Origin of the sequence: Haloterrigena salina JCM 13891 (assembly GCF_000337495.1) — an archaeon.
GTDB lineage: Archaea > Halobacteriota > Halobacteria > Halobacteriales > Natrialbaceae > Haloterrigena > Haloterrigena salina.
Genome location: NZ_AOIS01000064.1, coordinates 1 through 57,268, shown reverse-complemented (window position 1 = coordinate 57,268; position 57,268 = coordinate 1). Strand labels below are relative to the sequence as shown.

General features: G+C 66.3%; 53 protein-coding genes (1 of these 53 cut by a window edge). 27 read left to right on the top strand and 26 right to left on the bottom strand.

Annotation, left to right across the window (positions count from 1 at the left end):
• The 7 genes from C477_RS20475 to C477_RS20445 form a co-directional block, all read right to left on the bottom strand.
• Positions 1-414, bottom strand: the start of a protein-coding gene (locus tag C477_RS20475; RefSeq protein ID WP_008896474.1) for an AAA family ATPase. 618 nt of this gene lie to the left of the window's left edge; only the first 414 of its 1,032 coding nucleotides appear in the window; its start codon is at positions 412-414; its stop codon lies beyond the left edge, outside the window.
• Entirely contained in the window at positions 411-1,535 is a 1,125-nt protein-coding gene (locus C477_RS20470; protein WP_008896473.1) for a DUF4350 domain-containing protein, read from the bottom strand. Before C477_RS20470 ends, C477_RS20475 begins: the two co-directional genes overlap by 4 nt.
• A 67-nt stretch (positions 1,536-1,602) precedes the next feature.
• A complete protein-coding gene (locus tag C477_RS20465; protein WP_008896472.1) occupies positions 1,603-1,866 on the bottom strand; it encodes a hypothetical protein in 264 nt (87 codons plus the stop codon).
• A 146-nt stretch (positions 1,867-2,012) separates the two neighbouring features.
• The gene (gene glmU / locus C477_RS20460) at positions 2,013-3,284 is read right to left on the bottom strand and encodes a bifunctional sugar-1-phosphate nucleotidylyltransferase/acetyltransferase (protein ID WP_008896471.1); all 1,272 of its coding nucleotides are present in this window, start codon (positions 3,282-3,284) and stop codon (positions 2,013-2,015) included.
• Positions 3,285-3,576: 292 nt separating this feature from the next.
• The gene (locus C477_RS20455) at positions 3,577-5,160 is read right to left on the bottom strand and encodes an aldehyde dehydrogenase family protein (protein WP_008896469.1); all 1,584 of its coding nucleotides are present in this window, start codon (positions 5,158-5,160) and stop codon (positions 3,577-3,579) included.
• A gap of 114 nt (positions 5,161-5,274) precedes the next feature.
• Positions 5,275-5,748: a hypothetical protein gene (locus tag C477_RS20450; protein WP_008896468.1), complete on the bottom strand. Its 474-nt coding sequence runs from the start codon at positions 5,746-5,748 to the stop codon at positions 5,275-5,277.
• 117 nt (positions 5,749-5,865) lie between these two features.
• Positions 5,866-6,498, bottom strand: coding sequence for a hypothetical protein (locus C477_RS20445; RefSeq protein WP_008896467.1), 633 nt, complete (start codon positions 6,496-6,498; stop codon positions 5,866-5,868).
• 150 nt (positions 6,499-6,648) lie between these two features.
• Between C477_RS20445 and leuS the strand changes: the two genes are divergently transcribed.
• The 5 genes from leuS (at position 6,649) to C477_RS20420 (ending at position 11,955) form a co-directional block, all read left to right on the top strand.
• The gene (gene leuS, locus C477_RS20440) at positions 6,649-9,405 is read left to right on the top strand and encodes a leucine--tRNA ligase (protein WP_008896466.1); all 2,757 of its coding nucleotides are present in this window, start codon (positions 6,649-6,651) and stop codon (positions 9,403-9,405) included.
• Between the two features lie 192 nt (positions 9,406-9,597).
• The gene (locus tag C477_RS20435) at positions 9,598-9,894 is read left to right on the top strand and encodes a HalOD1 output domain-containing protein (RefSeq protein ID WP_008896465.1); all 297 of its coding nucleotides are present in this window, start codon (positions 9,598-9,600) and stop codon (positions 9,892-9,894) included.
• A gap of 88 nt (positions 9,895-9,982) precedes the next feature.
• A complete protein-coding gene (locus C477_RS20430; protein WP_008896464.1) occupies positions 9,983-10,732 on the top strand; it encodes a J domain-containing protein in 750 nt (249 codons plus the stop codon).
• 81 nt (positions 10,733-10,813) lie between these two features.
• Positions 10,814-11,416, top strand: coding sequence for a DUF420 domain-containing protein (locus tag C477_RS20425; protein WP_008896463.1), 603 nt, complete (start codon positions 10,814-10,816; stop codon positions 11,414-11,416).
• A 62-nt stretch (positions 11,417-11,478) separates the two neighbouring features.
• Entirely contained in the window at positions 11,479-11,955 is a 477-nt protein-coding gene (locus tag C477_RS20420; protein WP_008896462.1) for a hypothetical protein, read from the top strand.
• An 81-nt stretch (positions 11,956-12,036) separates the two neighbouring features.
• Here the strand turns inward: C477_RS20420 and C477_RS20415 are convergent, their stop codons facing one another.
• The 3 genes from C477_RS20415 to C477_RS20405 all read right to left on the bottom strand — a co-directional run bounded on the left by C477_RS20415 (position 12,037) and on the right by C477_RS20405 (position 15,283).
• Positions 12,037-12,810, bottom strand: a complete 774-nt coding sequence (locus C477_RS20415; protein WP_008896461.1) for an ABC transporter permease — start codon at positions 12,808-12,810, stop codon at positions 12,037-12,039.
• The gene (locus C477_RS20410; RefSeq protein ID WP_008896460.1) at positions 12,807-13,808 is read right to left on the bottom strand and encodes an ABC transporter ATP-binding protein; all 1,002 of its coding nucleotides are present in this window, start codon (positions 13,806-13,808) and stop codon (positions 12,807-12,809) included. Before C477_RS20410 ends, C477_RS20415 begins: the two co-directional genes overlap by 4 nt.
• A 68-nt stretch (positions 13,809-13,876) precedes the next feature.
• Complete coding sequence (locus C477_RS20405) at positions 13,877-15,283, bottom strand: metallophosphoesterase (RefSeq protein ID WP_008896459.1); 1,407 nt, start codon at positions 15,281-15,283, stop codon at positions 13,877-13,879.
• 203 nt (positions 15,284-15,486) lie between these two features.
• On the opposite strand from C477_RS20405, the gene C477_RS20400 reads away from it, so the two are divergent.
• Both C477_RS20400 and C477_RS20395 read left to right on the top strand, forming a co-directional pair.
• Positions 15,487-16,581 (top strand): GNAT family N-acetyltransferase, encoded by a 1,095-nt coding sequence (locus C477_RS20400; RefSeq protein ID WP_008896458.1) that lies wholly within the window; start codon positions 15,487-15,489, stop codon positions 16,579-16,581.
• A 92-nt stretch (positions 16,582-16,673) separates the two neighbouring features.
• A complete protein-coding gene (locus C477_RS20395) occupies positions 16,674-17,630 on the top strand; it encodes a TIGR03557 family F420-dependent LLM class oxidoreductase (RefSeq protein WP_008896457.1) in 957 nt (318 codons plus the stop codon).
• 40 nt (positions 17,631-17,670) lie between these two features.
• On the opposite strand, the gene C477_RS20390 is transcribed toward C477_RS20395, so the two are convergent.
• Together C477_RS20390 and C477_RS20385 are read right to left on the bottom strand one after the other, a co-directional pair.
• The gene (locus C477_RS20390; RefSeq protein ID WP_008896456.1) at positions 17,671-19,296 is read right to left on the bottom strand and encodes a potassium channel family protein; all 1,626 of its coding nucleotides are present in this window, start codon (positions 19,294-19,296) and stop codon (positions 17,671-17,673) included.
• A 229-nt stretch (positions 19,297-19,525) separates the two neighbouring features.
• Positions 19,526-20,635 carry an NADH dehydrogenase gene (locus C477_RS20385; RefSeq protein ID WP_008896455.1) on the bottom strand — a complete coding sequence of 370 codons (1,110 nt, stop codon included), beginning with the start codon at positions 20,633-20,635 and terminating at the stop codon, positions 19,526-19,528.
• 263 nt (positions 20,636-20,898) lie between these two features.
• Here C477_RS20385 and C477_RS20380 point away from each other — a divergent pair, with 263 nt between their 5' ends.
• The 4 genes from C477_RS20380 to C477_RS20365 all read left to right on the top strand — a co-directional run bounded on the left by C477_RS20380 (position 20,899) and on the right by C477_RS20365 (position 24,566).
• Complete coding sequence (locus C477_RS20380) at positions 20,899-21,465, top strand: helix-turn-helix domain-containing protein (RefSeq protein WP_008896454.1); 567 nt, start codon at positions 20,899-20,901, stop codon at positions 21,463-21,465.
• A 101-nt stretch (positions 21,466-21,566) separates the two neighbouring features.
• Complete coding sequence (locus C477_RS20375; protein ID WP_008896453.1) at positions 21,567-22,556, top strand: aldo/keto reductase; 990 nt, start codon at positions 21,567-21,569, stop codon at positions 22,554-22,556.
• Positions 22,557-22,664: 108 nt separating this feature from the next.
• The gene (locus C477_RS24630) at positions 22,665-23,453 is read left to right on the top strand and encodes a DUF6498-containing protein (RefSeq protein ID WP_275040491.1); all 789 of its coding nucleotides are present in this window, start codon (positions 22,665-22,667) and stop codon (positions 23,451-23,453) included.
• A 108-nt stretch (positions 23,454-23,561) separates the two neighbouring features.
• Positions 23,562-24,566, top strand: a complete 1,005-nt coding sequence (locus C477_RS20365; protein ID WP_008896451.1) for an aldo/keto reductase — start codon at positions 23,562-23,564, stop codon at positions 24,564-24,566.
• Positions 24,567-24,661: 95 nt separating this feature from the next.
• On the opposite strand, the gene C477_RS20360 is transcribed toward C477_RS20365, so the two are convergent.
• On the bottom strand, positions 24,662-26,110 hold the full coding sequence (locus C477_RS20360; protein WP_008896450.1) for a heme o synthase: 1,449 nt from the start codon (positions 26,108-26,110) through the stop codon (positions 24,662-24,664).
• A gap of 162 nt (positions 26,111-26,272) precedes the next feature.
• Between C477_RS20360 and C477_RS20355 the strand changes: the two genes are divergently transcribed.
• Positions 26,273-26,587 (top strand): DUF7410 domain-containing protein, encoded by a 315-nt coding sequence (locus tag C477_RS20355; RefSeq protein WP_008896449.1) that lies wholly within the window; start codon positions 26,273-26,275, stop codon positions 26,585-26,587.
• Positions 26,588-26,657: 70 nt separating this feature from the next.
• On the opposite strand, the gene C477_RS20350 is transcribed toward C477_RS20355, so the two are convergent.
• Positions 26,658-26,969, bottom strand: a complete 312-nt coding sequence (locus C477_RS20350) for a DUF7111 family protein (protein ID WP_049914716.1) — start codon at positions 26,967-26,969, stop codon at positions 26,658-26,660.
• A 129-nt stretch (positions 26,970-27,098) separates the two neighbouring features.
• On the opposite strand from C477_RS20350, the gene C477_RS20345 reads away from it, so the two are divergent.
• The 3 genes from C477_RS20345 (at position 27,099) to C477_RS20335 (ending at position 29,545) form a co-directional block, all read left to right on the top strand.
• Positions 27,099-28,025 (top strand): DUF3267 domain-containing protein, encoded by a 927-nt coding sequence (locus tag C477_RS20345; RefSeq protein WP_008896447.1) that lies wholly within the window; start codon positions 27,099-27,101, stop codon positions 28,023-28,025.
• Between the two features lie 53 nt (positions 28,026-28,078).
• Positions 28,079-28,378 carry a PadR family transcriptional regulator gene (locus C477_RS20340; RefSeq protein ID WP_049914724.1) on the top strand — a complete coding sequence of 100 codons (300 nt, stop codon included), beginning with the start codon at positions 28,079-28,081 and terminating at the stop codon, positions 28,376-28,378.
• Positions 28,379-28,900: 522 nt separating this feature from the next.
• Positions 28,901-29,545, top strand: coding sequence for a DUF7344 domain-containing protein (locus C477_RS20335; protein ID WP_008896445.1), 645 nt, complete (start codon positions 28,901-28,903; stop codon positions 29,543-29,545).
• Positions 29,546-29,606: 61 nt separating this feature from the next.
• Here C477_RS20335 and C477_RS20330 read toward each other — a convergent pair whose 3' ends face one another.
• From C477_RS20330 to C477_RS20320, 3 genes are all read right to left on the bottom strand, one after another.
• Complete coding sequence (locus C477_RS20330; RefSeq protein WP_008896444.1) at positions 29,607-30,752, bottom strand: acyl-CoA dehydrogenase; 1,146 nt, start codon at positions 30,750-30,752, stop codon at positions 29,607-29,609.
• A 155-nt stretch (positions 30,753-30,907) separates the two neighbouring features.
• On the bottom strand, positions 30,908-32,560 hold the full coding sequence (locus C477_RS20325) for a long-chain fatty acid--CoA ligase (RefSeq protein WP_049914715.1): 1,653 nt from the start codon (positions 32,558-32,560) through the stop codon (positions 30,908-30,910).
• A 379-nt stretch (positions 32,561-32,939) separates the two neighbouring features.
• On the bottom strand, positions 32,940-33,581 hold the full coding sequence (locus tag C477_RS20320) for an SDR family oxidoreductase (protein ID WP_008896442.1): 642 nt from the start codon (positions 33,579-33,581) through the stop codon (positions 32,940-32,942).
• Between the two features lie 177 nt (positions 33,582-33,758).
• On the opposite strand from C477_RS20320, the gene C477_RS20315 reads away from it, so the two are divergent.
• Positions 33,759-34,805: a phytoene/squalene synthase family protein gene (locus C477_RS20315; protein ID WP_008896441.1), complete on the top strand. Its 1,047-nt coding sequence runs from the start codon at positions 33,759-33,761 to the stop codon at positions 34,803-34,805.
• 117 nt (positions 34,806-34,922) lie between these two features.
• Here the strand turns inward: C477_RS20315 and C477_RS20310 are convergent, their stop codons facing one another.
• The gene (locus C477_RS20310) at positions 34,923-35,180 is read right to left on the bottom strand and encodes a DUF5789 family protein (protein ID WP_008896440.1); all 258 of its coding nucleotides are present in this window, start codon (positions 35,178-35,180) and stop codon (positions 34,923-34,925) included.
• A 237-nt stretch (positions 35,181-35,417) separates the two neighbouring features.
• A complete protein-coding gene (locus C477_RS20305; RefSeq protein ID WP_008896439.1) occupies positions 35,418-36,719 on the bottom strand; it encodes a hypothetical protein in 1,302 nt (433 codons plus the stop codon).
• A 448-nt stretch (positions 36,720-37,167) separates the two neighbouring features.
• Between C477_RS20305 and C477_RS20300 the strand changes: the two genes are divergently transcribed.
• On the top strand, positions 37,168-38,148 hold the full coding sequence (locus C477_RS20300; RefSeq protein WP_008896438.1) for a PQQ-binding-like beta-propeller repeat protein: 981 nt from the start codon (positions 37,168-37,170) through the stop codon (positions 38,146-38,148).
• A 140-nt stretch (positions 38,149-38,288) separates the two neighbouring features.
• Here the strand turns inward: C477_RS20300 and C477_RS20295 are convergent, their stop codons facing one another.
• Both C477_RS20295 and C477_RS20290 read right to left on the bottom strand, forming a co-directional pair.
• On the bottom strand, positions 38,289-39,521 hold the full coding sequence (locus tag C477_RS20295; RefSeq protein WP_008896437.1) for a pyridoxal phosphate-dependent aminotransferase: 1,233 nt from the start codon (positions 39,519-39,521) through the stop codon (positions 38,289-38,291).
• A 155-nt stretch (positions 39,522-39,676) separates the two neighbouring features.
• Positions 39,677-40,531: a 3-hydroxyacyl-CoA dehydrogenase family protein gene (locus C477_RS20290; protein ID WP_008896436.1), complete on the bottom strand. Its 855-nt coding sequence runs from the start codon at positions 40,529-40,531 to the stop codon at positions 39,677-39,679.
• A gap of 80 nt (positions 40,532-40,611) precedes the next feature.
• Between C477_RS20290 and C477_RS20285 the strand changes: the two genes are divergently transcribed.
• From C477_RS20285 to C477_RS20270, 4 genes are all read left to right on the top strand, one after another.
• On the top strand, positions 40,612-41,640 hold the full coding sequence (locus C477_RS20285; protein WP_049914714.1) for an SGNH/GDSL hydrolase family protein: 1,029 nt from the start codon (positions 40,612-40,614) through the stop codon (positions 41,638-41,640).
• A 110-nt stretch (positions 41,641-41,750) separates the two neighbouring features.
• The gene (locus C477_RS20280) at positions 41,751-42,539 is read left to right on the top strand and encodes a hypothetical protein (RefSeq protein WP_008896434.1); all 789 of its coding nucleotides are present in this window, start codon (positions 41,751-41,753) and stop codon (positions 42,537-42,539) included.
• A 115-nt stretch (positions 42,540-42,654) separates the two neighbouring features.
• On the top strand, positions 42,655-43,449 hold the full coding sequence (locus C477_RS20275; RefSeq protein WP_008896433.1) for a class I fructose-bisphosphate aldolase: 795 nt from the start codon (positions 42,655-42,657) through the stop codon (positions 43,447-43,449).
• 1 nt (position 43,450) lies between these two features.
• A complete protein-coding gene (locus C477_RS20270) occupies positions 43,451-44,320 on the top strand; it encodes a class 1 fructose-bisphosphatase (protein ID WP_008896432.1) in 870 nt (289 codons plus the stop codon).
• Between the two features lie 108 nt (positions 44,321-44,428).
• On the opposite strand, the gene C477_RS20265 is transcribed toward C477_RS20270, so the two are convergent.
• Positions 44,429-44,668, bottom strand: coding sequence for a hypothetical protein (locus C477_RS20265; RefSeq protein WP_008896431.1), 240 nt, complete (start codon positions 44,666-44,668; stop codon positions 44,429-44,431).
• 75 nt (positions 44,669-44,743) lie between these two features.
• The gene (locus C477_RS20260; protein WP_049914713.1) at positions 44,744-45,916 is read right to left on the bottom strand and encodes a hypothetical protein; all 1,173 of its coding nucleotides are present in this window, start codon (positions 45,914-45,916) and stop codon (positions 44,744-44,746) included.
• A 918-nt stretch (positions 45,917-46,834) separates the two neighbouring features.
• Here C477_RS20260 and C477_RS20255 point away from each other — a divergent pair.
• Positions 46,835-47,185 carry a DUF5658 family protein gene (locus tag C477_RS20255; RefSeq protein WP_049914721.1) on the top strand — a complete coding sequence of 117 codons (351 nt, stop codon included), beginning with the start codon at positions 46,835-46,837 and terminating at the stop codon, positions 47,183-47,185.
• Here C477_RS20255 and C477_RS23895 read toward each other — a convergent pair.
• The gene (locus tag C477_RS23895) at positions 47,161-47,310 is read right to left on the bottom strand and encodes a hypothetical protein (protein WP_160168029.1); all 150 of its coding nucleotides are present in this window, start codon (positions 47,308-47,310) and stop codon (positions 47,161-47,163) included. The genes C477_RS20255 and C477_RS23895 overlap by 25 nt on opposite strands.
• A 75-nt stretch (positions 47,311-47,385) precedes the next feature.
• Here C477_RS23895 and C477_RS20250 point away from each other — a divergent pair, with 75 nt between their 5' ends.
• Positions 47,386-50,085, top strand: a complete 2,700-nt coding sequence (locus C477_RS20250) for a PAS domain-containing sensor histidine kinase (protein ID WP_008896428.1) — start codon at positions 47,386-47,388, stop codon at positions 50,083-50,085.
• A 326-nt stretch (positions 50,086-50,411) separates the two neighbouring features.
• Positions 50,412-50,609, top strand: a complete 198-nt coding sequence (locus C477_RS23700) for a hypothetical protein (protein WP_152423358.1) — start codon at positions 50,412-50,414, stop codon at positions 50,607-50,609.
• A 2-nt stretch (positions 50,610-50,611) separates the two neighbouring features.
• Here C477_RS23700 and C477_RS20240 read toward each other — a convergent pair whose 3' ends face one another.
• Positions 50,612-52,012, bottom strand: coding sequence for an NAD-dependent succinate-semialdehyde dehydrogenase (locus C477_RS20240; protein ID WP_049914720.1), 1,401 nt, complete (start codon positions 52,010-52,012; stop codon positions 50,612-50,614).
• A 184-nt stretch (positions 52,013-52,196) separates the two neighbouring features.
• Here C477_RS20240 and gdhB point away from each other — a divergent pair, with 184 nt between their 5' ends.
• The 3 genes from gdhB to C477_RS20225 all read left to right on the top strand — a co-directional run bounded on the left by gdhB (position 52,197) and on the right by C477_RS20225 (position 55,186).
• The gene (gdhB, locus tag C477_RS20235; RefSeq protein WP_008896425.1) at positions 52,197-53,471 is read left to right on the top strand and encodes a glutamate dehydrogenase GdhB; all 1,275 of its coding nucleotides are present in this window, start codon (positions 52,197-52,199) and stop codon (positions 53,469-53,471) included.
• Between the two features lie 152 nt (positions 53,472-53,623).
• On the top strand, positions 53,624-54,319 hold the full coding sequence (locus tag C477_RS20230; RefSeq protein ID WP_008896424.1) for a peroxiredoxin family protein: 696 nt from the start codon (positions 53,624-53,626) through the stop codon (positions 54,317-54,319).
• A gap of 138 nt (positions 54,320-54,457) precedes the next feature.
• The gene (locus C477_RS20225) at positions 54,458-55,186 is read left to right on the top strand and encodes a cytochrome c biogenesis protein CcdA (protein ID WP_008896423.1); all 729 of its coding nucleotides are present in this window, start codon (positions 54,458-54,460) and stop codon (positions 55,184-55,186) included.
• A gap of 207 nt (positions 55,187-55,393) precedes the next feature.
• Here the strand turns inward: C477_RS20225 and C477_RS20220 are convergent, their stop codons facing one another.
• On the bottom strand, positions 55,394-56,677 hold the full coding sequence (locus tag C477_RS20220) for a Cdc6/Cdc18 family protein (RefSeq protein WP_008896422.1): 1,284 nt from the start codon (positions 56,675-56,677) through the stop codon (positions 55,394-55,396).
• Positions 56,678-57,268 lie beyond the last annotated feature (591 nt).

Below are 57,268 nucleotides of genomic sequence, written 5' to 3'. Positions count from 1 at the left end.
TTCCTGCATCGCCTCGAGCAGCGCCGACTGGGTCTTCGGCGTCGCGCGGTTGATCTCGTCGGCGACCACCATGTTGGCGAAGATCGGCCCGCGCTGGAGTTCGAACGTGCCGCGGGATTCCCGGTAGACGTGGGTCCCAGTGATGTCCGCCGGCAGGATGTCCGGCGTCATCTGGATGCGGGTGTAGTCGAGGCCGGTCACGCGGGCGAACAGGTTCGCGAGCGTCGTCTTCGCGACGCCCGGAACGCCCTCGAGGAGGACGTGGCCCCGCGTGAACAGTGCGATCGTGAGGTGTTCGACCGCCGATTCGTTGCCGATCAATACTCGGCTCATCTCCTCGCGGACGGCCTCGTAGATACGCTCGGCACCGAGGGTACCAACGGAACTGCCGTCGACGGGGTCGTCGCCGTTCATTGATCGTCCGGTTCCATATCGTCACGGTTAAGCGCTGCTATCACGCGGCGGACACGATCCTCGTCCCAGTCGGGGTGGCGGTCCCGGAGCGCGGCCGCCCGACGCTCGTCGACGTCGTCCCCTGACGGCACGGCGATCGGCGCGTCGGTCGGGTCGTTCCGGCGGGAGAGTCGCGTTCGAACGCGCTCGAGCGACGGCCGGAGGCGACGACGCGAGAGGGTCGCGATACCGGCGATCCCCGCGGCGCCGAGGAGGACCTGCAACAGCGGCAGTTCCCGGACCGTCAGGACGGCAGCGGTCAACGGCGGTAGGTCCTCGGAGTGGGAGAGATCGATGAGCACGTGGTCGGCGTCGGCGGACAGTCGCTGTAGGAACGCCGCGTTATCGGGTTCGTCGATCATCGCGTTGATGGCGATACTCGGGTCGCCGACGACGACGACCTGTCCCTCCGAGACGTTCTCGACCGCCGCGACGGGATAGCTGTCGAGCGTCTCGTTACCGTCGAGTTCGTCGTTGCGATTGACATCGCGGTAGGCGTACTCGCTGGTCCGGACGAGCACGGTCGCCTCCTCCTCGTCCGTCTCGAGCGCGGAGGCGTAGTTGAGCGTCAACTGGTCGATACCCTCGGTGTAGGTGTGGTTCTCGACGCCGGTCGCGACCGGCATCGTCGGCCCGCGGTAGTACTCCTGTTCGTCCCGGAGCACGGCGCCGTCGGTCCGCGTCTCGGCGCCGACGTCGGCCAGCAGTCGGTTTCCGTTCGTCCCGAAGTTCTCGAGGACGACGAGGGTCCCGCCGTTATCGACGAACCGTCGGATTCGATCCACGTCCTCGCCCGCGTACGTCTCGTCGGGGGCGACGACGAACGCGACCGTCTCGTTGGGCTCGTAGTCGTCGTATCGCGCCGTGTCTCGGACCAGTTCGCTCTCGGCGCCCGATTCCGACGCGGTCTGCTGTCGGAGTTCCGACGTGCCGTCCCACGAGGGGTTGTAGGGGCCGAACGCGGCCGACGAGGTCGCGGCGGCGACGAGCAACGCGACGACCACGGTGGTCGACAGCGCGGCGAGGAGCACGCGGGGCCAATCGAGACCCTCACCGTCGCGGAGCCACTCGCGGACGGTCATCGGCTCACCTCCGCTGGGACCTGAGAGACAAGCACACGGGCGACCCGCGAGCCGTCGTCGACGATCGCTACCACGGCAACACCTCCGGCGGCAGGATCTCGAGGATACGACGGACGACGACGACCGCGAAGCCGACGAGGCCGAGCGCGATGAGCCACCGGAGGCGACGGCGCCAGTCGGGCGTGACCGCGAACGGCGCCGTCAGTTCGGTGACGATCAGCAGGCCGATCAGCGAGAGCACGAAAAACAGCTCGTAAGAGAACGATCCGAGCAGCGAAAGCACGAGCACGGCCGCGAGCATCCAGGCGAGCTGTCCCCGGATGTATCGCATGCGTCGATGTGTCGGCATCTAGTACCGGAGGCGACGCCGGCCACCGTAAACCCTCGGGGTTTCGTCGGCGGATGATCGGACGGGCGGGTCCGTCGATAGATACCGATTCGTGCGGGGCGCGAGCGGTCTCGAGGAAACTCGTGGCCCTACCGGTCTCGCTCGACGCTCTCGCCGGGACGCGTCGTCGCGCCGGTCGTGAGTTTCAGTCCGGGCGAGAGACTCGAGTTGATGCCGGTCTTGACGTCGTCGCCGGCGACGACGCCGAACTTGCGCCGCCCCGTCGAGACGCGCTCGCCTTTCACGGTAAATTTAATATCCGCGTCGTCGTGGCGGAGGTTCGCGACGTTCGTCCCGGCGCCGAAGTTGACGTCGCGCCCGAGGACGCTGTCGCCGACGTACGAGAGGTGACTGACCGACGTCCCGCGGGAGATGACGCTGTTCTTGACCTCGACGGAGTGGCCGACCGACGCGTCCTCGCCGATCAGCGTCGCGCCGCGGACGTAGGCGTTCGGCCCGACGGTCGCGCCCGAGCGGATCAGCGCCGGCCCTTCGACGACGACGCCCGGTTTCACCGTCGCCCCTTCCTCGACGACCACGTCGCCCTCGAGGTGGGCGTCGTCGCTGACCCGGCCGTCGATCCGCCGGTCGAGCTCCGCGATCTTCCACTCGTTGGCCTCGAGGAGCTCCCACGGGCGGCCGACGTCGAGCCACTGATCGAGCGTGACCGGCGCCACGTCGAACTCCTCGATCACGCTCGCGAGCACGTCGGTGATCTCGTGTTCGCCGCGCTCGCTTTCGGGGACCTCGAGCCACTCGCGGGCGCGTTCGGGGAAGGCGTAGGCNCTCGCGAGCACGTCGGTGATCTCGTGTTCGCCGCGCTCGCTTTCGGGGACCTCGAGCCACTCGCGGGCGCGTTCGGGGAAGGCGTAGGCGCCGGCGTTGGCGAGGTTCGTCGGCGGCTCCGAGGGCTTCTCGACGATGCCGGTGACCGAGTCGCCGTCGGTGCTGAGCACCCCGTAATTGCGCGGCTCGTCGACGGCGATCGCACAGACGGCCGGACAGTGCTCGAAGAGGCGATCGACCGCCGCCGGATCGTAGAGGTTGTCTCCGTTCAGGACGGCGAACGGGCCGTCGATGTGTTCTCGAGCGGTGTTGACGGCGTGGGCCGTCCCGGCCTGTTCGGTCTGGACGGCATAGGAGATCGGCACGCCGCGGTACTCGTCGCCGAAGTAGTCACGGACGGTCTCGCCCTCGTAGCCGATCACGAGGACGATCTCGTCGGCGCCGGCGTCGATCGCCGCGTCGGTCGTGTGGGCCACGAGCGGCCGGTCGGCCACCGGCAGCATCGGTTTCGGAATCGAATCAGAGAGCGGTCGAATGCGCGTGCCCTGTCCCGCCGCGAGGACGACTGCTTTCATACGTGCGGACGATTCCATGAGCTCTCGGATAAGCGATTCGCTACCTCGCAGGGAGATCCAGTTCGCCCGCTGACAGCAGGGCGTCGTCGATCCCTATTCGAGTCGAATCGCGGTGCGATCCGCGCCGGTAAATCGCTTCGACAGCACCAGGACGGTCACGAACGCGATCGAGGTAAGAACCATCGAGGCCAGCCTCGAACCCAACCGACCCGGATCCGGAAATTCGGTCCGGGATATCAGGACGGCCTCGAGCGTCACGGTGTGGGTCGGAATTGGTGCGCTCGTCGCGTGCTCAGTCCTCGGAGGTCGTGATGTCGGCGGACAGCCCCTGAGCCATCTCGATATCTTTCGAGTTGTTCATCGTCCAGGCGGTGCGCTCGGTGACGGCCTCGATGGCCTCGCGCGCGCTCGGGTAGCCGTTGCCGGACTTCTTGACGCCGCCGAAGGGCAACTGCACCTCCGCGCCGATACACGGGAGGTTCGCGTAGGCGAGGCCGAGGTCCGCTCGGTCGCGGAAGGCGTTGAGCTGGCGGTAGTCCTCGGAGATGACCGCCCCGGCCAGCCCGTAGGGGGTGTCGTTGTGAATCTCGAGGCCCCGATCGATGTCGCCGTCGTACTCGATGAGCGCGACGTGGGGGCCGAAACACTCCTCTTGCAGACAGCGCAGTTCGTCGTCGGAATCGTAGTCGACTTCGTAGACGAACGGCCCGACCCAGTTGCCGTCCTCGTGGCCGTCGGGGATCTCGTCGTCGTCGAGTTCGAAGCGGTCGACGAGCACGTCGGCGCCCTCCTCGCGGGCCAGGTCGTTGTGCTGGCGGATCTTCTCGACGTGGTCGGGCTCGATCGCCGGCCCCATGAACGTGTCCTCCTCGAGGGGGTCGCCGACCGCGATCTTCTCCGCGATGTCGACGAACTGCGCCTTGAACTCGTCGTAGATGTCCGAGTGAACGATCAGGCGCTCGCTCGAGACGCAGCGCTGGCCGGTGGTCTTGAACGAACTCATCACCGCCGAGTGGACGGCGATGTCCAGGTCTGCCTCGTCGGTGATGACGATCCCGTTCTTGCCGCCCATCTCGCAGGCAGCGAGCTTGCCGGGCTCGTTGCCGACCTTGCCGGCGATCTCGTGGCCGACCTCCGCCGAGCCCGTAAAGAGGACCGTGTCGACGCGGCCGTCGTCGGTGATCGCCGCGCCGGCGTCGCCGTAGCCCTGGACCATGTTGAAGACGCCGTCGGGAATCCCGGAGTCGTCCATCATCTCGGCGATGATCTGGCCGCACCACGGCGTCTGCTCGGCGGGTTTCCAGACGACCGTGTTGCCCTCCACGAGGGCGATGGCCATGTGCCAGAACGGGATCGCGACCGGGAAGTTCCACGGCGTGATGCAGCCGACGACGCCCCGCGGTTTCCGGCGCATGTAGGCGTCCTTGCTCCCGATCTCGCTCGGGACGACATCGCCGTGGGGGTGACGGGCGTTGCCCGCGGCCCACTCGACCATGTGCCAGGCCTCGGTCACGTCTGCCTTCCCCTCGGAGATCTCCTTCCCGCACTCCTTGGTGACGATCTCCCCCAGTTCTTCGTGGCGATCCCGGAGTTCGTGGTAGATGTCCCAGAGGTACTCCGCGCGGTCGATATACGACAGTTCGCGCCACTCCTCGAAGGCGCCGTCCGCGGCCTCGAGGGCGGCGTCGACGTCGTCTTCGGTCCCGCGTTGGAACGTCGCCAGCGTCTCGCCGGTCGCCGGGTTTCGGCTCTCGAACGTCTCTTCTGCGCCGTCGGCGTCGGACTGCGTCCGACTGCTCGCGGGACTTCGTCCCGCGTTGGTCCACTCGCCGCCGATATAGTGGCCGTGCACCTGCTCGGTTGCTTGCTGGCTCATACGGTATCGAACGGCGAGCGCGGTGAAAACGCTGATGGTGGTTCACGAATGTCGCGATAATTGTTCACGCACACCTGTCGCCTGCGCGGAGGACGAGGACCGCGGGAACCGACGCTACCGATCTTCCTCCTCGCCGCGCTCCTTGGTCACGGTCCGGTCACCCTGGGGCGGCTGTCCGTCGTCGTCGGGGTGGCGCTCCGCCCCCGACTCCGTCATCTCGTCCGTTTCCGGCTCGAGGGCCTTCCCCGACCGACCCTCGCCTTCGACCGGCGTCGTCTCATCCGGCACATCTCCGGTTTCGGGACCCATGCCCCGCTGCTCGGATCTGGTGTCCTCGTGGACGGTCGTCTCGTTGCGCTCGAGTCGGATCGCGTCCGATCCGACGTTCCGGACGTCATCTGCGTCGATCGGGACGACCTCCTCGGAGTCGCCGTCCCAGTCGAGGACCGCTTTGATCGACTCGATCGCCCCCGACTTGAGGTCGACGTACGCTGTGTCCGCGTCGGTCATCGTCACGACGCCGATCGAGTCGCCGTCGGCCGTCTCGACTCGTTTGTCGACATCGTTGTCGGTGAACGCTGGGCTCATGTGCGCGCCTACTGCCAACGGCCGAAAGCCGGTGGTGCCTGCAGTGGCCGGCGGTCGATGGGTCGCAGGCGCGCGCTCGAGAGAAGAACTCACAGGGCAGGACAGCGGGCGGTGCCGTCACGGCGGCCCGTTGCCGGGTGACCCGTCGCCGTCGGACGGTCCGGTATCGTCCGGCGGCCCGGCGTCGTCGGGCGGACCGCTCTCGTCTGACTCGTCATCGTCGTCGAACAGATCGGACGAGAACTCCTCGTCGTCGAACAGGCCGTCGTCGGCGTCCGGTTCCTCGGCGTCGAACGGGCCGTCTCCATTGAACGGATCCGACGGCTCTCCGTCGTCGAAGGGGCCCGTCGGGACGTCGTCGTCCTCGGACGGCGGCTCGTCGTCGACGGCGGGATCGGTCTCGGATTCGGTCGATTCGTCGCCGGAATCGGCCGCGGGGTCGTCGCTCGAGTCGTCGACATCGGCCGCGGGGTCGCCGCCGGAATCCGCCTCGCCGTTGGACTCGTTGCTGGCGTTCGGTTCGTCGCCGTCGGCGACCGAGGATGCCGCGCTCGAGTCGTCCGCCGCCGTCTCGACGTCGACGGCGTCCGCCTCGTCGGCGGACCGCTCCGCGGAGTCGTCGTCCGGGCCGATCGGACTGGGGCCGACGTCGGCGACGACTATCATTCCGGCCGCGAACGTGAGCAGAACGACGACGAGGGTCACGAGCAGCGTCCCCGTCGCCGCCGTCGAATCGTCGCCCGAAGCCATTGGTCGAGCACTCGTTTCGGCGCCACCGGCTTTGTTAATCTCTCCCCACAGCCACCGTCCCCCGCTCGAGTCCGCGGGACGGCGCTCGCGGCGAGTGGCGAACAATGATATGGCCGGCACGCCCAGTACTCGGCAGGACTGCTCGCCACAATGACGACGCACTACGATCACGCGCAGGTCCAGGAGTTCTGGCAGTACGTCTGGGAGCGCGACGACGTCTACGAGCTCCCGGCGGACGCCGACGACCCCACGTACGTCCTCGGGATGTTCCCCTACACATCGGGGACGCTCCACATGGGCCACGTGCGCAACTACGCGATCACCGACGCCTACGCGCGCTACCGGCGGATGCAGGGCGACGACGTGCTCCACCCGATGGGGTGGGACGCCTTCGGCCTGCCCGCCGAGAACGCCGCGTTCGAGCGCAAGACCGACCCCGAGTCCTGGACGCAGGCGTGTATCCGTCGCATGCGCGACGAACTCGAGACCATGGGCTTCGGCTACGACTGGTCCCGGGAGATCACGACCTGCGAGCCGGAGTACTACCGGTGGAACCAGTGGTTCTTCAAGCGCCTCTACGAGGAGGGGCTCGTCGAGTACGAGGGCGCGTCGGTCAACTGGTGTCCCGACTGCGAGACCGTTCTCGCGGCGGCCCAGGTGGAGGAACGCGAGATCGAACGCAGTGAGATCTCGGAAGGAGCGAGCGGTGAAACGGCGAGCCGCGACACCGAGCGCGTCTGCTGGCGCTGCGAGACGCCCGTCGGCCGGCGCGAACTCGACCAGTGGTTCTTCACGATCACCGACTACGCCGAGGAGCTCCACGACGGACTGGACGACCTCGAGGAGTGGCCCGACGGCGTCCGCGAGATCCAGCGCAACTGGATCGGCCGACAGGAGGGCGCGCGGATCGGATTCGAAGTCGCCGAGACCGCCGGCGACGCCGAGACCGCCAGCGACGAGGCCAGCACCGCGACGACTACAGTCGACGTCTTCAGCACCCGACCGGAGACGGTCTACGGCGCGACCTACCTCGCGGTCTCGCCGGGCCACGACCTCGCCGACGAACTCGCCGCCGGGGATGACGACGTCGCGGCGTACGTCGAGGACGTCCGCGAGCGCGACCCCGACGAGGTCGGCTTCTCGGGCGTCGAAACCGACGCGACCGCGACCCACCCGCTCACCGGCGAGGAACTCCCCGTCTACGTCGCCGGCTACGTCTTAGAGGACGTCGGCACCGGCGCCGTGATGGGCGTCCCCGCGCACAACGAGCGCGACCACGCGTTCGCGCTCGAGCACGACCTGCCGATCGAGGGCGTGATCGCGCCGAAGGACGCGAGCGTCGACGTCGATCTCGAGTCGGACGCCTACACGGGCGAGGGGATCCTCGAGAACAGCGGCGAGTACAGCGGGCTCGAGAGCGAGACCGCCCGCGAGCGGCTGCTCGAGGAGGTCGCGGCCATCGAGGACGACGTCACCTACCGGCTGCGCGACTGGCTGATCTCCCGGCAGCGCTACTGGGGGACGCCGATTCCGGTCGTCCACTGCGACGACTGCGGGCGCGTGCCGGTGCCCGACGAGGACCTGCCGATCGAGTTGCCGGAGTTCGTCCGGACGACCGGGAACCCCCTCGACGCCGCCGAGGAGTGGAAACAGACAACCTGTCCCGACTGCGGCGGGCCGGCCGAGCGGGAGACGGACACGATGGACACCTTCGTCGACTCCTCGTGGTACTTCCTGCGCTTCCTCTCGCCCGGCCTCGAGGACGCGCCCTTCGACACCGAGCTGGCCGACGACTGGCTGCCGGTCGACGTCTACGTCGGCGGCGAGGAACACGCCATCCTCCACCTGCTTTACACGCGCTTCTTCACGAAGGCACTGGCCGATCTGGGGCTGCTCGAGCAACGCGAGCCCATTCGAGAGCTCAAGAGCCAGGGGACGGTGCTGTACGACGGCGAGAAGATGTCGAGTTCGAAGGGCAACGTCGTCGCGCCCCAGGAGTACGGCGCGGAGACGACGCGGCTGTTCGTCCTCTCGGCGGCCCACCCCGAACAGGACTTCGAGTGGACCGCGAACAACGTCCGCGGCGCCTACGAACTCCAGCAGGATCTCTACGGGATGGCCTCGGCGTTCGTCGAAGAGGGCGACATGCGCGTCAAACGCCGCCCCCACGACGGCTATCTCGCCCGGGAGATCGACCGCACGATCGTCGCGGTCACCGACGAGTACGAGCGGTTCCGCTTCCACCGGGCCGCCACCGAGATCCGAGAGCTGGCGCGACTGCTTCGGCGGTACCGGGAGTACGAACGTCCCCACGGCGAAGTCTACCGCCGGGGACTGCTGACGCTGGCGGCGCTGATCGCGCCGATGGCGCCCCACCTCGGCGAGGAGTGCTGGAACAAGCTCCGCGGCGAGGGACTGGTCGTCGAGGCCGACTGGCCGACCCCCGAGAGCGACGTCGCGGACTACCGACGCGAGCGCCGACTGGTCGAGACGACGCTCGCGGACGTTCGCGATATCGTCGACACCGCGGCGATCGACGACCCCGAGCGGATCGACCTCGTCGTGGGCCAGGACTGGAAGTACGAGACGATCCGGCTGCTCCGGGACGATATCGACGAGTCGATCGAGGGGGCGGACACCGAGTCGCTCGTCGACCGAGTCCTCGAGGCCGGACTCGACGCCGACCGCGAGATCGTCGCCCCGTTCGTGGCAGAGCTGCTGGCTCGCGGCGATCACACGGAACTCGAGGAAATCTCCGACGCGGCGTCGGAGCGCTCGATCCTCGAGCGAAGCGCCTGGCTGGTCACCGACGAGTTCGACGCCGACATCACCGTGCGTCAGGCGACCGACGGCGACGAACTGGCGGAGGCGGCGCGGCCGGGCAAGCCGGCGATTCACATCAGTTAAGAATCGCTTTAACTATCAGAACAGTAATAACAGTGCCCGTCACTGAGACGCGGGGTTCGAGAACGATCGATAATTCGCCGTCGAACGGCCATCTCCGAAAACCTTCGATATCGAAGGCTGACGGGCGGATTTCTGTCAAGAACGGGATTAAGAAGGACAGTTTTATTCCATCGGATTTGGTAGGGTGGTAATATGACGGAGGGGGACGGCGATAGCGTCGACACCTCGTGTCGGAGATCGCCAAGCCGGACAGTTATCGAAGCCGTCGCCGAGGCCGAGGGTGTACCGACCGAGGAGCTCCGGCCGCCGACGTACGCATCGCTCCACGACATCGTCGATCCGGAAGCGCTGGACTCGCTCTTCGCGCCGCGCTCGAACGGGACGCCACGATCCGACGGGGCGGTTTCGTTCCCGTACTGTGGCTACCACGTCACCGTCGAGGCCGACGGATCGATAACGCTCGAGGAAACGGACGGTCGAACCGAGTAGCCGTCGGCGTTCCGGACGGTCGGGCTGAGCGAGGGGACGCTATCCGGACGGAAAGACTCTTTTCGACGAAGTGCGGTAGTACGGATCAATGGAGAGCCACTACGAGGTCCTCGGGCTCTCGCCGACCGCCGACGAACGCGAGGTGCGGCGAGCCTACAGGACGCTGCTGAAGGAACACCATCCCGACCAGGGTGGCTCTCGAGAACGGTTTCTGCAGATCAAGGAGGCCTACGAGGCGCTCGTGGGCGAACGGCCGCCGGCCGAACCGGAAGCGGACGGCGACGCGACCTCGCGCGTCGAGGACGGGTCGACGCCGACGCCGAGCGATCCGACGTACGATCCGGATGTCGTCGACGTCGACGACCCCGGACACCAGGCCCTCTCCGTCGACGGCGAGCAACTCAGCCTGACGCTCGCGGGACTCGTCCAGCACGTGTCCCTCGAGCGACTCGTGGACGGCGTCCCGGCGGCGACCGACCGGACGGTCGCGTTCTTCCGCGTCCGGAACACGGGCTCGACGACGATTTCCTGGGACGGCGCGGCGAACGCGGGTTTCATCGGCGACGACGGCTTCCTCTACCAGGGGTCGAATATCGTGTCGCCCCACGCCGATCGGCTGCCGGAGCGGTGGAGCGTGTCCGCCACCGAGATCGATCCCGGCCGGGCGCTCGACGCCGTCGTCATCGCGCAGGAACTCCCCGCGGACGTGACCGTCGAGCAGGTCGTGTACACCCACCACGCCGGCGGGGACGGGGCGGACGCGGACACCGAACGCTATCTCTTCGAACTGCGGCCGCTCGTCCGCGAACGGCTCAATCGCCTCCCCTACCGCCGCTAGCGCGCCGCCTCCGGTCGCCATCGCTGCCAGCGACGTTTCGGAATGGCAAGACAGATACGGGATTGCTCCCAACGGTCGACAATGGCAACCGCCGACGCGAGACGACGGCTTCGAGAGCAGCCGATCGGCGCCACGATCCTCCTGACGATCGTCGGCTACACGCTCGTCCTCGGAACGTTCCTCCTCGACGTCCCGATCTATCCGGATCTCTCCCTCGAGCAGGTCAACCTGCTCACGGACCTGATCGCGGTCAACAACGCGATCGCGACGCTCCTCCTGATCGCGGGCTGGTACTGGATCCGGACCGGCGAGATCGCGAAACACCGGCTCGCGATGATCGCAGCGTTCGGACTGATCCTCGTGTTTCTCGTCCTCTACCTCCTCAAAGTCGGCGGTGGCGGCACCAAGCACTTCCAGGGACCGCAGCTGGTGAAGTACGCCTACCTGCTCATGCTCGCCGTCCACATCCTCCTCTCGATCGTCTCGGTCCCGGTCGTGCTGTTCGCGCTGATCCTCGGGCTGACGCACACGCCCGCGGAGCTCCGCCGAACGGCCCACGCGCGGATCGGCCGCATCGCCGCCGGCGCGTGGATCCTGAGTCTCGTGCTCGGGGTCGTCACCAACCTGATGCTCAACCACATCTACGGCTACGAGTTCGCGATGGTGTTCGTCCCGCTGTTCTGAGCGGTCAGTCGGTTCTCCGTACCCCGTGTCAGTATTTTGGTCGTGGCGGTCGGACGAACCGTATGCAGATCCGCGGAAGCCTCTCACCGGCGACGATCGCTTCGTTTCTCGAGGAGTCGACGGTTCCGATCCGCCTCTCCTGTCGAACGCCCGCAGACCACCTCTGGATGTGTTCGCTGTGGTATCGCCTCGAGGAAACGGACGCGGGAGCCGACTCGAGCGACCGCGACGGCTGGCGACTCCAGTGTGCCACGTCGGCGTCCGCCGATATCGTCTCCTTTCTCGAGGCCGATCCCGAGGTCGCGTTCGAAGTGTCGACGAACGACCCGCCGTACGCTGGCGTCAGGGGTCGCGGCACCGTATCGATCGAGCCCGATCCCGAGAAGGAGACGCTCCGGGCGCTCCTCGAGCGGTATCTCGACGACACGGAGTCGGGGCTGGCCCGGGAGCTGTTGCGAGACGAGCGCGAGGAGGTACTGCTCACCGTCGAGCCGGCGGTGGTGTACGGTTGGGACTTCTCGGATCGAATGGGCGACTGAAAGTAGCAGCGGAGCGGGCGCAAGTAGCGGCGGGACGACCGCGAGTACCGGTGCCGAGACGGGATCGCGAACGTGAACGATTCAGTCCGTCCGCGGGATCGACCGCGCGCCGAAGGCGAACGCGACGACGGCGACGACCGCCAGCACGGCGAGGTTCGACAGCGCCGGATCGAGACCGGCTACCCCGGCGACGTCGGCGTCGGCGTACGTCGCCGCTCGGACACCGCGAGCGAAGTAGGTCAGCGGCGAGAGGTTCACGAGCGGCTCGAACCAGCCCGGGAGCTGCTCGAGCGAGACGAACGTCTCGGAGAGGAAGAGCAGCGGGAGGCCGATGGCGTTGCTGGCGGCGACGGCGCCGTCCTGGGAGTCGGTGTAGCTGCCGAGCATCGCGCCGACGCTGCAGAAGGCGACGACGCCGACGAGGATGTAGGGGACCAGCAGCGGCGAGAGCGCGATTTCGGCGCCCGTCAGGACGACCACCATCGCGAGGATCAGCAGGCTCGCCAGACCGATGATCACGGCGTTGACGGCGGTCTGGGCGAGCAGCCACTCGCCGCGGGTCAGCGGCGTCGTCGCGAGCTTCTCGAAGCGGTTGCCCTCGCGGTGGCGCGCGACCTCGCTACCCATCCGCGACAACGGCGTGAAGAGCACGACGACGGCGAGATAGCCGGGCACGTAGTAGGCCGCCGGCTCCGTGAACAGCCCCCCGCCCGTCGGATCCGTCTGGACGAGCGCGCCGAAGATGGCGATCAGGATCACCGGGAAGAAGAACGTGAAGAAGACCGCCGTCCGGCGGCGGACGAACGACCGCCAGCCGGCGCCCGTCGCCGCGCGAACGCGACCGACTCGAGTCACGCCGTCTCACCCGCGCGAGCGAGGTCGTCGGCGTCCGCTTCGCCGTCGCCGTTCCCGCCGGCCCGACCGGTTCGATCGCGTTCCGTCGCGTCGGCCAGCGCGAGGTAGACGTCCTCCAGGTCGGGTTCGGCCCACGTCAGTCCGGAGTACTCGAGGTCGCGGTCCTCGAGGTAGTCGACGACGGTCCCGATTTCGGCGGGACCGACGTCGCGGACGACGAGCGCGCCGTCCGCCGTGGCCCCGCGGGGGCCGCGACCGCGGGCCGGCCGTTCGACCGGATACGCGAGGTCGGCGAAGGCCTCGGGAGTCGCCGTCGTCGTGATCGTGAGCCGACTCGAGCCGCCGTGTTCAGCGACGAGGTCCGCGGGGGTGCCGCGGGCGACGACGGCGCCGTCGGCGAGCAGACCCACGCTGTCGGCCAGTCGCTCGGCCTCGGCCATGTCGTGGGTCGTCAACAGGACGGTCGTCCCCGCGTCGGCGAGGTCCTCGATCAGCCGCCAGACGGTGCGCCGGCCGGCGGGATCGATTCCGGTCGTGGGCTCGTCCAGAAAGAGCACGTCGGGGTCGTTGACAAGCGTCGCGCCGACGCAGACCCGGCGCTGCTGGCCGCCCGAGAGGTCCTCGTACCAGGTGTCGCCGGCGTCCGTGAGGCCGACGTCGGCGAGGACGTCGTCGGGGTCGCGGGGGTCGTCGTACAGCCCAGCGTAGTAGTCGAGGAGTTCGCGGGCGCTCAGGCGATCCGGCGGCGAGAAGTCCTGCGGGAGAACGCCGAGCCGGTCCCGGTCGATCGCCGCCGGCGACTCGCCGAGCACGCGAGCCGTCCCCGAATCGGGCTCGGTCGTTCCGGTCAACGCGCGCACGAGCGTCGTCTTCCCGGCCCCGTTCGGACCGATCAGCGCGAAGACCTCGCCGGCGGAAACGGAGAGCGACGCCCCCGACAGCGCCGTCGTCTCGCCGTACGTCTTCTCGAGGTCCGTCGCGTCGACTACGGCAGACATACGGGCGAGTTTCGGCGCGTCGGGGGTAAGGGGTTCGATTCGCGACTCGGTCGGCCGACTCGAGTCGATCAGTCGGTCGCTTCCGGCGCGGGCACCGTCTCCGGCTCCGGATCCTCGACGACGTGGCGATCCGGCAGGTCGGGCGTGGGCTCGCGGCCGACCGTGAAGAACCGCTCGGTGCGCGTCAGTTCCTCCGTCGCCGGGCTCGGTTTCGTGAACCGTTCGAACTCGACGGCGACGCCCGACGAATCGGACGCGGACGCGCTCTCGGTCCCCGTCTCGGTCCGACCCTCGCTCGCCGACTCGGGCGCGATGCGAACGGCGGCCAGCTGGTAGGACGGGTAGAACACCGGCGGGAGGATGCCGATGATCCCGTCCCGGCGGTGGAGGCGCTTGAGCCACGTCCCGGTGTTGACCAGCACGCCGCCGTCGACCTCCTTCAACATCGGGCGGTGGGTGTGCCCGAAGCAGAAGATCGTCGTCTCCGGCTCGTCCGCGAAGACCGTTCGAGCCCGCTCCTCGTAGGACGCGACCGGATCGACGGTGAGTTCGGTCTCGAACACGCCGAAGCGGTCGACCGTCTTCCTGATGTCCTGGCGGATGAAGTACAGCGGAATACCCGCGAGCAAGAGCACACCGACGACGGCGACGTTGAGCGTGAGGAGGAACCAGGCCGCGGTGCCGGCCCTGCCGAACTGGCCGAGGAACGCTTCCGTCTGGGTGACCGGCACCGACCAGATCCCCGCCAGGTGCAGCCCCGCCAGCACCGCGAGGACGGCACTAATATTAAAGAGCAACAGGAACGGCACCAGCGAGTACCGTAGCAGCGGGTTCATCTCCCGGTAGAAGTACTTCGAGAAGAGCCAGATCGGCATCCGTTCGGTCGGCGTGACCGCCTGTACGTCCTTCAGCCAGTTGTACCGCCCGCGGTCGGAGAGTTGGCCCGCCCGGCTCGTGACGAGCGTGTTGTAGTAGTAGCCGAGCGGCGTCGCGTGGGGGTTCCCCCAGTCTTCGATCTGGTTGTTGGCGTCCTGCTGGTGGCCGTGCTCGAAGTGGATCGCCTGATCTCCGACCGGCCTCGTGATCGTCTGGTCCTGCACGAGCTCGACGTTGTACTCCGCGAAGCGGTCGACGTACTCGTCGTACGCCGCGAGTTCGTGGTCGTGGTTCCCCGGCAACAGCGTGATGGGGACGTTCTCCCCCGTCGCCCGGAGTTGCTCGAACAGCGTCGGATACGTCTCCTCTAGGACCTCGAACTTCTCGATCCCGTCGACCGTCGTGAATTCCCAGAGTCCGAAGGCGTCGCCATTGATGATCAGTTCGGCGTTTTCGTCGGTCCGTTCCAGCCGCTCGAGGAAGGAGCGCAACTCGTCGAGAAACTCGACGTCCTCGAGTTGTTCGTCGCCGCCGATGTGGAGGTCGCTGATGACGTAGTAGACCCGATCGTCGTCGCCGTCATCGGTCTCGGTGGCCATTCGTTCCCAGCCAGTGGCTCCACTTCGAAAGCTGTTGTCGTCTGTATCTCGCAGCGAACCGCGGTCGCGTCGACGGGTTCGAGCCGCGCTAACGAGATATGACGGATTTATCCGGCATATCGGCACCGTACACGAAACGGGGGAGGGAACGGGGTCGGCCATCCCTCCGCATAACGAAGGGCAGCTCCGTCGATCTGTAGCCGATGGCGGGGCAGGGACAATCGGAGCGCATCGACGAGTACAGGGTGAGAGCGTACGAGCAAGGGGACCGGAACGGCGTCCTCTCGTTGCTCGAGACCGAGTGGGGACACCGACCCGGTCGCGACTGGTTCGAGTGGAAGTACGTCGACGATCCGTACCTCTCGCACGTCCCGATCACGCTCGCCGAGCGAGACGGCGAGATCGTCGCCGTGCAGGGGTACATCCCCTGCCGGCTCCGCCGCGGTCAGCGCACCGTCCTGGCGCTCAAACCGGTCGACGCGGTCGTCCACCCGGATCACCGTCGCAACGGGCTCTACTCTCGGATCACCGAACGCGGAATCCGTCGCTACCGGCAGCGGGAGTCGGCGCTGTTCTTCAACTTCCCGAACGCTGCCTCGCTCGGCGCACAGGAGCAACTCGGCTGGTCCGAAGTAGCGGTCGTGCCGATGTACTACAGGGTACACCGGCCCGGCGAACTGCTTCCGGACGGGCCGGCCGCCGGGTCGGTCGGGCGAGCGGCCGACGCCGTTACGCGAACCGGACTCCGTCTCTGCGATCGGTTCTCGCCGGCGGACGGGGCGTACGATGTCGAGCGATACGCGTCGCCGCCCGCCGACCGCCTCGAGTCGATCTACGAGACGCGGGTTCCCCGGGCGTTCCACGCCCTTCGCGAGGCGAAGTACTACCGGTGGCTCTTCGACGCGCCGACGCTGGAGCACACCGCGTACGTGGCCACCCGCGACGACCGCCCCGTCGCCGCGCTCGTCACGCGGTCCGGCGGTGAGGACGGTGCGATCGTCTTCGATTCGCTGCCGCTGGCGTCCCATCACGACGCGTTCGCCGACCTGCTCGCAGCGGTCGTCGCCGACAACGAGGGTGCTGACGTGCTGTCGGTGACCGACGGGACCCTCTCACCGGCGCTGCTCGCCCGATTCGGCTTCGTCAGTTACGAACTACCGCTCGTCTCGCGGTTCTGTCATCCCACGTATATGGCGGTTCGACCCCTCGCGAACGGGGACGACGGCGGGCGGTTCTCGCGGCGCGCGCTCGCCGATCCGGAGAACTGGTGTATTTCTTTCCTCGAGGTGAAAGACTAGAATCGTCTACGCCGTCGCAAGCGCCGTCCGTCGCGACTTCTTGCCCTCGCAGGGTCAACCGTTACCCGCCGATTCGTGGTAGCGCTCCGGGAATGCCTCAGATCGGTTACACCCTCTCGAGCGAGGAGCACGGCCCGAACGAGCTCGTCGATATCGCCCGCCGCGCCGAGGAAGCGGGGTTCGACTTCCTCTCCATCTCGGATCACTTCCACCCGTGGGTCTCAGCGCAGGGCGAGTCCCCGTTCGTCTGGTCGACCCTGGGCGCAATCGCCACCGAGACCGACGACATCGAGGTCGGCGTCGGCGTCACCTGCCCCACGATTCGGATCCACCCGGTCAACGTCGCCCACGCCGTCGCGACGGTCGACGAACTGTTTGGCGACCGCTTCACCTTCGGCGTCGGCACCGGCGAGAACTTGAACGAGCACGTCACCGGCGAGCGCTGGCCGGAACACGACGTCCGCCTCGAGATGTTAGACGAGGCGATGGACGTCATGCGCGACCTCTGGACGGGCGAGACGACGAGCCACCACGGCGAACACTACACGGTCGAGAACGCCCGGCTCTACACCGTTCCCGACGAACAGCCGACGACGATCGCCAGCGCGTTCGGTCCCCAGACCGCGAAGTGGACCGCCGACAACGCCGACGGCCTCTGGTGTTCCGGCCCGAAGGGAGCGCCCGTCGAGGCCTACGAGGACGCCGGCGGCGACGGCCCCAAATACACGCAACTGCACGGCTGCTACGCCGACAGCGAGGAGGCGGCGATCGAGACGATCTACGAGCAGTGGCCAAACGGCTCGATTCCGGGCGAACTCGGTCAGGAGCTGCCGACGCCGGCCCACTTCGAGCAGGCCGCCCAGATGGTCGAGAAGGAGGACATCGCCGAGGCCGGGACGACGACCGAACCGGACGCGCAGGCCCACATCGACAGCATCGAGGAAGCCGTCGACGCCGGCTACGACCACGTTTACTTCCACCAGATCGGGGACGAACAGGAGAAGGCGATCGAGTTCTACGAGGAGGACGTGCTGCCGTCGTTCCGGTAGGCTCGCGGCGGGCGTAGGGGCCAGCGCGTTCGCGGCGGACTCAGCAGGCCAGCGCGACGAACCGGTTGATCGCGTCGTCGTCGCCGGCGACGATCAACACGTCGTCCGCGTTGACGACGAACTCCGGGCCGAGATCGGTCAGCAGTTCGCCGTCGCGCTCGACGGCGACGACGGTACAGCCGGTCCGCGCCCGCAGGTCGACCTCCCCGAGGCTCTGCCCGGCGATCTGGGGCGCGGTCGTTCGGACGAGTTCGAACTGCGTCTCGGGCGTGAGGATCTCCTCGTCCTCGATCAGCACGGAGGCGAGCATCCGACCGGTCACCGTCGACAGCGAGAGGACGTACTCCGCGCCGGCGCGGTAGAGTTTCGGGATGTTCTCCGTCTCGTTGGCCCGCGCGATGATCTCGATATCCGGGGCGACCTGTTTGAGGACCAGCGCCGCGTAGATCGTCGTCGCGTCGTCGTTGACGGTCAGCAGGACCGAACGGGCCTCGTCCGCGCCGGCGGTCTCGAGGACGTCCTCGTCGGTGATGCTGCCGGTGATATCCACGCCGGGTTGGTCCGCGAGGTCGACGACGGTGGTCGAGACGCCGTTGCCCGCCAGCGTCTCCACCGCGGTCCGGCCGACGACGCCGTAGCCGCCGACGATCACGTTTTCCGGCCGGCGCTCCAGCGTCGAGACCGTCCGCGCTTTCAGTTCCGTGAGGTCGTCGCGACGGCCCGCGACGAGCAGGATCGTGTTGCCGTCGATTCGGTGATCGGGGCCGGGAACGGGGACGAACTCGCCGTTGAACCACGCGCCGATGACGGTGATCCCCATCCGGTCGCGGATCCCCGACTCCGCGACCGTCCGGCCGACGAGGTCGCTGTCGTCCTGGACAAGCAGCTCGGTCACCGAGAGGTCCTCGCTGAGTTCGATCGTGTCGCGGAGTTCGGCCGACAGCGTCGTCGTCGCCTTCGTCGCGAGGCTCTGGCCGAGCACCCGCCGCGGGCGGACGGTCTCGTCGGCGCCCGCGTAGCGGTGGTAGCTCGCGACGTCCTCGTCCTCGACCACGCTGACGATCGTGAGATCGCTCGAGAGTTCCCGGGCGGTGAGGATCACGACCGCGTTGGTCTCGTCGTCGACGTCGGTGACGAGCGACTTCGCCTCGCCGGCGTTGGCCGCGCGGAGCGTCTCCTCCTGGTCGAGTTCGCCGTAGATGGCCTCGGTCCCGTCGTTGGTGAGATCGACGACGAGTTCAGGGTCGTCGTCGACGAAGACGTACGGGATGTTCGCCGCCTCGAGTTCGTCCGCGAGCACGTCCGACCGCGGCGAGTAGCCGCAGATGACGACGTGGTCGGTGAGGTCGGTCGACTCCGGCGGCCGGTCCTGCAGGGCCTGCTGGAACAGCGGGACGACCAGCAGCGGCAAGGCGAGAAAGACGAGCAGGACCCCAGTGAGGTTCATCCCCACGACGAAGAGGTTCATCGCGGTGCTGTCCCAGCCCGCGTCACCGCCGAAGCCCGCGGTCGTCAGCGACTCGATGACGATCTGGAGCGCCTGCGCGAACGTCTTCGTCTCGCCTTCGAAGGCGGCCATCCCGAGCTGATAGAGCCACGCGTAGACGACGACGAGCGCGAAGACGGCGCCCAGCGAGAGCGCGAGCCGGCGCCACCAGTAATTCATTGGAAAACCGTGCCCGTTGCGCCCCTATGTAACTTCTCAACTCTCTCCGTATCGTCCGCTGACCGTCGCAAGGGAGGTTCACGCTCGATGCCGGCTACGATCCGTCTACGTCCGCCGGATCGGCGACGAACAGGAGAAGCTGATCGAGTTCTGCGAGGAAGACATCTCGCTGCCGTTCCGGGGAGAGGGCGCCAGCGTACGAGTCTAGGATAGAGATCGCGGCGGCTCGCTACACTCTCGAGTGGGATTCGATCTCGATACCCGACTCGGACACCGCCGTCACCTCGCCGGCGATGGACGCGTGCTGTGGGTTACTGATCCCGTCAGAACTGGGGCTCGCGATCCGGTCGCCGACGTCGACCCGATCGCCGACCGCGACGATCGGCACGGCCGGTTCGACGACGTCCGGGTCCGGGTTCGTCGCGAGCGGAACCCGGACGCGGGACGGTTCGATCGTCGCGGTCGGCTCGGTTTCAGCCTCCCGATCGCTCCACTCGTACGTCTCGAGCACGTCGATTCGGCCCTCGCCGTACGTGTTTTCCGCGACGGTTCCCTCGTCGAGGACGAGCAGGCAGTTCGTGTGCTTGCGGACGCCGTACTCCTCGAGTGCCGAATCGATCGGGAAACACCAGCCCGGTCCGCCGTCGGCGATCACCGTGTCCGCGGGGAGCGCGTCGGGCGGACAGTCGGTCGCGCACAGGAGTTCGCTCGCGGGCGTGCCGATCGGCACCTCGAGGAATCGATCCCGCGGCACGTCGCCGCTGACGTGGACGTACTTGTGGGTTACTGGCTCACCGTCGGTGAACGCCCGAGAGATATTGGACAGGGTCTCGGTGTTCTGGACGAGCCAGCCGTGATCGGTCGGCAGCTCGGTTCCGATAACCGTGCCGTCGACTGTCTTGAGCAGGACGCTCTCCATCCCGTACTGGTACTCGTTCTCCGTGTAGGCGAACACGACGCCCGATTCCACGTCCCTGTCGAGGGGGAGTTCATCCGGCCGAATCACCGTGCCAGCGGTCTCGGCCTCGAGGGCCCGAACGTACTCGTCGCGATCCTTCCACTTCGCGCTGACAACGATCAGATCGAACGCCTGCTCGAGCAGCGCGTCGAACAGCGCAGCGAACGTCTTCGCGCGGGTCTTTCCGAGCCACTTGTCGATGTAGTAGTTCGGTTCGCTCTCCTGGTGGTTCACCAGGAGGGAATCGACCGCGTCGAGGTTCGTCCACTTCGCGTAGGACGGAAAGCCGGCGCCGCCCGCGCCCGCGACGCCGGCCGCCCGGATCAGGTCGCTCCCCTCGGTTCGAACGTCCGGCCACGCCGCGTCGCGAGTCGACCGCATACGTGGTGTCGTCATGACACGCGGAGAATCGTCCGGAACGATCGTTCGACTTGCTCCGCACCTATGAGGGCCGTTTATACCACCTCGCAGCGGTGTTCGATCCGCCGTCCGACGGTCCGTCGAGACGGTAGCTTTGTAGGCGCCAGCGGACGTATCTCGAGCAGCGAAATGCGCTATCTCGAGGTGACCCTGCAGCGACCGCCGGCCGAGCAACATCCGATGCACCAGTTCATCGTCGAACAGAGGGGTATACCGCATCGAGGTTGCTCTACGGCCACCAGTACGGCGACGAGTACGCGATGCTGTTCTACATCGACGGGCCGCGAGTCCCCTACGAGCCCGCCCTCGAGGACGCACCCACAGTGCTCGACTACAAGCTCGCACCGTGTCGCGACGATTCCTTCTACCTGTACGTGCGGGAGTCGCTGACAGGGGCCGACCGAACGTTCGTGGACGCGGTCGAACAACCGGGGCTGATCATCATCCCGCCGGTGGAGTTCCGCGCCGACGGGACGATACGACTGACGGCGGTCGGTCCCGACGAGGCGATCCAGACGGCGGTCGACGACGTGGCCGATACGGCGCGCGTCGACGTCCGCTCGATCGGGACGTACTGCGCCGGCCGAATCGACACGCGGGCGGATTTGACCCAGCGCCAGTTCGAAGCCGTTTCCGCGGCCGTCGACTGCGGCTACTACCACACGACCCGGGACGGGTCCCTCGAGGACGTTGCGGATCGGCTGGACTGCTCGAGCGGGACGGCAGGGGAGTTGCTCCGGCGGGCCGAACGAACGGTCATGGAAGGGCTCGTCCACGGCGGGCCGTTCTGAGAGCGACGGTCCGTCGAAGCATCGCCGCGGGGTCGCGGGATCGAACCGTCCGGATTGCCCCGAAGGCAAGGCATACCCGAGACTATCCGCATCGGACACACATGAACCATCGACGGCTCGGTTCGACCGGAGACGACGTCTCGGAGGTCGGCCTCGGCACCTGGAACATCGGCGGCGATTGGGGCGACGTCGACGACGAAACCGGCCGCGAGGTCGTTCGCGCCGCCCTCGAGGCGGACGTCGACTTCATCGACACGGCGGACGTCTACGGCGACGGCCGCAGCGAGCGCCACATCGGTCACGTGCTCGACGAGCGCGACGCCCACGACGACGTCTTCGTCGCGACGAAGGCCGGCCGACGACTCGATCCCCACGAGGCCGAGCGGTACGACTACGAGAACATCTCCGAGTTCGTCGCTCGGAGCCAGGAGTACCTCAACGAGGAGACGCTGGACCTCCTGCAACTGCACTGTCCGCCCACGGAAGCGTACTACCAGCCCGAGACGTTCGACGCCCTCGAGCGGCTCAAATCGGAGGGCGAGATCGCCCACGCGGGCGTCAGCGTCGAGACGGTCGAGGAAGCCCTGAAGGCCATCGAGTACGACGTCGTCGAGACGGTCCAGATCATCTTCAATCCGTTCCGCCAGCGCCCGAACGAGCTGTTCTTCGAGCAGGCCAAGCGGAACGATATCGGCGTCATCGTCCGCGTTCCCTACGCCTCGGGCCTGCTGACGGGCGCGCTCGAGCGCGATCAGGAGTTCGCCGAGAACGACCACCGCAACTTCAACCGCGAGGGCGAGGCCTTCGACGTCGGCGAGACGTTCGCGGGCGTCCCCTACGAGACGGGCCACGACGCCGTCGAGGCGCTCGAGCCCCACGTTCCCGATGATCTCTCGACGGCCGAGTTCACGCTCCGCTGGATCGTAGACCACGAGGCGGTCTCGACGGTCATCCCCGGCACGACATCGCCGGACCACGTCCGCTCGAACGCCGCGGTCTCGGACCTCGAGCCGCTCTCGAATCGGGCCCACGGCGCGGCTCGAGACGTCTACGAGGAGCACGTCGCGGAGCACGTCCACCACCGCTGGTAGCGCCGCGATCGATCGGACAGCGACACCGGGACACCGGATAGAACTATTTCGATGTCCGGCTCCAATCCGATCCGTTATTAGGTTATGCTCAACGTTTGATAGATAAGCGTGGTCGAATCGAAAACGGGCCGTCGAACAGGAACACTACTGCTCTTCGTTGTGAACACGTTGCCGATCGCGGGACTGATCGGCTTCGGCTGGCGGCCGTTTCAAGCACTGTTCGTCTACTGGGTCGAAATCGGCGTAACGCTTCTCGGATACTACGTCGTCGTGTTGTTCGGACAGCGAGATTCCAAACCTGAGCAAAAAGGCGGCGGATCGTATCCCGGGCCGGTTCCACTCCCCGTACCCGATGGAACCTTCAGACCGATTCGATCGCTGCCGCCGCTTCGGTACCGGAACGCGCGGTATATCCCAGCTAGCGTCCCTCTCGTCGCGATCGTCTGGTTTCTTCTCTCGCGTGCATTTTTGGATTTCCCGAACACCGGGGTCGTGATCGAGGGGCGACCCACTGTGGAATCGATCGGTGGGTACATCGCGATATCGTACACACCCGAGGGGCTCGCGACCGCCGCGATCGCCTCGGTGATCCAGCTGTCCGTACTCGGTCGCGACTTCCTCTCTCGGCGACTCGTCGATCGGTACTCCGCGGCGATGCTGGCGGAACTGCCGATTCGCATCGTCGGCGTCTGGTTCGTCGTGTTGCTGCTGCTGGTCCCTGTCTATGCCGGAACGATAGTATTTGATAGTGGACGTGGCGTTGTCGGCTGGGGCTTTTTCCTCTTGCTCCTCGGAGCGAAACTCGCCATTGATCTGGCCCTCCTTCGCCTGCGGTACGAACCGAACCCAGGGCTGTTTACCCGACTGTTCGTCCCGAACACGCGCGAAACAGAGTAGGCTCCTGCAAATGGATCGCGGCCGTCCGAGTGTGGACCGCGGCGATTGAACCGCTCGCGGTTCGCCGCTTCCCCATCCGTTTTGCCGTTCGCGCCGAAACCGCCGCGCATGGAGTACACGACCCTCGGTAACACGGGCACGACCGTCTCGAGACTGTGTTTCGGCACTTGGCGCTTCGCGAAGGAGAGCGGCGGCACCGTCGAGACAGACCGCGAGGAGGCCCACGACCTGCTCGACGCGGCGTGGGAGCGGGGCATCAACTTCATCGACACCGCGAACGTCTACGGCGATCCCAACGGCACCAGCGAGGAGTGGATCGGCGAGTGGCTCGCGGACCGCGATATTCACCGCGAGGACGTCGTCATCGCCTCGAAGGTCTACTTCCCCTTCGACGGGCGGGGCGAACCCGGCCCGAACGACTCCGGGCTCGGCCGCAAGCACATCCGCGCCCAGATCGAGGGGACCCTCGATCGACTGGGGACGGACTACCTCGATTGCTACTACATCCACCGCTGGGACGAGGACACGCCGATCAGGGAGACCATGCAGACGCTCACCGAGCTCGTCCGCGAGGGGAAGGTCCGCTACCTCGGCGCCTCGACGATGGCCGCCTGGCAGCTGACGAAGGCGCTATGGACCAGCGACGTCGAGGGCCTCGAGCGGTTCGACGTCACCCAGCCGATGGTCAACGCGGCCCAGTACGACGAGGTCGGCGACTTCCTCGACGTCTGCGCCGACCAGGACCTGGCCGTCTGCCCCTACTCGCCGCTTGCGGGCGGCTTCCTGACCGGCAAGTACGACCGCGCCGAGGACGGTTCCGTCGAGGCGCCCGACGGCTCTCGCGGCAGTTTAGACGAGATGTTCGACGACTACTACGCGACCGAGCAGGCCTGGGACGTCCTCGAGGCCGTCGAGTCCGTCGCCGACGAAGTCGACGCCTCTCCGGCCCAAGTTTCGCTGCGCTGGCTGATGGATCAGGATCGTTTCACCTGCGTCCCGATCGTCGGTGCGCGAACGCCCGAGCAACTCGAGGAGAACGTCGGCGCGGTCGAGGTCGATCTCAGCGACGAACAGTTCGAGCGGATCGACGCGGCCCGCGGGAGCGACGAGTAGGTCGAAGCACTCGTCGTTTCGAGTGCGGACCGTCGCGAACACTTTTCGTTGTTTCGAGTACGGCCAAAAACGTCTCGAACCGCCGGTCGGCGTTCTCAGAACAGCGAGCCGGTGAGCACGAGCGCGTCGACCAGCACCGCGACGAGGACGGCCCCGAGGAAGGCGTTCGAGGCGTGGAACGCCCGGAACGCTGCGGCCTCGGTCTGCTCGAAGTGGAGACGGACGGCGGCCCAGAGGAAGATCCCGCCGAAGACCGCGACCGTGGCGGCGTACAGCGCGCCGAGGTCGGTAATCCAGGCCAGCGCGACCGTGCTCACGAGCGTCGCCGCGAGGTAGTAGATGATCTGCTTTCGCGTCTCGGTCTCGCCGCGGACGACGGGCATCATCGGGAACCCGCCGCGGGCGTAGTCGTCCTTGTACGCCAGCGCGAGGTTGTAGAAGTGCGCCGGCGTCCAGAGGAAGATCACGCCCGCGAGCGCCAGCCCCGGGAGCCCGATCTCGTTGGTGACCGCGGCCCAGCCGATCAGCGCCGGGAGCGCGCCCGCGGCCCCGCCGATGACTGTGTTCTGGACGGTGTTCGGTTTGAGGACGAGGGTGTAGACGACGCTGTAGAAGATGATCGCCGCGAGGCCGAGCGCGGCCGCCAGCCGGTTGATCGTCAGGAAGACGGAAAGCGAGGCGACGGTCAACAGTCCGCCGAAGGCTAAGGCGTTGCGAACGGGAATCAGGTCGGTCGCCAGCGGGCGATCCGACGTGCGGGACATCTTCCGGTCGACGTCGCGCTCGAGGACGTGGTTGAACGTCCCCGAAGCGCCGATGGCGAGGACGCCGCCGCCGAGCGTCGCCAGAATGGTGTAGCGGTCGAGCGACGGGCCGGCGGCCAGCGCCATCCCCGCGGCGGCGACCAGACAGAGCAGCCACATCAGCCGCGGTTTCATCATTTTGAAATATGCAAAGGCGGTGAGCCGGGCTCGAGCGAGCCCGCCCTCGGGAAGAGTGCGGTCGCCGCCGGCCGCACCCTCGCTGACCGCTCCCTCCTCGAGCGGTTCGGGGTCGATCATGTCGTCGTCGCTGCCGGTGGCGAGTTCGAGATCCCAGGCGAGCGCGAGGACGACCGTCCCGAAGATCACGAGGCCGAGCGTGAGGTGAAGGCCGGGGACGATCGCCGCGGGGCCGGACATCGCCGTCGCGGCGCCGACGCCGACCTGTACCACGTAGAGGGCGGCGCCGAGGACGATTGCCGCCGTGACGCGCCGCGAGACGTCACCGAGGACGGCGGTGACGGCCGTCGCGGCGACGAGCAGGCCGACGACGACGGCCGCGATCCGGTGGCCCCACGCGACGACGAGTTGGGTCTGACTCAGCGGATCGACGGGTGCGTGACAGGTCGGCCAGGTCGAACACGCCGCGGTCGCGTTTGTCAACGAGGTCGTCGCGCCGACGATCAACAGGAGGTAGACCCCCAGCGCGGTCGCTGTCAGTAGTGCGGAGAAGCGCTGTCGAGTGCCGATCGGACGGGGAAACGACGCTGATTCGGTTGCCACGGCTATTCTCGTCTACACCGTTCGACTCCGCGTATTTATCGTTCCCGCTTCGTCCCGCTTCTCGGGAATGCGATCGCGGGCAGACGACGCCTGATCGCCTTCGAGTCGCGATCGCTGAAACGAAAGCGGAGAGCAATACGTGACGGTCGCGTAGGGGACGGTGTGCACCCGACCGATCGATCGCGGTCGACCGCCGATACCGACGGCGGAGCCGCGAGCCACGCGGAGATCGACCTCCAGGGCGACGAGCCGGCCGCACGGTGTCCCTACTGCGACCGGGCGTTTCGCGAGCGACGCCTCGAGGCGCTCCACCGAGGCTACGACCACCCGGATCGGCTCTCCGACCGCGAACGGGCCGCGTTCGAGCGGGCCTACCTCGAAGAACGGCCGACGGTGCGACGGGTCCGGCTGCTCGCGCTGGGCACGGTGGTGCTCGGCTACTTCGGGCTGCTGTTCGTCTACGCCATCGTCCTCTGAGTTCGTTCACGCCGACCGGCGGATCGACTCGCGGAGCGCCGGCACGACGGGGAGACGGCGCCCGGCGCGGTCACATCCCCATGTCGTCGGCCGCCGTGGGCACCGGCAGGTCGTGGGGGGCGACGCCGAGCAACTCCGCGGCGTGGTCTAAGGCCATGTCGAACCCGTAGTAGCGCTCGAGTTCGTCGCCGTCGGCCGTCGGTCGCACCTTCAGCATGGCGTAGCCCTCGATATTCTGGGCGATCGTGGCGGTCGCACCCGGGCGGGCCGCCGCGGCGTCATCGGTGACCTCGAACGCGAGGCGGCGTTCCGACTCGGTCTCCGTGTACGTCGCCCTGATCCCCTGTTCCGCGGCGGTTCGGTCGTCGGTCTCGTCGCTCATGTCGGCCACTCGCGGGTCGAGGACCGGGAAGCTATCGGTTTCCCTCGCGGTCGCCGCGCCCGAAGCGGGTCGAATCGCTCGAGCGCGGGAATCGGTACCGATTTTTCGGTCCCGCGAGAGGCTCCGGTCGTGAACCGGACGGAGCCTCGCGAGTCCCCACGCCTGATCGCGACGTTCCGACGCACGCGGTCGGTCGCCGTCCAGTGGGTCGTCGTCTCTACGGTCGGCTTTTTCGGCTTCGCCTACCTGTTCGGTCACGTCCGCGCGGCGATTCTGGGCACGTCGCTCGAGCCGATCGTCGTCCCGGTGTTCGCGCCGCCGGACGCGCTGCCCTGGCTCGTCGCCTCCGTCGGTCTCGTCGCGCTGATCGTCGTCCCCCACGAACTGCTCCACGGCGTCTTCATGGCCCGCTACGGCGGCGACGTCGGCTACGGAGTCGACGTCGCGTACTTCGTCCTCCCGTACGCCTACGCGAAGACCGACGGGACGAGCTACACGCGCAACCAGTTGCTCGTCGCCCTGCTGGCGCCGTTCGTCGGCATCACGGCCGTCGGGCTGGTGGCGATGGTCGTCCGCCCCTCGCCGCTGGTGATCGTTCCGCTGGCGGCCAACGCCGCGGGATCGATCGGCGACCTCCGGATGGCCGGCGTCCTCCTGCAGTATCCCGCGGACGTCCGCGTCGGTCCCCTTCCCGACGGCGACGTGCAGGGGTTCGGGATCTACGGCTCGCATTCCACGCCCGCCGAGGACGGCCGCCGGCCGGGAATGCGATTCCTCTCGCGGATCGTCGTCGGCGCCGTCGGGACGCTGGCGCTGCTCGCGACCGCGCTCGTCGCGACGGTGTTCGTCTCGCTGGCCGTCGGCTCGGGGACCGTCGTGATCGGCGAGCCCGGAACCCGGTGGTTCCTCTTCCGTCACGAACTCGCCTCCGGAGCGGGGGCGGTCCTCCTCGAGTTCGGAACCGCCGCGGGACTCGCCGCCGCGGTCGCCGGCGGACTCGCGTGGGCGGGGATCCGGGAGTGTTATCGCGTCTTCGTCCTCGATCGGATCGATTGACGGCCGCGACCGGAACCGTAACGCTCGAGCGTTCGCGATCCCAGGACCGGGATATGAGCAAGTGGCTCCGGAGCGGCCGCCGCCGCGACATCTGTTTCCTGCTGGCCGGGTCCGAGGACGGCGAACTGCGCAGCCAGCAGCTGAAATCGCGCCTCGAGTCCCACTACGACGAACACCTCGAGCCGAAGTCGTTCTACGGCTCGCTGTCGGCGCTCGAGGACGCGGGCTTCGTCGAGAAACACACCGAAGGGCTGTACGACGTTTACGCGCTCACTGAGGCCGGCGAGCGGCGGGTCCGAGACCACTACGAGTGGGTTCGGGACTGTCTCGAAGGCGACGACTCGGGCGAGTAGCCCGTTCGGTCGCCCTCGTTCGACGCTGACTCGTCGGCGGATGTCTGTCACTGACGGTCGAAACCGGGTGGCTGCGGTCGGCGTTGCGCTCGTCTTGTTTTTCTCTACGACGCAGTTCGTTCTGAGTCGACGTCGTCCCCTCGCTGACCGCGACCGTCGGCGGAGTCGTCGGAGGAATAGCGCGGAATATCTCTCTCCAGTAATAGGGTTCAGGCAACACTATCTTATAGAATTATTTAACCAATAACACTCCGAAATAAGATAATTTTGGATATGAAATACAGGCTAGATTTAATTCCTATCCGACGAAACATAGACTCTGGGGAAGAGACAAGTTCGAACGGCTGAATTCTGAACGATACTGCTAACGCACGCCTCCGACGCCGAGACGTCGGTCGGAAATCTATTAGTGATCGCGGACGATCGGCAACATACTATATTCAATTGCGGACCTGTGTATGAATGATTTCACAAATCGGTAGGGAAGGCTTATGTTTGGTCAAATTCCTTCTCAATTACGGAATGGTGCGAAACGTAGGACGTCGATCCCGCCCTTCGATAGAGTCCTCCGGGGATTCACGATCCGACGAGCCGCGCGAACTCTCTCAGGACGAGATCTTCCACATCCTCCAGACGAATCGCAGACGAGACGTAATCGCCTATCTGCTGGACAGAACGGAAACGGACTCCGTCAAGATGCGCGACATCGCCGAACTCGTCGCGGCGAAAGAAAACGAGACGACCGTCGAAAACCTGACCTCGACCCAGCGCCAGCGCGTCTACATCCCGCTGTACCAGAGCCACCTACCGAAACTGGACGAGGAAGGGATCATCGAGTACGACAAACCCCGCGGCATCGTTCACCCGACCGATCGACTCGAGATCTTTCGCCCGTATCTCGACGCGGCGAACGCTACCGCCGGCGACGACCGGCCGACCGACGGCGCCCCTCACGGATCAGTTGCGCGTTCGAACAGCGAGTACTACGTCGGGGCGATCGGCGCGGGCATCGGCCTGCTAGCGGCCTCCGCGTCCGGTTTGCTTCCGATTTCCGGACTGCTTCTCGCGGCGATCACCGTCGCGCTGTTCGGTCTGGCTCACATCGCTGCGACGCTCGCCGTCCCCCATTCGACCGACGGCGCCGACGAAAGTCGCCCGCTCTACTGACGGGAAAAGTCTGAGCAGACGGCCGTACGAGAGGGTACACGCTCGGCGATCGCCGGTCGTCTTACTCCTCGAGCAGCTGGTCGCCGATCGTGTTCCGCAGCACCTCGCTGGTGCCCTCGTAGATCTCGTTGAGCTTGGCGTCGCGGTAGAACCGCTGGGCGGCGAAGTCCTTGGTGTAGCCGTAGCCGCCGTGAATCTGGATCCCCTCGTTGGCGACCTCGCGACTCACCTCGGAGGCGTGCAGTTTGGCCTGGGAGGCGTCTTTGATGTAGTTCTCGCCGCGGATCTTCTTGTCCGCGGCTTTGTGCATGAGCATCTTGGCGGCCTGGATCTTGGTGTCCATGTCGGCCAGCTTGTGCTTGATCGACTGGAACTCGCCGATGGGCTGGCCGAACTGCTCGCGCTCGTTGGCGTAGTCGCGGGCCTCCTCGAAGGCCGCGCGGGCGATGCCGACCCCGCGGGCCGCGATGGTGATGCGGCCGCCGTTGAGCGTCTTCAGCGCGTGGACGAAGCCCTCACCTTCCTCGCCGAGTCGGCGCGATTCCGGAATCCGGAGATCGTCGAATCGGAGTTCCGCGGTCGGACAGCCCTTGTCGCCCAGCTTGTCTTCCGTGCCCTCGACGATGAAGCCGTCGTCCGCCTCGGGTCGGACGATAAAGGAGGAGATGCCCTTGTTGCCCGCGTCGGGATCGGTCTTCGCGAAGAGAGTGACCGTGTCGGCGACGGAGCCATTCGAGATCCAGAGCTTGCCGCCGTTGATCACGTACTCGTCGCCGTCCTTCTCGGCGACGGTGTCCATCGCCGGTACGTCGCTACCGGCCCCCGCCTCCGAGAGCGCGAACGCGCCGATATCTCGACCCTCTGCCAGCGGCGTCAGGTACTCCTCCTTCTGGGCGTCGTCGCCGAACTCGTAGAGCATGTTCCCGGCCAGCGACGTGTGGGCGGCGACGATCGTACCGAGACCGCCCGAACCGCGTGAGATCTCCTCGAGGCCGATCGCGTAGGAGTGGTAGTCAAGTCCGGCGCCGCCGTACTCCTCGGGGAAGGGCATCCCCATCAGCCCCAGTTCGGCCATCTCGTTCACGAGATCGGCGGGGAACTCGTCGTCGTGGTCGATTTCCTGGGCGACAGGGACGACCTCCTCGTCGACGAACTCCGAGACCATATCGCGAATCTGTTGCTGCTCGGCTGAGAGCGCAAAGTCCATAAACGATAATACGATTCCGTCCCTTTATTGTTCACTCTTTCGTCTCGGGTGTAGTCCAGTACACCTTCGAGGGCCACGAAACGGGTCCGCGTCCGCGTGGTCCGGCGACGGTCGCGGTCTCCGCGTCTGGACGAACGAATTGGATCGCGGTCGTTTCAGTTGCGATCCGGGGCGGCGTCTTCGGGAACCTGTCCCTCGACAAGAGACTGCTCGCCGTACTCCTCGCGGATGTCCTTCTTCGAGAACTTGCCCGTCGCCGTCTTAGGGACTTCCTCGATGAACTCGATCTCGTCCGGCAGCCACCACTTGGGATACTCGTCGGCGAGCAGGTCGTTGATTTCGGCGACGATCGTCTCCCGATCGGCGCCCTCCGTAGGAACGATGAACGCGACCGGTCGCTCCTGCCAGCGCTCGTGTGGAACGCCGACGACGGCCGCCTCGGCGACGTCGTCGTGAGCCATGATCGCGTTCTCGAGTTCGACCGACGAGATCCACTCGCCGCCGGACTTGATCACATCTTTCTCCCGGTCGACGATCTTGATGTAGCCGTCCTCGTCGACGGTGACGACGTCACCGGTCTTGAGCCAACCGTCCTCGAAGTCCGCTTCGTTGGCCTCGGGGCGCTTGAAGTACTCCGTCGTCACCCACGGACCGCGGATCCACAACTCGCCGAAGTCTTCGCCGTTCCAGGCGACTTCGTTACCGTCGTCGTCGATGACCTTGAACTCGAGGCCTGGAACCACGAGTCCCTGTTTGCTGCGCTTTTCGACCTGCGTATCGTAGTCGGCGTCCCGCAGATCGGCTTTGAGGTGAGACACCGAGCCGATCGGTGCCATCTCGGTCATCCCCCAGGCGTGAAGCACTTCGACGCCCTGCGTGTCGAACCACTCGACCATCGATTTCGGCGCTGCCGATCCGCCGACGATCACGGTATCGAGCGTCGAGAGGTCCACCTGATTCTCCGAACAGTACTCCATCAGCCCGAGCCAGACGGTCGGAACGCCCGCGCTGATGGTCACACCTTCGTTTTCGATGAGGGTCGCGAGGTCTTCGGGATCCGGAGAGGGGCCGGGGAAGACCTGTTTGGAACCGCCCGCCGTCGCCGTAAACGGCATCCCCCAGGCGTTGACGTGGAACATCGGCACGACGGGCATAACGACATCGTCGTCGGCCATCGGGATCCCCTGTGGCGTCTGGGACGCCATCGTGTGGCTCCAGAGCATCTGTTGGGTGTATTCGACGCCCTTCGGGTCGCCAGTCGTTCCCGAGGTGTAGCACATCCCCGCAGGTTGTTCCTCGTCAACGTCGGGCCAATCGTACTCGCTCTCGTGGCCCTCGATGAACGACTCGTAGGGCGTCGCCTCGAGATCATCGGACTCCTCGCTTCCCATGACGACGAAATCGACGTCGTCGAACTCGTCGTCGGCGTCGGCGACCGCGCCCGCGAGTTTCGGGGCGAGCGACTGATCGACGAAGATCAGTTCGTCGTCGGCGTCGGCGACGATATACTGAATGTGGGCGTCGGGGAGCAACGGATTGATCGTGTGGAGCTGGGCGCCGATCGACGGCACGGCGAAGTAGGTCTCGAAATGACGCGAGTGATTCCAGCAGAACGTCCCAACTCGGTCGCCGCTCTCGATCCCGTATTCGTCGAGGGCGTTCGCGAGTTGGCTGGTTCGATCCTCGTACTCGCCGTAGGTGTATCGTTGCATTCCGTCGTGATTTCGGGAGACGATCTCTGTATCAGCGTATAGCTTACTCGCACGCCACAAAAACGGTCGAAGTGTCTGGTCTGTTCCTGCCGGCATATTCACTACGATAATCATGAACAACACATCACTCTTTCCATACGACCATCGTCGACGACGCTGAACAGTGCCCGTTCACGCGGCCGAAAGGCCGACGTGGAGCTATAGTAGCCACTGAAACGAATTATACACCGATCGCGAAGCCGTCCTGCGATCGAGTGTGCAGTGACTTTCAGTGGCTACTATCGGCTGTGCGAGCAGTACTGTGGCGGAGCGCCTCCATAAGGCGGAGTCGGGGGTCGTCCGAAGGTGTTGCGACCGCTGCGGGATAGTCGTGTCTACAGGCGGAGCAAGCCGAGTGCCCCGGATGAGAGACTGGGGTCTCTCGAACCGCTTGACTCCGAGGCGGCCGACGGGACCGCTCGAGTCCGATCGTCCGTCATCGCGGAGCGATCGTCTCGAGGGCCTCCTCGATCGGTTCGTCGCCCGAGAGGAGTTCGAACGTCTCGCCGATGAGTTCGTCGTGCTCGAGCGCGACCACGAGCGTCCGGGCGACATCCTCTCGGGGGATGTCGCCGGCGTCCAGCCCGATGTCGTCGCCGACTTTGACCGTCCCGGTGCCGGAGTCGGTCGTCAGTTCGCCCGGCCGGACGGTCGTCTCCTGCAGATCGCTCTGGCGGAGGTACTCGTCGGCCTCGGCCTTGGCGATCAGGTAGTCCTCGAGGGCGTCAGGGCCCGACTCCGGGTCGTCGGCGCCCATCGAACTGAGCATGACGAATCGGTCGACGCCCGCGTCTTCGGCGGCGTCGATCAGGTTGATCGCGCCGTCGCGGTCGACGCCGTAGACGTCCTCGCCGCCCGAGCCGGCGGCGAAGACGATCGCGTCGCAGCCCTCGACCGCGTCCGCGACGTCCTCGGTCAGATCCGCGACGACGGGATCGCCGCCCAGTGCTTCCATCTCGTCGGTCTGGTCCGGATCGCGAACCATCGCTCGAGCGGTGTCGCCGCGCTCGGCGAGCAGTTCGATGACGTGCTGTCCGACCTGTCCGTGTGCGCCGGCGACGAGTACGGTCCGAGTCACGACCGCGCTTTGGCCGCGCGGCGGGAAACGAGTTGCGGCGGGAACTGCCGGGCCGCCGGCGCGCTCTCGCCGCCCCTCTCCCGTCCCCGGGTTTGGACGCCGACGTTCACGTCGACCGGAAGAACACGCCGCGACCGGGGTGTTTTTCCCGGGAGAGGTCGAAATGGACTCGAGTAGATGACCACGGGCCAGCCCGAACCTCCAACTGACGCCGACCTGGAGTGGTGTTACGACGCGGTTCACGGCGTTTCGCGGACCTTTTCGATAACGATCGATCGGCTCGAGGAGCCGATGGCGAGACACATCTGTCTGGGATACCTCCTTTGTCGGGTCGCCGACACGATCGAAGATGCGGGACACATTCCGCCGGAAACGCAGACGGAATTGCTCACCGAATACGATCGCGTGCTCGATCCGGACGCCGACCGGACCGTCTCGGAGTTCATGGCCGACGTCGAGCCGTGGCTCCCCGAGGAACGCAGCGACGACTGGGAGGTCGTCGCCCAGACGCCGCGGGTGCTGGGGACCTTCGAGTCGCTTGCCGACGAGCCCCGCGAGATCATGCGCGAACCGGTTCGGGAACTCGTCGACGGCATGGCGATGTTCACCGACCGCTACGCCACCGAGGGCGGACTGCGCTTACAGACCGTCGAGGAACTCGAGGAGTACTGCTGGTACGCCGCTGGCACCGTCGGGACGCTGATCACCGGGCTGGTCGCCCGCGGCACCTCTCGAGAGCGGGCCGACGAGATGCGAGAGAACGCCCGTTCGTTCGCCCTCCTCTTGCAACTGGTCAACATCGCGAAGGACGTCGAGGACGACTACCACGAGGAGAACAACGTCTACCTCCCCGCCGAGTGGCTCGCGGCGGAGGACGTCGACGTCGAGGCGGTCACCGACGAGGCCCACCACGGTGGCGTCACGAACGTCATCAAGCGGGTGACAGGCCGCGCCGAGCGCTACCTCGACGACGCCCAGCGGTACCTCGAGGTCGTCCCCGAACACCACGGTAACCGGCTCTCCGCGTGGGCGATCCCCTACCTGCTGGCCGTCGGGACGCTCCGCGAACTGCGCGAGCGCCCCGAGGACGTCGTCCGCGAGGGCGACGTGAAGGTCTCTCGTGCCGAGGTCTTCGCGTTGCTCCAGCAGTTCGAAGACGGCGTCTCGCGGTCGAACCTGGCCGAACTGCGCAAGGAGATGGCGGAGAAACCGTTACACCACTGACCGCTTCGCTCGGTCGTCGATTTCGCACGCGTCCAACGGCGCGACGCGTTCCTCGAGTGTCCGTCCGATGTCGCCGAGTTCGACGGCGAGTTCGGCGCCGATATCGTTCCGTCCCCGCTATCCTTCCCCTTCGGACTGGTAGGGCTCGCCGACGGCGTGGCGGGGGAGGAGGTTGAACACTTCCGATTCCAGATCGTCCATCGACGAGAACTCGTCGCCTCCCGACTCGGCGACGAGGTCGCCGAGGTTCTCCTCGCCGTCGGCCAGGACCAGCGTCACGTCGTCGCACTGGTCGGCGGCCGCGTCCCGGGAGATCGGGTAGTCGAGTTCCTCGAGCACCGGCTCGATGTTGTTTAGGTGAACACTTCGACCCATGACAGGCCCTTCGACGCCGGTCCGCTTACAGCTACGCATGCGTCAGTTATCGGGATGATCCGTGCGAACGACTCGATCGTCCCTTTCCGAACATCGGACACCGGCGCGTAATCGAGGACTGGCATCGTGCCGGAACGCGACTCGAGGTCCGCCTCCGTCCGTTGCTGTCCGTTTCGATCCTCACTTCGGTCCATTTTGTCGTCCGCTTCTGCCGATTTCGATTCCGCCCTCGCGCCGTCAGTCGACGCCGAACGCGAGCCGTCGGCCGAGCAGCGCGAGCGGGTAGCCGAAGGCGGCGACGGCCGCGACCCACGGCAACAGGAGGAGGCCGTACAGAGCCGGTCCGTAGCCGAACGCGGAGACGGGCGCGACGCTCGCGATCGCGACGATCGGCGCGACCGCGGCGCCCACGACGAGCGCGACCGGGAACCGCCCGCGCTCGGCGACGTACCCGATCGGAAGGCAGAGCGCGGTGGCCGCGCCGAAACAAAGCGGGATCGCGTACACCGGCGGGCCGGCGAGCAGGAGGGCGACCCCGCCGGCGACGCCCGTCGCGAGGAGCGACAGTCCGACGAGTCCGCGGGTCTCGAGCCGACGGCCGAGGCGGCGCGCCCCGCTCCCCAGCAGGGCGTATCCGACCCCGAGCGAGGCCAGCGCGACGGCGCCCGGCGCGAGGCCGGCGTCGGTCGCGGCCGCGCCGACGACGAGGAAGCCTGCCGCCCCGACGGCGCCGACGGCCGCGATCAGTCGCTCGAGCGTCGCGGCGTCGAACGCGGCGATTCCCAGGTCGGTTCGACAGACCGCGACGCCGACGAATCCGACGAGGAGGCCGAGCGCGGCGCCGCCGCGCACCCCGTGCTCGAGGGCCGTCGGACCGATCTCGAGGCCGATCGTGGCATAGCCGGCCGCCGCTCCGAGCACGCCGCCGCTGCCGTAGGTGACGTACGTCTGCCCGTCGAACTCGGCGTCGTCCGTCCACGTCGCGGTATTCTCGTCCACCGTGGCGTCCGGGACGCGGTTCGTGATTTCCGTCCCCCTGGGCGCGTGGATCGTCACGCGCTCGGCCGTCCGGCCGTAGCGAGCGTTCGACGTTCCGAGAGCGAAGTAATCGACGATCCAGGCGTCGCCGACGCCCTGTCTGGCGACGTCATCGACGGCGTACTCGACGACCACCGTATCCCCCTCGAGCGTCGATTCGACGGCGCCGACGTCGCCCTCGGCCACGTGATAGGGCGTCCACGCGTCGTCGACCGCCGCCTCGAGGGCGCTCTCGTTGGTCCGGTATCGGTCGGCGGCCGAGGAGTCGACGGGGACGCGGGCCCGCCAGAGGGAATCGCCGCGTTCGTCGACGTGGATATCGAGCGTCCCCGCCCCGGTCGCGCCGTCGATCCCCGTCCCGTCGGTCCCCGTTTCGTCAGTCACGTCGGAGCCACAGACCCCGCAGAGTTGCGTCGGCGGCGGTGCGCCCGCGACGGCGGCGATTCCCGCGAGGCTGACGAGACAGAGGAGGGCGACGATGACGGGGCGGGAGGCGCGCATATTTTCCATATTCGAATATAAGATATAAAAACATTGAGGTGGATCGAACGGGGGTTCGACCGGTGGTCGCGGTCCGGAGTCGCGGCGACAGGAAGTAGGAGCTCAAGTAGATAGTATTATGAAATGTTTTTAGCGCTGATTGGATTATCGTAATACGATGGTCTCCGGCCGGAACTATACGCTCTCTCGTCGCCAGCTACTGGCAGCCAGCGGTTTCTGTTTGGGAGTCGGCGCACTCGGCGGATACGCCTACGGGTCGAATTTTTTTCGCGATGACGGCTGTACTCCCACACCAGTTGACGTGTCGCCGCTGGACTGGCCGCTCCCTGACTACGACGGATCGAACACTCGCGCAGTCCGGTCCGAAAGCGCACCTGCGCCCGGCCTGACCGAACGGTAGAGCGTCGATAGCGAACACCCCGGACAACCCGTCGCGATCAACGGATCCGTGTTCGTCGCGGGGCTCCTCGCGCCTGATTTCGTCACTTCGTACGATCTGTACACCGGCGACGAACAGTGGACGGAACCGATCGCGTCGGGAAGCAGTCTCTCCCTGATGGCGGGCGGCGATTCCCTGTTTTTCGGGCAAGGTGGCGACGACGGAGAGAGCGTCTCGAGGGCGATCGCCACGGCTAACGGGAGCGAACAGTGGACCAGCGACGTGAGCAGTGACCGCGTCATAGCGGCGCTCGAGGCGGGGCTGCTCGTCTTCTACGGTTCTCGGGACCTGATCGGTGTCGACGCTCACACCGGCGAGGAGTGTTGGCAGAAGAGCCTCGAAAGAGGCGTCTGGTCGACCGTCTTGTACGCCGATGATACTGTCGTGTTGAACACCGGCACCGACGGTGACCTTCTCTTCCTCGACGCTGAGACGGGCGAGCGCCGCCGAGAGACGAATGTCTCCCGGCACTTTCACCCGAACGAGAAGGACCTCAACGATGGGATTCGAGGCCGTATCGTGGCCGGAAGCGAACGCCTCTTCTGCCACACGTTCGGCGGATTGCTGATCGCCCTCGATGCGGAGACCGGCGAAACGGACTGGGTGACGCCGGAGACGCACCCGGAGATATCCGGGAATACTGCACCTCCGGGGCTCGAACCGGCCGCCTTCTCGAGCGACGCCCTGCTAGTCGTCAACTCCGATAGAACGTCTGAGTCCGACAGCCTGCACGCGATCGATCCGACGACGGGACGCGAACAGTGGGCGTTCGAACCCGACGCGGACGAAGACGCATCCGTTCGTTCGGTGGCAGTGGCCGGAGAAACGGTGTTCCTCCTGGTGATGGAAGAACTCGTTCTCGTCGATCTCGCGAGCGGAGACGTCCTCGAGCGTCACGACTTCGACGACTACGTTCAGTCGGTCACCCTCGTCGATGGCATCTGTCTCGTCGCCACCGCCGAGGGAATCGTCGCGTTCGAAAACGAGTGATTGCGGTACGGTCAGTGACAGTGGATCGGAGACCGTTTCTGCAGCTCTCTCGAGACCGCTGGTCCGTCCATCCCCGATACCGCACGCCGGTTTCTCAGACCGCGCTGACTAACGCACCCGTAGTGCGTCGACTGGGACGATCACTCAGCGTCTAGTTCGGTTCGAACCAGTTCCTCGAGCCGATCGAGTCCCAGTTCGAGGCGGTCGCGGTCGTTCGCAAAGCTCAGCCGGAGATGTCCCTCGCCGCCGGCGCCGAAGGCCGTCCCCGGCGCCGTGACGACGCCCTGCTCGTAGAGGAGTCGCTCGGCGACGTCCACGCTCGAGCCCTCGAGCGCGCTCACGTCGACGAACGCGTAGAAGGCCCCCTCGGGTCGAGCGACGGACACGCGGGGGATCGACTCGAGGCGGTCGACGACGTAGTCCCGGCGGGAGCGGAAGGCGGCGGCCATTTCGCGGAACGGCTCCTGAGGTCCGGTCAGCGCCTCGATCGCGGCGTACTGGGCGGGCGTGTTGACGCAGGACGTCGTGCTCTCGTGGATCTTCGCGACCTGTGAAACGACGTCCGCGGGGCCGGCGAGCCAGCCGACGCGCCAGCCGGTCATCGCGTAGGTCTTCGAGAAGGAGTCGATCGAGAGGACCCGCTCGTCGCGGTCGGTGACGTTCGCGACGCGGGGCGGGATCTCGTCGTAGGTGAGCTCCCTGTAGACTTCGTCCGCGATCACGTAGGCGCCGTGGTCGGCAGCGGCGTCGACGACGCGTTCGACGGCGTCGGCGGCGTACGCCCGCCCGGTCGGGTTCGAGGGCGAGGTCAGCGTGACCGCCGCCGTGTCCGGACCGATGGCGTCGACGATCCGCTCGGGATCGGGTTCGAACCCCTCGTCGGCCGGCATCGGCACCTCGACGGGAACGGCGTCGGCGAGCTTCGCCTGCGAGATCGGATTCGGCCACGCGGGCGTCGGCACGACGACCTCCTCGCCGGGGTCGGCGACCGTCTGGATCGCGAGGTGCAGCGCCTCGACGCCGCCGTTCGTGACGACGAGTTCCGACTCGGGATCGACCGCCAGGTCGGCCGATAGCGTCTCGGCGATCGACTCCCTGAGCGCCGGCAGGCCCGCGTTCGAGGTGTATCGGGTCGCCCCGTCGCGGGCGGCCTCGAACGCCGCGTCGACGACGTGTGCCGGCGTGTCGAAGTCGGGTTCGCCGAACTCGAGGTGGACGAGGTCGACCTCGTCCCCGTACTCGCGCTCGTACTCGGCGGCCAGTTCGAACATCACGCGGATCCCCTGGGGCTCGATGTCGCGGACGCGGCCGGAGAGCCGATCGCTCTCAGCGCCGCGTTCGGAGTCGGGTTCGGAGGCGGACGATCGATTCATTGCGCGAACCGACGTCCGTAGACGGCAAGAAGATTCGGTGTCGGAACCGACGGAACTGGGTCGGTCAGCGGGACTCCGGTAACTCGCGTCCCTCGACTCGAGGAAACGACCGCCGACTCGAGGGCGCTGCTCGTATCGGCTACCGATTCGAGGCGCTACTCGTACTCGTAGAACCCCTTCCCCGTCTTCTTGCCGAGGTCGCCGGCCTCGACCTTCCGTTTGAGGAGGTAGGCGGGCGTGTAGCGATCACCGAGTTCCTCGTGTAAGGTCTCGGAGGCGTGCAGGCAGACGTCCAGCCCGATGTGATCGGCCAGCGTCAGCGGGCCCATGGGGACGTTCGTGCCGAGTTCCATCCCCGCGTCGATGTCCTCCTTCGTCGCGACGCCCTCGTCGAAGGCCCGGATCCCCTCGTTGATCCACGGCATCAGGATGCGGTTGGTAACGAAGCCGGGTTTGTCGTCGGCCTCCCAGGTCGTCTTCTCCAGCTCTTCGGCGAGGTCATGTGCGAGCTCGGTCGCCGCCTCGGTCGTCTTCTCGCCGACGACCACCTCGACGCCTTCCATGATCGGAACGGGGTTCATGAAGTGCAGGCCGATCACCCGCTCGGGGTGCTCTAAGTCGCTCGCGATCGAGGTGATCGAGAGCGTGCTCGTGTTCGTCGCGAGCAACACGTCCTCGTCGCAGACCCGCTCGAGATCGGCGAAGACGTCTTTCTTCACGTCGAGCTCCTCGAGGGCGGCCTCGACGACGAGGTCGCAGTCCGACAGCTCGTCGATGAGCGTCGTCCCCTCGATCCGATCGCGGATCGTCTCGGGATCGTCCGCTATGGCGTCCCGGCTCTCGAGGCGGTTGAGGCTGTCCGCGATGGTCTCGAAGCCGCTCTCGACGAACTCCTGCTCGATGTCGCGCATCACGACGTCGTACCCGTTGGTCGCGGCGACCTGTGCGATGCCGCTACCCATCGTTCCCGCGCCGACGACGCCGATCCGCTCGATTCGGTCGCGAACCATGCCTCGAGTTACACGCACCGACTGGTAAACGTGGGGGCGAGAGACCGGAGCTATAAGCCGTTGGGAAAGTCTGTTGAACTATGCAAGTGGATGACATCCAATTCCACAACGTCGGCGATCGTCGACCGGTCGAGGGTCGAGACGGGCAGTTGCTCCAGCGAGTTCCGGAATCGGTACGGACCGAACTCAACGACGGCGCGCAGTCCCGGATGCGCCATCCCGCGGGCGTCGAACTCCGGTTCATCCCCGACGGCGACGCGACGGTAACGCTCTCGACGGTCTCCGGCGGGAGCGCCGAGGAGGGAACCGTCCGCGTCTTCTGGGGGCCGATCCAGGGCTCGACGGAGGTCGTCGTCGGCCCGGAGCCGACCGCGATCGAGGTCTCGCTGCCGGAGAAACTCGCCGACCTCGAGCCGTCGGCCGTCGAGGACCTCGCCTTCGATCCCCGCGTCTGTCGGATCCGGCTACCGGGCGAACACCGCGGCGGACCGATGGTCTACCACGGCGTCGAGGGCGACGTCCGGCCGCCGCGAAACGAGGAACTCCCCGACCGGCGCTATCTCGCCTACGGCACCTCGATCACTGAGGGCGAGGCGCCCCTGGCCGAGCACCTGACCTACGTCGACCAGACGGCGCGCCGACTCGACGCCGACCTCGTCAATCTCGGCTCCTGTGGCACCGCCTACTGCGACGCCGCGATGGCCGACCACATCGCCGAGCGCGACGACTGGGACGTCGCGACGCTCTCGGTCTCGGTGAACATGGTCGGCACGTTCGAGCCCGCGGAGTTCCGCGAGCGGGCCGAACGGCTGATCGAACGCGTGGCGAGCGCCCATCCCGACAAACCGGTCGTCGCAATTACCATCTTCCGCAACGCCATGGACGTCTGTCGGAGCGACGGCGAGACCGAGCGCTGCGAGCGGTTCCGCGAGGAACTGCGCGAAATCGTCGCCGAAACGTCCCACGACAACGTCCACCTCCTCGAGGGACCCGAACTGCTCCCGACGATCGGGGGGCTGACGACCGATCTGGTCCACCCCGGCGACAACGCGATGATCAGGATGGGCGAGACCCTCGCCGCCGAACTCGAGCCCCTGCTCGAGGACTGAGCTCGAACCGTCGACGAGAACCGAATCGAACCGTTCGGTAGAAGAGACATTCGGTTCAAGGGTAACCTTCAAGGAACGAGGGTGTGAGCTATCGGTAACTGGTGAACCGTGTGAGCAAGAACGACGCCGTCACCGAACGGGGAGGGAAGGGGGGCAGCGAATCCAGCGGCGCAGCCGACGCCGACGTCGACGGGGGGACCGAAACGGTCGATCTCGGGATCGGAATCTCGGTCGATCTCGACGTCGACGCCGCCGGCGAGGACGCCGATCACGTCGAACTCGCGTTCGACGAGGACGACTATCTCGAGTCGGCCGACGAATCAGCACAGGGCCGGGCGGACGACGGGAAACGACGCGACCGCGACGGCCGCGGTCGCGGCCGCGAACTCGAGTCCGGCGAGCGCGAGCGCCTCGAGCGCGCCGGCGTCGATCCCGACGCGGTCCGCGAGAAGGAGTACTCCTACCGGCTGTTGCTCGACGCGGGGCTCGACGAGGCGACCGCGGACGCGCTGCGACGACGGTTCTCGCTGCCGTGGTCGTTCGAGGGCGACAGCGACCTCGAGCGGCGCTCGAGCGAGGTGCGCGGCCTCGGGGCCGCCGAGCGCGAGTGGATCGCGGTCAGCGGGGACGAGGACTGGCAGTCCTTCGAGTACGAGCACTCACCGATCGCTGCCGTCGAGCGCGACAAACCCTCGGAGCGGCCGTATCCGAAACCGACGCCCGTGACGGCGGTCACCGGCGTGGGTCCCGACGACGCCGACGACCTGGCCGAGGCCGGCATCCGATCGGCGGAGCGGCTGGCGACGGTGAGCGCCTTCGTGGTCGCCACCGCCCTCGACCTCGACGTCTTGCACGTCCGGAGCTGGCGACACAACGCGCGTGAACTGCTCGATACCTAACGGGATCGCCCGAGTCGACTCGAGCGGCGCTGTCGGGCTAATAACTACGAATGTACGTAATTTCGATAATCCGGACCATCAGAGATATATAGCGGCCTAGTGCACCGTCTAACAGATGATTCCGATCGACGACTCCCCGATCGTTCGCGACGGCAAGTCACTGATTCTCGCGATGGACCACGGACTGGAGCACGGCCCGGTCGACTTCGAGGAGGTCCCGGAGAAACTCGATCCGTCGACGGTGTTCGAGACGGCGACCCACGACGCCGTCACCGCGATGGCCGTCCAGAAGGGGATCGCCGAGGGCTACTACCCCAGCTACGAGGACGACGTCAACCTCCTGTTGAAGTTAAACGGGACGTCGAACCTCTGGATGGGCGAGCCGGACTCGGCGGTCAACTGTTCGGTCGACTACGCCGCCGAAATCGGCGCCGACGCTCTCGGCTTTACCGTCTACGGCGGCTCGAACCACGAGATCGAGATGGTCGAGGAGTTCCGCGACGCCCAGGAGAAGGGCCGCGAGTACGACCTGCCGATGGTCATGTGGTCGTACCCGCGCGGACAGGGGCTGAAAAACGACACCAAGCCGGGTACCATCTCCTACGCGACTCGACTGGCCCTCGAACTTGGCGCCGACATCGCGAAGGTCAAGTATCCCGGCAGCAAGGACGCGATGGCTCATGCGGTGCAGTGTGCCGGCGACATGAACGTCGTCATGTCCGGCGGTTCGAAGACCTCCGACTACGAGTTCCTCTCGACCGTCGAGGCCGTGATCGACGCCGGCGCGACGGGGCTGGCCGTCGGCCGCAACGTCTGGCAGCGCGAGGACCCGACCCGACTGCTCGACGCCCTCGAGAAGGTCATCTACGAGGAGGAGACCGCCGACGCCGCCCTCGAGCAGACTGAATAGGATGACGGTGTCCGATCCAGTTGTCGAGGACGTCGTCGCCACCATCAGTCGGTCGGCGACCGAGATCACGCAGGGGCTCATCGGCCGCCGCGGCGCCGTCGACGAGGAGAACCCCAGCGGCGAGACCCAGATGGAAGCCGACGTCTGGGCCGACGAGATGCTCGGCGAGCGCCTCGCCGCGATCGACGGCGTCGGGCAGTACGCCAGCGAGGAGCGCCCCGAAGCCATCGACTGCGGCGAAGACCCTGACTCGAGCGACGCCTACGCGGTCGCTGTCGACCCGCTGGACGGCTCCTCGAATCTCAGGTCCAACAACGCTATGGGGACGATCTTCGGCGTCTACGACGCCGCGCTGCCGGCTCCGGGCGAGGACCTGATCGCGGCCGGCTACGTCCTCTACGGGCCGATCACGACGATGGTGATCGCCACCGAAGAGACCGTCGCCGAGTACGAGATGACCGGCGGCGAACGGCAACTCATCGAGCGGGACATCGCCCTGCCCGACGAACCGGTCGTCTACGGCTTCGGCGGCCGCGTCCCCGACTGGCCCGCGGACTTCGAGCGCTACGCCCGCGAGGTCGAGGACGATCTCAAGCTCCGCTATGGCGGCGCGATGATCGCCGACGTCAACCAGGTGCTCACCTACGGCGGGGTCTTCGCGTACCCCGCCCTCGAGTCCAGTCCGGAAGGCAAACTGCGGCTGCAGTTCGAGGGCAACCCCATCGGCTACGTCATCGAACGCGCCGGGGGACGGTCCTCGAACGGCGGCAAGTCGCTGCTGTCCGTCGAGCCCGACACGTTACACGACCGGACGCCGGTCCACATCGGTAACGCCGATCTGATCGATCGACTCGAGGAGACGCTCGAGTAATCGCCGTCGTCGGGCGGTTTTCTATAGTAGCCACTGAAAGTCAATGCATACCTGATCGCATGACGGCAGTGCGATCAGTGTGTAATTCGTTTCAGCGGCTACTACAGTTCAATCGCGACGCCACGCCGCCGTAACGGTGACGTAGACGCCGATCCCGGCGATGAGCAGCGCGTAAAACGCCCACCGTGGCCACGCGACCTCGAGGAAAAACAGCGTCAGGAAGACGACCCAGGCCGTGGCGACGAGCAGGTCGACCAGGAGGCGAAGGACGGTACTCACGAAGCCGCGGACGGTTCGACGATTGCGATTCGATTCGTGGTTCGATCCGGAAGCGGTATCAGTTGCCATGGGTTCGGTGCGTGCGGGCGGTGGCGGCGAACGCGGACGTCGTGTGGTCGTGAACGATCATCGGTACAGCGCGGGTCAGAAGTAGTAGCCGTGCTCCTCGGTTATTTTGTAGGCGCCGACGCCCCAGACGTAGCTCTGACCCGGCCACCAGGTCCGGGCGTTGTTGAACCCGGCGATGAGCACCTCGTCGTCCTCGCCCTCGGGGTCGGAATGGAAGCTCACCGACCCGCTGTCGCCGTCTGTCAGGTCCATCTCGCCGCCCCAGCGGATCTGACCGTAGCGACAGAAGTCGTCGGTAAAACAGGTGACCGCGTCGATCCCCTGGATCTTTCCGACCGTGTGGCCGGTCACCGCGCCGACCTTCTCGAGTTCCGCGTCGCGGGCGACGAGGTCGGCGAGTCCGAACCGCGTGAACTGGCCGCGAACGCGGGCCGTCGCCGGCGTGTCGACCCTGTCCGACGGTTCGACGGGTCCGTACGGCTCGACGGCGACGACGTCCTCGGCCGGATGGGCGCGGTCGACGGTGCCGAGTTCGATCGAATCGTTGTTCTCGAGCGGCAACAAGAGTTCGTCGCTGTGCGCCTCTGCACCGCCCTGAAAGGCGTGTTCGGCGGTCACGAACAGTTCTCGTTCGGTGTCGGGATCGTACAGCGTGGGTCCGAGCGTCGCGAGGCTATCGGCCGTTTCGCAGGCGATTCCGGTCGGCACCGCGTCGTCCGTGATGGAGTTCGCCAGCCGCGGATCGAGGTTCTCGGGTCCCTGTTCGATATCGTCGATGTCGATGATCGTCTCGATATCGATCGAGACGCCATCGGCGAGGCCGTCGAGCGCCTCGCGAATCGAACCCGCGTCGCTCGAGATGCCGACGGAAACGGACGCGGTAGCGCTGTCGTAGGAGCCGGGGACGACGGCGCTGCCGAGGTAGCCGGTAAACGCCGTCCGCGCCAGCAACTGGTTTAGCTCGAACGCTTTCTGGACGGTGGCATACCACTCCGCGGGAACGTACTTCGTTCGCTTCTCGAGGGACCACGGGTCGTCGGGATCGGGTCTGACGAACGCGGTGACGATCGGGACCTCGCCGTCGTCGGCTGCGAGGAAGTCGTCGACGCCGAGCAGCCCCGCGACGCCGATCCCGTAGCCGCCGGTAACCAGGGTCCGGAGAAACTCGCGACGGTCCATGCCTGCCTCGATCCGGTCTCGAATCGTCGCGAGACGGTGACTGAGATGCTCGGTATATGTACGTTCCATGCCGCTACTCGATAGTTCAACTCGGATGCACCCCGCGTGGTGGCAAAGCTAATGTTCACCTACACGGGAGGGTCGATCAGGATGAGATACAAGGGCAAAATCGTCGAAAGCGATTCTGCCTGCAGTTGCCGTTTCCGTTTCGGATCGCGCGGATCGAGTCCCGATATAATAGCTGGACGACTGAACGCGAGCGTTGGTGGTAGTCGCCCGTCCAGCGTACGATGTCTCCGTGCTGGTGACCACGGAGGCAGTACGGCCGGGCAGCGCGGATCGAAGGGGGTCGCACTTTTCCGCGACCGACTTCGGCTCCGTCCGCCCGCCCGTACGACTCACTCCCGATCGGTTCGCGTCCCACGGCACGCGATCCTCCTCATCCCTCGTGGCGAACTCCAAAGATCGGTGCGGTCGACGCGAACCGCTTTCCTCTCTTTCCCTCTGTGCCGTTGTCGACGCAGTCCGGCAGCCGCTTCCGCCCTCCGATGACGAACGACGTGTCGATCGCGCTTCGCATCGCTCGAGTTTCACGTTGTCAAACGCCAGTATCGATTGGTTACCCGACCGAAGCGGACTACTACCGGCGGAGCCGGCTGGGTGCCACCGGGATCGCCCCTCGTAACGAAATCCCGTTCGAGACCCGCTCATTGGACTCGTCCCAGCAGGACCGCTACTCGATCCGTGCCGACTACCGACGGTCGTCCCAAGTCGCTCGACCGACGACGGACTATCTCGTCGGTCCGAACGTTGGGTCGTTCTCGAGACCCTCGCGATGACGTTCGGCACCGGTTACCGACGCGTTACGCGGACGGCGCAGCGCCTACGGTTCCCATAACAATACCACGAGCTGTGGAACCCTTGCGTGTCCGTGACACGCACCCGACGCTCGATCACGACGACCGGTTCGACTCCGGTGGGGAGCCCATGAGCTCCGACGGCGCCTACCCGCGATTCGAACTCCCGCTCGAGGTCTCGCCGGCCGCCCTCGAGCGCGCGCTGTGGGTTTTCGTCGCCCTCTCGCTGTTCGGAGACGTTCTGACGACGTTCGCCGGACTGCGGCTCGGGTTGGTCGAATCGAACCCGGTCGCCCGCAGCGTGATCGACGGCTACGGCTTCGTCGGCATGTTCGTTCTCAAGGGGCTGGCGATCGTCATCGGGCTGGTCTGTCGTCCCCTCCTGCCCCTCGCCTATCGGGCCGTCGTCCCCGCCGGACTCGCCGTTCCCTGGACGCTCGCCGTCTGTATTAACCTCTACGTGATCTCGACGGTAGCGTAGCGGCCCTCGAGGAGACCGAGGCGCTCCATCCGCCGGGACTCGAGGACGGGGAGACGCAGCCGTGGGGCGTGGGGCTGTGACCGGTGTTCGGCGGCCCCGCTTTCGCCGGTCCGGAGCGAACACATGTCGGGAGATCCACTTGTGCTCGAGTCGGAATCCCGTGCAGAGAACTTATTGGACTCGATAAATTCTCCTTTCGCATGGAGAGAGCGACGGGGGAAACCGACGTGAACTGTTGGGCGGAGGCGGACGCGCCCGAGGCCCTCCAGCGCTACCGGACGCTCGTGAATTCGGTCGACGACGGGATCTACCAACTGGACCGCGAAGGCCGATTCGTCGCTGTCAACGATACCATCGTCGAGATGACCGGCTACGCACGGGAGGAACTCCTCGGTGAACCCGTCTCCCTGCTTCTCGACGAGGACGACGTCGAGCGGATCGGTCAGGAGATACGGCGGCGGCTCTCGAGCGACGAACCGGGTGCGGACGCGATCGAGTTCACGGTGCACACCGCCGATGGGGACGAAATCGACTGCGAGTTACAGCTGAGTCTCCTCGTCGACGGCGAGGCGTCGGAGACGCCTCGAGAAGGCGGTGAAACCGCCGACAGCGATTTTCAGGGGACGGTGGGCGTCGTCCGCGACGTCACCGACCGGAACCGGGCCGAACAGCGCCTCAAGGAACGCGAACAGCAGCTCCGGCGCGAGCGCGACCTGACTGACCGACTCCTCGAAACCAGTCCCGTCGGTATCCAGGTGTTAGACGACGAGGGCGAGGTCACGAGGATGAACGGGCGGATCAAGGAGCTCCTCGACGCCTACGACGACTCCTACTCGCCCTCGGATCGAACGGTCTACGACGAAAACGGCGACCGAGTCTCCGTCGAAGAGCACCCGTTCTCTCGGACCCTGGAAACCGGCGAGCCGGTCTACGACGAGATTCTCCGGGTCGAACTCCCGGGCGGCGACCGGCGCTGGCTGTCGGTCAACGCGGCGCCGATCGTCGACGAGAACGGGGGGATAGACCGCGTGGTCACGACGGGCGAAGACGTCACCGACCTCAAGGAGCGCGAACGGGAGCTCCGGGCGCATCGAGACACGCTCGAGACCGAACTGGAAGAGGTCTACGGACGCGTCACCGATGCGTTCTACGCACTGGACGACCGGTGGCGGTTCACGTACGTCAACGAGCGGGCAGCGGAACTCCTCGGCGTGACCGAGGAGGAGTTGCTCGGAGCGGACCTCTGGGAAACGTTCCCGGAGTCGACCACCGCCGACGAGGTCCGGGAGAGTCTCCGAACAGCGATGGAGGACCAAGAGGCGACGACCTTCGAAGTCTTCTCGGAGTTACTCGGGTTCTGGATCGAGGCGCGGATCTATCCGTCGGAGACCGGACTCTCGGTCTACTTCAACGACATCACCGAGCGCAAGGAGCGTGAACGGGAGCTGGAACTGTTTCGAACACTTCTCGATCACTCCACCGACAGCGTGTTCGTAATCGACCCCGATACGGGAGCGATTCTCGACAGCAACGACACCGCCTGTCGCTCCCTTGGCTACTCGCGAGCGGAACTGCTCCGGTTGTCCGTCCCCGATATCGATACCGAACTACCGACGCGGGAAGCGTGGCAGCCCTTCGTCGCGGACCTGCGAGCCGAGGGGGAAACCACCTTCGAAGGGACGCATCGGCGGAAGGACGGGACGACGTTCCCGGTGGAAATCGACATCTCCCACGTCGAACTAGATCGCGAGTACGTCCTCGCGATATCGCGCGACGTCACCGAACGCAGGGAGCGCAAGCGGGCGATGGAAGAACGAAAGCGGGAGCTCCGGACGCTGATCGAGTTGCTCCCGGTCGCCGTGTTCGTCGCCGACGACGACGGGCGGATCCTCGAGTGGAACGAGGCGGCCGAAGAGGTCTGGGGCGGGGAGGTCGCCGAATCCGAGTCGATCGCCGAGTACGATCGATACGACGGCTGGTGGGCGGACACGGGCGAGCCGGTCGACCCCGACGAATGGGCGCTCGCCCGAGCGGTCCGGGGCGAAGAGGTTCCCGATCCGGACGAGATCGAAATCGAGGGCTTCGACGGAGAGCGCCGCACGGTCCTGAATCACGGCATGCCCATCCGGGACGAGAACGGCGAGGTGAGTCGCGCGGTCATTACCCTCGTCGACATCACCGAGCGCAAGGAGTACCAGCGGCAACTCGAGAAGACCAACGAGCGCCTCGAGCGGTTCGCCTACGCCGCCTCCCACGACTTGCAGGAACCCCTGCGGATGGTCTCGAGCTACCTGCAGATGATCGAGCACCGCTACAGCGACGACCTCGACGAAGAGGGTCGGGAATTCCTCGAGTTCGCCGTCGACGGTGCCGAACGGATGCGCGAGATGATCGACGGCCTGCTCGAGTACTCCCGCGTCCAGACGCAGGCGAACCCGTTCGAGCCGGTCGAGTTAGGCGACGTCCTCGCGGACGTCCGCGAAGACTTGCAGGTGAAAATCGAGGAACACGACGCCACGATCGTCGCCGAGGACCTCCCGCGTATCGAGGGCGATCCCAGCCAGATCCGGCAGGTCCTCCAGAACCTGCTCGATAACGCCATCGAGTACAGCGGCGAGGGGCCGCCGCGGATTCGCGTTACCGCCGAACGCGACGGAGCGGAGTGCGTGGTCGCAGTTCGGGATAACGGGATCGGCATCGACCCCGACGAGGCCGACCGCATTTTCGACGTATTCGAGCGGCTACACAGCCGCGACGAACACTCGGGAACCGGGATCGGGCTGGCGCTGTGTGAGCGCGTCGTCGAGCGCCACGGCGGCGAGATCTGGGTCGAGTCCGAGCCCGGAGACGGAACGACGTTCTCGTTCACGCTTCCCGTCGCGACCGACCGCGATACGTGACCGCCCGCCACTCGACCGCAGCGACACCGCGCCGCGGCGCGCAGGCTTTCCGTTCTCGAGCGCCGCGGCGCGGGCGAACCTGCGGTAGCGGCGTTTCCTCGCGCCGACGTCTCCGCTCCGACTCGACCGACGTCACTCCGACCTCGCCGCCCCAGATACCTTGATAACAGTTGGCGTGGTAGGGCGAACCGACCCCGCATTTGAGGGGTGGCGAGATCGGACCGACGGCGGCCGAGCGGCGACGACTCGAGTCGACGGCGAACGGAGACGCGGACGCAGCGAGAACCGGACTGCGACCGAACCGCGACGAGATCAGCACGAAATCGATGCCACTGCCACCGGAGCCGATGTTGCTGTACGTGATCGTCACGTCGGTCGTCTACGGGTTGCTGTGGCGATGGTGGTGGACGACGGTCGAGAACGGCGGCGTCGAACTCAGCTACTCCGAGGACCGACTTTTGGACGCCGAGAACGCGGACGGACGCCGCGACGACGACGCCGAGGTTCGGTTCCGCGACGAATAGCGTTACTCGACCATCTCCGTTTCCTCTCCGGCGTCGCCTTGCACCCAGATCGTCTTTCGGTTGACGAACTCCCGGATGCCGTCGCGGGCGAGTTCGCGACCGTAGCCGGAGTCCTTCACGCCGCCGAAGGGCAAGCGCGGGTCGGACTTGACGAGTTCGTTGACGAACGCCAGCCCGGACTCGAACTGCCGGGCGACTCGCTCCCCGCGCTCTAAGTCCTCGGTCCAGACGCTGGCGCCGAGGCCGAAGCGGGTGTCGTTGGCCTTCTCGATCGCGGCCGCCTCGTCGGGGACGCGAAACACCGTCGCGACGGGTCCGAACAGTTCCTCCCGATCCGCGGGCGCGTTTTCCGGAACGTCGGTGAGGACGGTCGGCGGGTAGAACGCGCCGTCACGGTCCATCGGCTCGCCGCCGAGCCGACACTCGCCGCCCTGGTCGAGCGTCTCCTCGACCTGTTCGTGAAGCTCCGCCGCGAGGTCCTCGCGGGCCTGCGGGCCGATATCGGTCTCCTCGTCCATCGGATCGCCGACCGTCTGGGCGTCCATCTCCTCGACGAAGCGCTCGAGGAACTCGTCGTAGACCTCGTCGACGACGACGAACCGTTTGGCCGCGATGCAAGACTGACCGTTGTTGATGAGCCGTGCCTGCACCGCCGTCTCGACGGTTTTGTCCATGGGCGCGTCCTCGAGGACGACGAAGGGATCGCTGCCGCCCAGTTCGAGGACGTTCTTCTTGAGTTGGCTGCCGGCCGTTTCGGCGACCGATCGGCCTGCGCCGTCGCTGCCGGTGATGGTGACGCCCGCGATCCGGTCGTCTTCGATCACCTCGTCGATCTCGCTCGAGCTAATCAGCAGCGTCGTGAACGCGCCCTCGGGGAAGCCTGCCTCCCGAAACACGTCCTCGATCGCCCGCGCGCAGCCGGGGACGTTCGAGGCGTGTTTCAGGAGGCCGACGTTACCTGCCGCGAGGTTGGGCGCGGCGAAGCGAAACACCTGCCAGAACGGGAAGTTCCAGGGCATGATCGCCAGGATCGGCCCCAGCGGCTCGTAGGAGAGGAGCGTCCGGGCCTCGGGCTCGCTCGCGATGACTTCGTCGTCGAGGTGCTCGGCGGCGTGTTCGGCGTAGTAGTCACAGACCCAGACGCACTTCTCGACCTCGTCGCGGGCCTGTCCGATGGGCTTGCCCATCTCCTCGGTCATCAGTTCGGCGTACTCCTCGCTGTTCTCGCGGAGGACGTCGGCCGCCGCGGACAGCAGTTGCTGGCGGTGCTCGATCGGCGTCTCGCTCCACTCCTCGAAGGTCTCGACCGCGCGCTCGAGGTGGGCCTCCCGATCGCCGCTCGAGGTCTCGTCGAAGGTGCCGACAACCTCGCCCGTCGCCGGATTGGTGCTTTCGATGGACACGCGGATCCAGACCACGACGAGGCGCTTCAAACGTGGGGTGGCGATGGAAGGGGCGCGACCGCGCGCCCGTAGCGTGCCTCGAGCGTACGGAGACGGCACGCGGCCGCCGACGCAGACGAGTGCAGTGCCAAGGGTTTTGCCCGGGCTCGAGCAAGATTCGAGCCACGGAGCCCTCGATTCTACCATGACAGCTGCTGATCCACAGTCAGAATCCGAGCCGGAGAGCGCCGTCGAAACAGCCCGTCACCAACTCGAGCGCGCGGCGGCCCACCTCGACGTCGACGAGGGGATCGTCGAACGACTTCGCCACCCGACGAGCGTCCACCGGGTGACGGTCCCCCTCGAGCGCGACGACGGCTCCCGCGAGATGTTCACGGGGTATCGGGCTCACCACGACAGCGTTCGCGGCCCGTACAAGGGCGGCCTGCGCTACCATCCGGAGGTATCCGAGGAGGAGTGCGTCGGCCTCTCGATGTGGATGACCTGGAAGTGCGCGGTGATGGACCTCCCCTTCGGCGGCGGGAAGGGGGGCATCATCGTCAATCCGAAGGAGCTCAGCAGCGACGAGAAAGAGCGACTCACCCGCCGCTTCGCGGAGGAGCTGCGGCCGGTGATCGGCCCGATGACGGACATCCCCGCGCCCGACATGGGGACGGATCCGCAGACGATGGCCTGGTTCATGGACGCCTACTCGATGCAACAGGGCGAGACCACGCCCGGCGTCGTCACCGGCAAGCCGCCGATCGTCGGGGGCAGCTACGGCCGCGAGGAGGCGCCGGGCCGCAGCGTCGGGATCATCACGCGCGAGGCCATGGCGTACTACGACTGGGACGTCGAGGAGACGACCGTCGCCGTCCAGGGCTTCGGCAGCGTCGGCGCCAACGCGGCCCGGTATCTCGACGAGCTCGGCGCCTCCGTCGTCGCCGTCTCGGACGTCGACGGCGCCATCTACGATCCCGACGGACTCGACACGACCGACGTCGAGGACCACGACGAGAGTCCGGGCATGGTTTCGGGCTACGACGCGCCCGAGACGCTCACGAACGAGGAACTGCTCGAGTTGGACGTGGACGTGCTCGTCCCCGCCGCGATCGGGAACGTCCTGACCGGCGAGAACGCCCGCGACATCGAGGCCGACATGATCGTCGAAGGGGCCAACGGGCCGACGACCACCACGGCCGAGCGCATCTTCGAGGAACACGGGATTCCGGTCATTCCGGACATCATCGCCAACGCCGGCGGCGTCACCGTCTCGTACTTCGAGTGGCTCCAGGACATCAATCGCCGGGCGTGGACGCTCGAACGGGTCAACGACGAACTCGAGAGCGAGATGTGTACGGCCTGGGAAGACGTCCGGACGGAGTACGACAATCGGGACGTCACCTGGCGGGACGCGACCTACATCGTCGCCCTCGAGCGGATCGCGAGCGCCCACGAGACCCGCGGGCTCTGGCCGTAGTCGGGTACTGCCTCGAGGGGTCGCACACTATCCGTGCGACGCGGGACTTTCGACGGGTGCCGACGGCGGACGAACCGTCGCCCGACAGCGCGGGCACGTATCGAGACGCGTACCAGAATTATTGTTAGTCCGCCGCACTAGAGTACGGTAGAATGACGACTGGACGCGATACGATCCCTCGACGGAACATCCTTCGGACAGTCGGTGCGGGGTCGATCGCCGCCCTCGCGGGATGTGCGGGGACCGACGACGGCGAATCAGACGAGGAGTCCGCGCCGGAGCCGGAAGCGGTCGACGTCAGCGAGGACGCGACCTGGCGGACCGCGTCGCTGACCGACGTGACGAGCGGCGAAGCGTTCCGCGTCGAGGACGCCGAGCGGCCGGTCATTGTCCACACGTTCTCGACGGGCTGTGCCGTCTGTCGATCCCAAGACCGCGAATTCGATGATCTCTATCCGAACGCTGACGTCGAGATCGTCGACCTCACGATCTATTCGAGCGATGACCCGGAGACACTCCGGAGCTACGCGAACGAAGAGGGCTACGAGTGGCGGTTCGGAACCGCAACCGACGAGGTCACGAGCGATCTCATCTCGGACTTCGGACGGGAGGTGACCAGCAGCGCGAACTCGCCGGTCATCGTCGTCTGTCCGAACGACGGCGTATACAGGCTCGAGAAGAAGGCCGACGCCGAACATCTCGAGTCGATCCTCGCGGACGTCTGCGGACCGGTCGACTCGAACGGTTCGGACGATTCGGGCACTACCAGCAACTCGAGCGATGCCGGTAACTCGAGCGACTCGGACGACTCTGGCGACGCAACTGACTCGGACGACTCGAGCGCATAACTGAGCGATGAACCCCCTCACTCGAGCGGTCTATCTCGATCGGTCGCCCCGACACGACGAATCCCGTAGCGAGTCGCGACGCCCGGCAACCGCTCTTTCGAGCCCGACACCGAAGCCGACCGCGAGGGCGCGACCGAGATGACGTCGACGACCGCCGCGCTGCTCGAGTTCTTCCTGATCGGTCTCGCGACGCCGCTGACCGCGACGTGCGCCGTGCCGCTGTATCCGGCCTTCATCGCCTACCTGGCCTCGGCCGGCGAGGGGAGCCGCGAGACGCCCGTCGCGGTGCTCGGAGGGCTCGTCGTCGCGGGCGTCCTCGCGTTCGTGACGCTCGTCGGGTTGCTGTGGACCGTCGTCTTCGAAGCCGGCGTTTCGGACGCCGTCGGTTTCGTTTCGCCCGTCGCCTTCGCCGTCCTCGCCGTCGTCGGCGCGGTGTTGATCGTCTCGCCGGGCGGGTTCGCCCGGCTGCCGACAATCGAACCGCCGCACACGCGGTACCCAACGCTGTCGGCGTTCGGCTACGGCTTCTTCTTCGGGGCGACCGTCCTCCCCTGTAACCCGGGGCTGATCGCGCTGTTCTTCGGGCGATCGACGGTCGCCTTCCCCGCGTTCGACTCGCAACTCGAGGTCATGCTCGGCTTCCTCGCGTTCGGGCTGGGGATCGGCGCTCCGCTGCTGGCGTTCGCCCTCGTCTCCCAGCCGTTCGGCCGGCGCGTCACGCGGACGCTGGCCCGCTACAGCGGTCCGATCAATCGGGTCGTCGGCGTCGTGTTGCTCGTCGTCTCGCTGTACTACCTGCTGTTCGTCTTCAACGTCGTCCCCGGAACCGCGGGGCTGGAACCGCCGTTCGATCTCTATCTGGGGTGACCGGAACGTTCCTATCGCTCGTCGTCGATCGACGACGAGCGGCGGGACCCCCACCCCTCGTTCAGAGTGAAAAGCGTCCGAAGCGGGGTGGGGGGTGAGGAGTGGATGAGGGTTAGGGGGAGGAGACTCGAGTCTCACATCTCGAGTGCTGTCTATCCCATGTCGAGACGACCGATCGAAAATGAAGAGGCCGTGTCGCAACCGCCGTCAGTCGAACGAAGAGAGGTCGGTATCGCGACCGCCGGTCGCCGGTCCGGTCTCGGCGAGTCGGTCGTAGGTCGGGAGCTCCTCGAGCGAGGCGTCGCGGCGGACGGCCTTGACGATGTGTTTCGGATCGGTGACCAGCCGGTGGAGGAGGTAACTTCCCTGCGAGCGGCCGCCGCCGGTCTTCTCGGACTCGATCACGCCGAGGAACGCCTGTTCCTTCAATTGGCGGTAGAGCCCGTTCTCGGTGATCGGGTCGGTCGCGACGAGATCGCAGATGCCGACGTATCGCTCGTAGATCTCGCGGGTCTTGTACGTCTCCCGCTCCCCGGTGATGATGTGACTCGCCAGCGCGTAGAGAGCGAGTTTCGCGTGGACGGTCGCCCCGCTGGTGAGTTCCTCGATCCGGTTGATCTCGGCGACCTCCTGGGCCTGCTTGATGTGGTCCTCCGAGACGATCTCGCTCCCGGTGCGCCGAGCGAGTTCGCCGGCCTCCTTCAGGATCTCGATCGCCTTCCGCGCGTCGCCGTGTTTCTTCGCCGCCAGCGCGGCGCAGAGTTCGATCGTTCCGTCCGCGAGGACGTCGGGCTGGAAGGCGTCCTCGCGGTTACGCATGATCTCTCGGAGCTGGGAGGCGTCGTAGGGATGGAAGAACAGTTCGCGGTGACCGAAGCTGCTGTCGATGCGTTCGTCGAGCGTCTCCCGGTACTTGACCTTGTTACTGATCCCGATGACGCCGATGTAAGCGTCGGTCTTCCGGGCCTCGCGGGCCCGCGAGAGCTGCATCAGAATGTTGCTATTGTCCAGTTTGTCGATCTCGTCCAAGATGACGACGACCGCGTCGAAGCAGTCCTCGAGGATCGCCCAGATGTGCTGGTAGTACTCCATCGTCCCGACGCCCCGAACCGGGATGTTCTCTCGGTAGTCGGTGCCGTCCTTGAGACTGAGCGCCAACTGGCGCGTCGTCCGCGTCTCCGTGTTCGCCTCCGAGCAGTCGACGTAGAGCACGCCGCAGTCGATACCGTTTCCTCGAGCGGCGTTCCGAGCGCGCGTCGCGACGTGTCGGGAGATGAGGCTCTTGCCGGTTCCTGTCTTCCCGTAAATCATCACGTTGTTCGGCGGATCGCCGCGCGTGATCGCGCCGATCTCGGCGGCGACGGATTCGATCTCGTCGTCCCGCCCGACGATCCGATCCTCGTCGGGGACGTGCCCGACGTGGAGGAGTTCCTTCCGATCGAAGATCGGATCCTGTGATTGAAAAAGCGGGTCCCCTGCCTGATCAGCCATGTCTCCGTGCTCGAAGAGCGACCTAATAAATCTGTGGAAGGTAGTTCAGACTGATAAACCGACTCGAGACGATCTCAGAGGCAGCGTACCGGCGGGAACCGCTCGAGTGGATCTCGTTCCCGAATCAGACTGAAGGTCGACGGACGCCGGCTCCGACCGGGAGACCCGGACCCCTCGTTCAGAGTGAAATGGATATCGCGGACACCCCGGTCGGTCACTTCGTGATCAGTACTCTTTCCGCTCACCGAATTCTGCTGGGCGACCTCATAGATAATTTTGGAAACGGATAATCCCCCGTAAACCGGCTTCGTCCGTCCTGATCCCCGGGTTCTCTCCAACCCTCTTTCTGCTTTCTTTCTACTAGTCTAGAAAGAGCTAGATATAGTAGTATTATGTCTTGTGGTAGGAGAATCAGATTCCTCTACACTAGTATTGAAATATCTGAATTGGAATTCCGTGTCAGGAAACCTCATCACACCTCACGCACGCTCCTTCCCCACCACCGAGTACAGGGTCCCCCCGGTCTCGAACACCGTTTCACTCTGAACGAGGGGAGGGACCCTCGAGTCCGACTCCAGTCTAACCGTATCT

Coding starts and splice junctions, on each gene's coding strand:
- C477_RS20340 (WP_049914724.1), top strand. CDS start 28,079: ATGAGCAAGTGGCTCCGGAGCGGCCGCCGCCGCGACATCTGTTTCCTG.
- C477_RS20445 (WP_008896467.1), bottom strand. CDS start 6,498: ATGGCTTCGGGCGACGATTCGACGGCGGCGACGGGGACGCTGCTCGTG.
- C477_RS23700 (WP_152423358.1), top strand. CDS start 50,412: ATGCCACTGCCACCGGAGCCGATGTTGCTGTACGTGATCGTCACGTCG.
- C477_RS20285 (WP_049914714.1), top strand. CDS start 40,612: ATGCAAGTGGATGACATCCAATTCCACAACGTCGGCGATCGTCGACCG.
- C477_RS20250 (WP_008896428.1), top strand. CDS start 47,386: ATGGAGAGAGCGACGGGGGAAACCGACGTGAACTGTTGGGCGGAGGCG.
- C477_RS20405 (WP_008896459.1), bottom strand. CDS start 15,283: ATGGCCACCGAGACCGATGACGGCGACGACGATCGGGTCTACTACGTC.
- C477_RS20230 (WP_008896424.1), top strand. CDS start 53,624: ATGACGACTGGACGCGATACGATCCCTCGACGGAACATCCTTCGGACA.
- C477_RS20365 (WP_008896451.1), top strand. CDS start 23,562: ATGGAGTACACGACCCTCGGTAACACGGGCACGACCGTCTCGAGACTG.
- C477_RS20400 (WP_008896458.1), top strand. CDS start 15,487: ATGGCGGGGCAGGGACAATCGGAGCGCATCGACGAGTACAGGGTGAGA.
- C477_RS20430 (WP_008896464.1), top strand. CDS start 9,983: ATGGAGAGCCACTACGAGGTCCTCGGGCTCTCGCCGACCGCCGACGAA.
- leuS (WP_008896466.1), top strand. CDS start 6,649: ATGACGACGCACTACGATCACGCGCAGGTCCAGGAGTTCTGGCAGTAC.
- C477_RS20435 (WP_008896465.1), top strand. CDS start 9,598: ATGACGGAGGGGGACGGCGATAGCGTCGACACCTCGTGTCGGAGATCG.
- C477_RS20410 (WP_008896460.1), bottom strand. CDS start 13,808: ATGTCTGCCGTAGTCGACGCGACGGACCTCGAGAAGACGTACGGCGAG.
- C477_RS20465 (WP_008896472.1), bottom strand. CDS start 1,866: ATGCGATACATCCGGGGACAGCTCGCCTGGATGCTCGCGGCCGTGCTC.
- C477_RS20470 (WP_008896473.1), bottom strand. CDS start 1,535: ATGACCGTCCGCGAGTGGCTCCGCGACGGTGAGGGTCTCGATTGGCCC.
- C477_RS20335 (WP_008896445.1), top strand. CDS start 28,901: ATGGTGCGAAACGTAGGACGTCGATCCCGCCCTTCGATAGAGTCCTCC.
- C477_RS20375 (WP_008896453.1), top strand. CDS start 21,567: ATGAACCATCGACGGCTCGGTTCGACCGGAGACGACGTCTCGGAGGTC.
- C477_RS20310 (WP_008896440.1), bottom strand. CDS start 35,180: ATGGGTCGAAGTGTTCACCTAAACAACATCGAGCCGGTGCTCGAGGAA.
- C477_RS20330 (WP_008896444.1), bottom strand. CDS start 30,752: ATGGACTTTGCGCTCTCAGCCGAGCAGCAACAGATTCGCGATATGGTC.
- C477_RS20260 (WP_049914713.1), bottom strand. CDS start 45,916: ATGGAACGTACATATACCGAGCATCTCAGTCACCGTCTCGCGACGATT.
- C477_RS20295 (WP_008896437.1), bottom strand. CDS start 39,521: ATGAATCGATCGTCCGCCTCCGAACCCGACTCCGAACGCGGCGCTGAG.
- C477_RS20290 (WP_008896436.1), bottom strand. CDS start 40,531: ATGGTTCGCGACCGAATCGAGCGGATCGGCGTCGTCGGCGCGGGAACG.
- C477_RS20420 (WP_008896462.1), top strand. CDS start 11,479: ATGCAGATCCGCGGAAGCCTCTCACCGGCGACGATCGCTTCGTTTCTC.
- C477_RS23895 (WP_160168029.1), bottom strand. CDS start 47,310: ATGTGTTCGCTCCGGACCGGCGAAAGCGGGGCCGCCGAACACCGGTCA.
- C477_RS20225 (WP_008896423.1), top strand. CDS start 54,458: ATGACGTCGACGACCGCCGCGCTGCTCGAGTTCTTCCTGATCGGTCTC.
- C477_RS20385 (WP_008896455.1), bottom strand. CDS start 20,635: ATGCGGTCGACTCGCGACGCGGCGTGGCCGGACGTTCGAACCGAGGGG.
- C477_RS20275 (WP_008896433.1), top strand. CDS start 42,655: ATGATTCCGATCGACGACTCCCCGATCGTTCGCGACGGCAAGTCACTG.
- C477_RS20265 (WP_008896431.1), bottom strand. CDS start 44,668: ATGGCAACTGATACCGCTTCCGGATCGAACCACGAATCGAATCGCAAT.
- C477_RS20450 (WP_008896468.1), bottom strand. CDS start 5,748: ATGAGCCCAGCGTTCACCGACAACGATGTCGACAAACGAGTCGAGACG.
- C477_RS20270 (WP_008896432.1), top strand. CDS start 43,451: ATGACGGTGTCCGATCCAGTTGTCGAGGACGTCGTCGCCACCATCAGT.
- C477_RS20220 (WP_008896422.1), bottom strand. CDS start 56,677: ATGGCTGATCAGGCAGGGGACCCGCTTTTTCAATCACAGGATCCGATC.
- gdhB (WP_008896425.1), top strand. CDS start 52,197: ATGACAGCTGCTGATCCACAGTCAGAATCCGAGCCGGAGAGCGCCGTC.
- C477_RS20255 (WP_049914721.1), top strand. CDS start 46,835: ATGAGCTCCGACGGCGCCTACCCGCGATTCGAACTCCCGCTCGAGGTC.
- C477_RS20325 (WP_049914715.1), bottom strand. CDS start 32,560: ATGCCGGCAGGAACAGACCAGACACTTCGACCGTTTTTGTGGCGTGCG.
- C477_RS20395 (WP_008896457.1), top strand. CDS start 16,674: ATGCCTCAGATCGGTTACACCCTCTCGAGCGAGGAGCACGGCCCGAAC.
- C477_RS20390 (WP_008896456.1), bottom strand. CDS start 19,296: ATGAATTACTGGTGGCGCCGGCTCGCGCTCTCGCTGGGCGCCGTCTTC.
- C477_RS20455 (WP_008896469.1), bottom strand. CDS start 5,160: ATGAGCCAGCAAGCAACCGAGCAGGTGCACGGCCACTATATCGGCGGC.
- C477_RS20315 (WP_008896441.1), top strand. CDS start 33,759: ATGACCACGGGCCAGCCCGAACCTCCAACTGACGCCGACCTGGAGTGG.
- C477_RS20425 (WP_008896463.1), top strand. CDS start 10,814: ATGGCAACCGCCGACGCGAGACGACGGCTTCGAGAGCAGCCGATCGGC.
- C477_RS20350 (WP_049914716.1), bottom strand. CDS start 26,969: ATGAGCGACGAGACCGACGACCGAACCGCCGCGGAACAGGGGATCAGG.
- C477_RS20305 (WP_008896439.1), bottom strand. CDS start 36,719: ATGCGCGCCTCCCGCCCCGTCATCGTCGCCCTCCTCTGTCTCGTCAGC.